This window comes from Parabacteroides sp. FAFU027 (assembly GCF_022808675.1).
Lineage (GTDB): Bacteria > Bacteroidota > Bacteroidia > Bacteroidales > UBA7332 > CAXXIC01.
The window spans coordinates 1-57,671 of the sequence record NZ_JAKZKV010000004.1 but is presented as its reverse complement, the minus strand read 5'-3'; the positions used below and the strand labels follow the sequence as shown (position 1 = coordinate 57,671).

Sequence of the window (57,671 nt, the reverse complement as noted above, 5' to 3'; positions counted from 1 at the left end):
CCACAGAGTAAAATCCGCTGCAGTTCTCTGTGATATTATTAACCATTCAGCGTTGAAAACATGCGTCCCAACCTTGGGAAAGTCTGCCCGGAAGTCAGGCAAGCCGTCCCAAGGTTGGGAATCTTTCCCCAAGCCTGTGGCAAGGTTTCCCAACTTTGGGATTCTTTGCCTACGACTCAGGCAGGCTTTCCCAACATTGGGAACGTTGTTTTTTAGCTCAGGGAGACTTTCCCAAGGTTGGGAACCTTTCCCGAGGGCTCGTTGGGACTTTCCCAACCTTGGGACGGGGATTGATTCCACCTTTTCCAAAGTTCGAAACGTTGGGAAAGGTAGTGCAAATCATAGTCCTTCGTGCTCAGTCCGGTTGATGATTTCGTTTTGCAAATCGAGTCCGAGGTCGTTGAAGTAATCGCTGTAGCCCGCCACGCGCACAATCAGGTTGCGGTATTTCTCCGGATGCTTCTGGGCATCGCGCAGGGTAGCGGCATTCACCACATTAAACTGAATATGGTGACCGTCCATCCGGAAATAGCTTCGCACCAGACTGGAGACTTTTCGGATAGCCGTTTCACCTTCAAAAAAGCCCGGGGTGAATTTCTGGTTGAGCAATGTACCGCCTGTGCGCAGATGGTCAATCTTGGCCGCGGATTTTACCACGGATGTCGGGCCGTTTTTGTCAGCACCCTGCACCGGTGAGATTCCTTCCGAAACCGGGACTCCGCTACGGCGCCCATCGGCACTGGCATGCATCACGCTACCGAAATAGACGTGACAGGTGGTCGGCAGCAAATTGATGCGGTATGCCGCCCCGCGCGGACTGGTATGCCCGTTTACCGCATCGTGGTAAATGTTGAAAACATCCACCAGTTGGTCATCGGCCGCATCGTCGTCGTTGCCGTATTTCGGTGTTTTATAAAGCAGTTTGTACAACCATTCGTCGGCACCGGAAAAGTCATTCTCCAGCATATCGACCATATCATTCAGGGAAATGGCATGTTCTTCGAAGACATGTTTCTTCAATGCAGTCAGCGCATCGGTAATAGTTCCCATGCCCACCCCCTGGATGTAGTTGGTGTTGTAGCGCGAACCACCGATGATGTAATCCATGCCTTTGGCCACACAGTCGTCGATAATCAGCGAAAGGAACGGCGTCGGGATATGAGTCATGAATATCTTCTCGATGGTGTTGTTGCCAATGATTTTGATTCGGAGGAAATGCTCCACCTGAGCTTTGAAAGCGGCCAGTAAGTCAGCATACGTTTTGAACGCTTCCGGCTTGCCTGTGTGGAGGCCGATTTGTTTGCCAGTGCGGGTATCTAAGCCGTCATGCAGTATCAATTCCAGAATCTTCGGCAGGTTAAAATATCCGCACAGGATGTAACTTTCCGTACCAAAAGCGCCGCTCTCCACGCATCCACTGGCGCCACCGTTGCGGGCATCTTCCACGCTTTTACCCTGTGCCGTAAGTTCCTTGACAATGGCATCGGTGTTAAATATTGAAGGCTGACCAAATCCGGTCTTGGTAATTTTCACCGCACGGTCGATAAAGCTGTCCGGATTCAGGCGGCTTAACTGCACCATAGAACTGGGTTGCAACAAACGCATCTCCTCAATCACATCAAGCAGGATAAATGACATTTCGTTGACTGCATCGGTACCGTCCGGTTTCAGACCGCCGAGGTTTATCAGGGCAAAATCGGTATAGGTGTTGCTTTCCAACGCTGTAATACCCACTTTGGGAGGAGCGGGATGGTTATTGAATTTCACCCAGAAGGACTCAAGCAGTTCAACCGCCTGGTAACGGGTTAATGTTCCTGCCTCCGTCTCTTTTTGGTAAAACGGATAGAGGTGCTGATCAAGTCGTCCGGGATTGAAGGAGTCCCACGGATTGAGTTCCGTCACCACTCCGAGATGCACAAACCAATAATGCTGCAACACTTCGTGGAACGTCTGCGGAGCATGAGCCGGTACACGGCGGCAAACGCATGCCATCTCAATCAGTTCCGCTTTTCGTGCTTCATCCTTTTCAGCTTTCGCCAGCTCTTCCAGCTTATCGGCATGACGATTGGCAAACATCATGATGGCATTGGCCACAATCTTCATCCCCTTCAGCTCTTCCATTTTGTCAAATGCCTGCGGGTCATTCACCCAATCGAGCGAAGCCATACTCTCTTCAATGTCGGCAATAATATCTATCATCCCCTTTTGGAAAATCTTATAGCCGGCCACCGTATGCCCCGGAGCGCGTTGCTCCATAAATTCGGTAAAGATACCGGATTCGTACGCATCGTGCCATTCGCCGGTCATCGCCTGCATGATGCGGTCGCGGTTCGATTTCCCTTTCCAGAAAGGAATAATGGTCTCTTCGAATGCTTTACGGGTTTCATCATCCACCCGAAACCAAACTTTTTCGCGGGTATTCAGAATATCCAGGTCCTGCAACGAATGAACCGTAATCTCCGGATAGGTGGGCGTTGCTTTAGGAGCAGGACCACGTTCGCCTACAATCAGCTCGAGGTCATTGATGCAGATGGTCTTATTGGCAAGGATGTATTCAAACGATTTGGCCCGTTGCACCGGGATAGAATCCCCGAATGCGATATGATTTTTGTAAAATTCAGTAATGAGAAGCCCTCTTTCTGCCGAAATAGAATTGATGGCATTGAGGCTTTGCTCGCGAAGTTTTTCTATTCTTGGTGTCATATTTTTTTATATTTTCAATTGCGTAGAGACGCGGCCTGCCACGTCTCTTAGATTTGCAACAAATCCGTATTATTTGTGTGCCAATTTACCCCCCGATTTTCACAGAAAACCCTGCCGATTCGAATCGTTCCCGCACGTCGGTCAATTCTCCTTTATTCAACGATTTCATCCCGTTGAATTCGTTCACCATTTTCATTCGGTCGTATTTATGTGAAGCCGTGTTGTGGTAAGGGAGAAGGTCAACTGCTTCCGGTTTAATAGCCAAAGCATTTAGAAAATCCAGCGTTTCATCGATATTCTTATCCGTAAAAGTAGCCCCTTCCACAAAAGGAATGCGGATTCTCACGTTGGCTCCAGATGCGAGTAGTCGTTGTAAATTGAATAAAATCAGTTGGTTAGAAACACCGGTGAATTGTTTGTGAGCCGTATCCTCCATCAGCTTCAAATCATAGAGGAACAAATCGGTGTATTGAGCGACCTTTTCCAATACCGTCCACGAAGCAAAACCAGAAGTATCGACTGCGGTATGGATTCCTTCGGCCTGACAAGCTTGTAGCATTTCAAGTAAAAACTCATGCTGCTGTAACGGTTCACCGCCCGAGAAAGTCACTCCACCACAGGACTCTTCCATAAAGATTCTCTCCTTGCGGATTTCAGCCATCAGTTCAGCTGCTGAGATTTCACGACCGATAGTCTCCTCTTCGGTAAAGGTTTTGTCCCCGATGCGAACCGTTTTGGGAAATGAGCAGATTTCTGCGCTCATGCTTTCAGGATTGTGACACCATCGGCATGACAACGGACAACCTTTCAAAAACACAGTGGTACGGATGCCGGGACCATCGTGTACGGCAAAGCGTTTGATATCGAAAATGATACCGTTCATATTCTATTGAAAAATGAAGATAATGAAGAATGAAAAAAATGAATCAGGGAAAGCACCTGTGACAGGTGCTTGGGAAGGTCGTCAACCAATAAAAACGACCAAAAGAGGAAAGAAAGGGCTAAATCATCCAGCACTCATACAAACCCTTTCCGGATTTGTGGAGCAGATTACCGAGGTATTTGGTTGAATAGCGCATAGTGTAAACTTGTATTGGATTGATTTACGGGCGCTAAGATAGATATTTTTCCTTAATAGAAAGAAACAAAATACCCCTCGCTTTCACGAAGGGCACTAACTTAAGTTTTTTTTGATAAGTCACCTACAGAGTGGCAATCACCCGTTGAAGTTTATCGGTTACCAATTGTGCGATTTCACCCAATGCCGGATTGGTAATTGCCATCATAGAAGCTATCGGATTGACAGCTGCAATCTCTATTTCTCCGGGCGCTTGTTCAATTACCAGCACATTACAAGGCAACATCGTCCCGATTTTATCCTCTGCTTGTAATGCTTTATATGCAAACGGTGGATTGCAAGCGCCCAAAATCGTATATTTCTTAAATTCTACATTCAGCTTCTCTTTCAGCTTATCGTGCATTTTAATTTCTGAAATCACTCCAAATCCTTCACTCTGCAGAGCTTCTGTTGTACGTCGGATGGCCTCGTCATACGATGTACTGACTGTTTTGCTGAAATAATAATCCATAGTTGTGTAAATTACTCCGTTGACATTAAAAGCTTTCAAACGACTATTTTGTTCGTTTTTTCGTCCTATCTTAACAGATAAAATACTACACGAATTATTTTGGGTAAATTCGCGTCACTAAAGTTCTAAAATTATGACCCCACGTATAGAAATCCTTCCCGAAAAAAAGCTGGTCGGTAAATCCATCCGAATGTCCATCGCAAATGACAAGACATTTGAGTTATGGTGTAGTTTTATGCCGCAAAGAAAAGAGATTGAGAACGTTACGACGAATGAGCTCTATTGCTTACAGGTTTATGATGCGTCGCTTGATTTTAACCAATTTACGCCAGAGACTGAATTTGTAAAATGGGCTGCGGTCGAAGTCTCTGATTTCAGTAATATTCCCGAAGATATGGAGGCGGTAACGCTTGAAGGCGGACTTTACGCTGTCTTTTTATATAAAGGCGATATTGCTTCATTCCCGCCATTTTTCAAATATATTTTCTTCGAATGGTTGCCAGCGTCGGAGTATGAGTTGGATAACAGCCGCCCGCATTTCGATTTGCTTGGAGAGAAATACAAGAACAACGACCCGGAATCGGAAGAGGAGATTTGGGTGCCGGTGAAAAAGAAATGAGGCTGCGTCCATTACAGACTACAGCCTCATTCGGATTTAAACTATGTAACTCAATATCTTTCTCTTCTCAATTCCCCACGGTAACGGCAAATCTCACCGTTTTGGGTAATTCCTTCGAGAATTACGTTATAATCATTGACTTTATCGGCGGTAAAGAAGCTGACTTTTACCATTCCGGTAGAGTCAGTTTTCACACCCGGATTCCAATATATTGTAGTGCGTAGATCGTCAGCTTTACTGTTTCTGACACTATCTACGTCGTATTTCGGCACATAAAACTCCATACGTTTCTGGAATCCCAACGGAGAGGAAACACCGATACTTGGAGAGGCTTCGGTTTTGCGTTCGTAGCCTTTTTTCAGGATAATGGAAATCACCCCGCTACCGCCATCCATTCCAAACATGGCTGTGGAAGCGCCTTTAAACACCGAGATGCTTTCGATATCCAGCGCTGTCAGGTAAGAAACCTGGTCTTTGTCAAACTGCTTTACGCCATCCAGATAATAAGTCGGTTCATTGGGACTGTTTCGTATTGATACATTTTCACCATTCACCTGCACACCGGGAACACTCACCAAAAGGTCAAAGATGGTCATCCCGGCTTGCTCTGCCAACCGCTCTCCCGAAAGGGTATAATCAGCCATACTGGTCGGCACATTGGGATATTGATCCACTGTCGATTTACGTTTACCCTCAACCGTTACTTCACCCAGATTGTAAACACGCATTCCGCCTTCCAGATAATATTTTTCCTTATTCACATCCAGGTATTCTGCCAATTGGGCTTTGATACGGGTCTGCATATCGGGGATAAATAGGTGCGCGGCAGGAAAACTTTCCTTATCGGGGATAATCTCGATGCCGGGTAATCCTTTTTTGCGGTTTGCCTTCAGGATAAAGCGTGTACTGTCAGGGAATTCTATTCCTTGTAGAAGATAGTTCCCGAGGCTGTCTGATTTGGTGAAATTCATCCCACGAATGGTTGGTGCAAAGACGAATATATCGGCATTTTTAGAAGGTTTTCCTATGAGATTAACTACTTTGCCACTCAGGGTTTGCCCTACTTCGATGTAGTATTCCGGCGTTTTAAATTTACCCTTCAGGATATCGGCTGTATTAAACCGTTTCCATCCCTGAGTCATCATCAGCAGATCAAGCGCTTCAGTAACCTGAGGTGTGTTGCCTGAAAAGTAGTAAGCCGGATCTTCGATATAACCTTTGATATCAGAAGATAAAAGTAACGAACTCAGGATATTGTCAGACAGGGTATCTAATGCGACAGTTTTATTGTCGGTTACGCTGATAGCGTAATTTCCGGCAGCAGAGTCGCCTTCTTTATTTAGCACCTTAAATGTAAGGTCGACCTTTTCCCGACGACCATACACCGGTTTATTGCTTGTCATAGAAACTTGTGGCATCAGATTATTTTTGCAAAAAGCAACCCGTTCACAAAGATGATTTTTCAAAGAATCGATGACTGAAAATGAAATAATCCCGTTCGGCAATTCTGCTGTATTAAACAAACCGGTAACAGATAGGCTATCCAGCTGACGCATTACCAGCACCTTTCCCCGGCAATGTACCAGCAGGTAAAGGGATTGTAGCGGCAGATTGGTCTGGTTAATAATCTGATAGACAATCTTACTGTGGTTTTGTCCCATCTGGATGGTTACTCCCTGAGAAACGGCACGTGGTAATTCAACTCGCTTTTCAAGTCCGCTTGCGGTTTTTACTTTGGCATAGTAAGTTTGTCCGGGTTCTGCCGAAAGCAACAATTTACCCATTCCTTTGTATGCCGAGGCAAATTCCACCTGTTCTTCATTCTTGCTGTTGTAAACCGTACCGCTCACCTCAACCGACAATCCATCCGAACCAATTGCCTTAAATGCTACGGATTGCGGAATATTTTCAATCAGGCTCCCGCCTTCCGGGAAAAACTGCACATCAAAATCCTGCGTAAATGGCGGGCAGAAAAAGGTTCGTTTGATTTTCAGAGAGGGATCATTGACCGAAATCTCCACACTCTTCTTTGCTGTAAGATTATCCAACGGGATAGCGACCGAGACCTTTCCCTCACCATTCGTCAACGACTGGAAACTCTTGCGGACATTGGGAGCGCTGGTCACTTTAGAGACAACGGTCTTTCCGGTAATCGGGTATTTGTTTTTGTTTTTAAATTGAATGGAAGCGATGACTTTTCCGTTTTGTGGCTGTGAATAGGAGATTGTGCAATTCACATCATCGTCAATGGTATTTCCGATGTAGATATTTTTTTTGGAGAAGAAATCCTCACCCGAACCACGCATTGCATTGGTATATGCCCTCAGCATATAATTGCCTTCGGGCATGGTAGCCGGCAGTTTGAAATAACCGGCAAAATCATTGGCTTTACGCACTTTGACCCGCTGGACTGCCGTATCGGATTTGCTCACCAGTTCCACATAAATATAGTTGCTCAGGGAAACCGGCTTGTGGTCAATTCCATCCACCAGAAATCCTTTGAACCAGATTTGCTCACCGGCGCTGTAATACGGTTTATCGGTTTGCAGGTAAATCTTTTCGGGATAGATTGCTTTGTTGTATCTGACAAAATCAGTCACTACCGAACGGACAAGAGGAGAGATTTTTTTCTGAGCCATCACAGAGGCTGTGAATACCAGCACAAACAGAAGAAAAGTTTTTGCTTTGTTCATTGTATTATCGTTGTGTGAGGTTAATCAATTTCAAGGCTTGCGGATGCAAAAGAACACATTCTGAAATTTGCATCACAATATATGAGCTTAAAATTGCCTATAAGTTTAATCAGTACCACCTTTTTACCAGATTATCTACCTAAATGAATCAAAATGATAACCTTCAGCAGGTTTCAGATGATTGTTGCTTATATTTGCAGAAACGATTTTCTTTAAGCATATCCCTAAAGCGACTGATAAATGTTACAATACAATCATTTCCAAATCGTCAGAATGACTCCGGATGAACTCCGGAACGATTGTTCTACCCTTGCCATCCGATATTCATTTTACGAAACCCCATTTGGCAAAATCGTAATTGCTGCTACTGAAAAAGGCATCTGCTATCTGGGGTTTGAATATAAAGAAGGGGATGTGGTGCAGGAGATGAAAAACCTTTATCCGGCAGCAACTTTTTCAGAAAAAAAGGACGATATGCAGGAGAAAGCATTGGCCTTTTTTGATGAAAAACAGACTCCTCCCGAACCAATTCCGCTACAGATCAAAGGCACCGCTTTCCAAATGCAGGTTTGGGAGGCATTACTCCACGTACCGATGGGTGAAGTCAGTAACTATGGGAATATCTCAATTCAAGTCGGGCATCCAAACGCATTTCGTGCGGTAGGAAGTGCGGTGGGTGACAATCCGGTTTCGTTGCTGATACCGTGTCATCGAATCATTACGGCATCCGGAGCTATCGGCCAATACCATTGGGGCTCTGAACGAAAAGCCGCCATTATAGAATGGGAAAAACAAACCATCAATAAGTAAGAAATGCCCGGAGCGTAAATGCTTCGGGCATTTTTCTGGTTCAAAATTTTGCGCGTCTCTGCGTTTAATTCTTCCCATTCACCTCCAGCTTAATCACATCATACATGATGCCGCCGCCATTCTTCACGTTGGGCAGGCGGAAGGAGATGATGTTTTCACCAGCTTTGAGCAGCGATGCCGGGAAGCGTACCTCCTGTTGCTGGTAATAGCCGCCGAGGATTGAAGAGCGATAGACAGTGTGGTCGTTGCCGAAGTTGTAAGCACCCGCTTTGGTCTCGTTTACCCAGATTTCCAGAGTAGGATTCTTAGCCGAACCGGCAATGCCTAATGTCAGTACGCCTTCACCTGAAGATGCTTTATCCAGGTTGAACTTCACGTTCCAGCTGCCCGGTTTGGTCTGCGCATAGTACCAATCTTCGGAATCCTTGCTTTTGCCCACGGTGTAAGTAATGTCAGCCGGCACTTCATTAAAGACGCCGTAATAGCGCTTATGGTCGCTCAGTTTGAAACCGCGGGTGGTGCGGTCAGCAAAGCCGATTTGCCAAAGTTTGGTGCCGTTTTGTTTTGGCGTCCATACGATTTTATTCAATGCAACGGTCTGGTTGGCTTTTACTTCTATTTCATTTTTGCAAAACTCATCGGTGACGTTATCGGTATAAGCATAGAGACTGTATTTGCCGGGGCGGATATTCGGGATCGTGAAGTTTCCGTCTTTATCGGCACGCACAGCGAAGATATATCCGTGCGATTGTGCCTGCCAGTCCACGCCGGGAGCAGCGAGGATGATGTGTGCGTTGGCTGCCGAAGCACCGGTGACCTGCAATTGTCCTGTCACCGTGCCACGCTGCAACGGGTAGTCGGGATGATCCATCCATTTGTAGGGCCACTTCGCCACCTCTTCATCGGCTTTGCGTTTGGCGTCGCTCCAGATGTCGGCGATGTTTTTACCCGAATTCACATAGAGGAAAAACGGTCCGCCCAGTTTCTGCCACTCGCCGCTGATGGGGCCGTCGTCCTTCTTCTTGTCGAGCAGGAAGTGGTCGCACTGGAACATCATAATCATAAACGGCGTGGTATGCACGGTGTTGAACTGCTTGGTGGGGCCACCGTTCAGGTACTCGTGGCTCGCCTGGATGACGAACAATCCCTTGCCCGATTTCTGTCCGGCATAGCCATGCACGTGGCGACCTTCGATGTAGTCGGCGTAATCGTATTTGGTGTAGTAGCTGCTGTCGGGAAGCTGATAGGTCCAGTCCTGTATTTTCTTTTTGAAGTCAGCAAAGGTGGGCATCGGCCCCTGGATGCTGTCGCGCACCAGGTGGTAGTCGTAGAGTGTGGAGTCGGCCCGCAATCCCCAACGGATTTGTCCGAAGCCGCCGTCGGGTGAGCCCGAGTGGTGATACTGTTCGAGGTAGCAATAGATGCCGTATTCGCCGGTAAGCAACACATAGTGCATCTCAAAGAAGTAGCCGTTGGCCGCCTCGTGGGTGAAGGATATTTCGGCCAGACCGGGTGTCTGGCGTACCAGCTTATAGGTGGAAGGTGACATCGAAAAGCCCGGCCCCATCAGGTAGCCGCGACCGTAACCGCCGAGGAGGTCTTGTCCCGCCTGCTTGATGGCGGTCAGCGTGGCGCCCTTCTTCTCGAAGGTAAATTCCAGCATTCCGTTGGAGAGCGTGACCTCTTTGCCCGCATCGGAAACTTTCACCGGATTGGTTATTTGTGCTGCACTTGCGCTGAGAGCCAGCACCAGCATCAGGATGATTGCCGTAGTCTTCTTCATGGTTGTTTTTTTTTTGACAAGCAAATGTTGTGATTTTTGACGACAATCGCGTACAGTATCTTGCTGTTTTATTTTTAGGGAAACGGGAATACAGGGATTTGTATGATTTTCGGGGGGAGGTATCAGGGGTAGCTTGTTGTCACCCAGAAATTTGTAAATACTTTTATTAGCTTTGCATTACCTCAATGATGATTTCGAATCTCAACCCAACAAGATGGAAACTTCAAACAAGTCTATAAAACCGCCAAGACATAATACACTGTCAATTATAGCTTTGATAATGGCTATTATTCAGGCGCCCTTATTTTATTACTATACGACGGGATTATTATCAATATTCCAGATAGGATTTTATTTGATTGTGGGTTTAGGCTTCACTATATATCTATTTTCACTCTTAATAAAGAAAGAAGGCACACCTCTGACTAAAGCCTTTAAATACAGGCTATGGGTAACCTTTTTCATTGGAGCTATATCCTTTTTCTATGGTCCTATGTTTATGGAAAAGGCTGATTGGACATTAAGACGTAGCTCAAGAGAAGAAATCATCATGAAAATTAAAAAGGGTGAAATTCGAGATTCGAAGTTAGACGGTTGGAATTTTCCTCCCATATCGAATGGTGGAAATGAGATTGAAATCTCAAAAAGGAAGAAGGGACTACTTACTGTTATGTTTTACATTGATAGAGGATTCATTGACCATTGTTCAGCGTTTGTTTATACAAATGACGCCAATGAATTAAAGGATATAAAATCATGGTATTCTTCTGTAGAACAACTCGACAAAAATTGGTATCGGGTATCCAAATAGACTACGATTCTGTTATGCTTCAGGCTCTATATTTTACAATCCTAGGTGATTCCAGTCTACAAAACTGCAATCGCTTTCTTTCCCGCCACGCAGTGGCCTCATATCTCAGCCCAACGGCAACGCCTTGGGTCAATATATCCACCGGCGAAACCAGCGTCCTGAAGGCCAATATATTATTTTGCCCTTGCAGGGCGCAGGTTGGTGGGGCATTGACCTCCCGGGGCGATGCCCCGGGCTGGGATAGATTGGGCTTTCAGCCCTGTATCTGAGACTGCTATGATTTTAGCTGCGCTGATTTTCAATTAAGCAAAAGTTCCCGCCGCACACAAACTCGCTAGGCACTGACTGCAGGTTTTATACTTGCGCGAAAAGGGGAATTCTGTGTTTAACTTATCAATTATCAGCTTTATCCACGACTGCTACAAGCTGTCTTAGTTTTAGACACGAGTACGCATTCGCTAAACGGGAAACAAGGGGTGTTCTGAAAATAATAGAGGTCGCTTCAATCAATGAAACAACCTCTATCTCAGACCCTAGGTATTTAATATTACAAACTTATATTAACATCAGATGCTACACTTGATGTAACTTGCATGCCAGCAGGAATAACTGCGCTTTTTCCTTTCATTAATAAGAATAATGGGCAAAGTAAAAGAGATAGAGCAATTGAAAGTACAAGTTTACTATCTCCTTCTTTGTTGATATTTCCACCTGCAAGGAAAACTTCCTGTCCATCAACTGATTTTACACTTCTGATTTGAATTTGCAATTGGCCAGGTTGACCAATCATTCCGCTTTTTTTGTAGCTTAGCACTTGACCTTTAGCTATACTTCCTGCTTTGATTACAACTTGATTGCCGACTTTGACATCTGACATAACACGGAAATCAATTACTTGTCCATCAGCTAAATTGTCAGCGTCAATTGTGTTTACCGTTTCAAGAGGAACAGATGTACCGGCACTTAGTTTTACATTTTCTGCTGATAAATTAAAAGTAACAGCCAGGAACATTACTGATAAAATAATGCAGAATGGTTTTGTAATTACTGATTTTAAAATTCTTTCCAACATAAGATAATGATTTAATGATTGATATTGTTTACGTTTTCTAGGGTGCTTATTATTTGTTGTTTCTTCCTTCTATACTCTCTTTTTACACTGCTACTACCTCCGATGATATTCCCGATATAAAAGCCGAAATTAAGAGATCCTGTTAATATTGCGATTCCATAATTCTTCGTTTTTATGCTGGTGTAAACAGCGTAAGCGAGAGCTGTATTTGTAATCAAAGAAGTAGTTGCAGTTTGATAATGCCCGGCATAGGCATATCCCATCCCTGGTATGATTGATAACAATGACGCTATCAAGGGACTTTTCTGCTTCAGTTTTGCTCCGGTCTGCGCTATATTTATATTTGTTTTATACCTCTCTGGATTGTATTTGTATTTATTCCCGGTTGAAAAATATTCAGCGGCTTGACTCCAGTCACCATACTGTGCATTTATAACCCCCTTGAGTAGGTATTTTTTCTCAATTAATGAAGAGTCTGTAATATCATTTATTTGGTTATTATAGTAATCACTCATTTTAAAATTGAATAGTTTATATTGTATAAGCGAGATCTGATATAATATATCCGGATTTGATTTTATATCATCAGGAAACCTGTTTTCATAAGTGAATAGAGCTAATTCTTCTTGATTTAGATTTCTCAAACATATCAACTTATTTAAATAAAGCTCTGCGCAGCCTTTGTATTTTTTCGCAAATAACAGTCGTTCAATTTCTAAAAGAGCTATATTGTACTGCTCAGTATTTATCATATATCTAATAAATAGTAAAGAGGAATCTCTATTTATTGAATTTCCAGAAAAAGCAAATATCTGACTATTGGATTGAAGGTTGTTTAAATTTGCTGGGAGATTTGTACCAGACGGAAAATCAACTAATCTAAATTCATCACCAAAGTAAATCTTATCATAATTTCTGACCTCATGACCACAGCGCAATAATCTCTCTGCGGTCAATGTTATCCCTTCAAAGAATCCGTTTTCTTTGAAGGCCATAAGGCCATAGTTTGAGCAACTTGGATACATTAAACATTTTGTCCCTCTAGTTCCGCTAATATATTTTTGGTATAATCCAATATAATCCGACACAGCAGATTCTTTCTTGTTAGAATCATTTGTTGAATATGAAACCTTAGGCAAACTTCCGCCATCTGTTCGGGTTGTTTGCTGACCAAATAAGTTTATACAGAAAATTGAAAGTAATACAAAGAAGAGGAATTTGTATATTGTCACGATACCACTGTGTTTTTATACATTCATATAAGTTTAGAAGCAAAATACGGATAATAAATTAATCCAATTTTAGACATTAGGCTGCAAATATAGACATATTCAATCAACAAACAACAATTATTACACTATATCATTACATTTCAGAAATAAAGAAAAACACTCGTCGTTCTATCCCCTTTCTATCAATAGATTCATATTCAATACATCACCCCTTTTAACACCAAGTCTCCCTAATCCCACTCAGGAGCTAGTTCAAGTCTGAGCGCAGCGGGGACTTGGACTCAAAACAGTTTCAGTTTTCAAACTGAATATCTTCAACCAACATTCTCAATGTTTACAGTCATAGGCTGCTTTGGTTTCCAGCACAAGTTCCCGCTGCGCTCAACCTGACAGGTTTTCACAAAACAAAATCCGTCAACACCCCTAATTTCAGCAATTTTGAGATAAAAAACATCGTAAGAAACCCTTCACCGTTGATTTTTATTCAAAAACTAAGAAATAATCCCCAATCTCCACAACAAATTATCGAATGTGTTTCATCAAACGCAACAAAAATTTAGCTTGGCACGCATTTAGATTAGAAGGAAATAATACAATGGATGCTATTGAACAGTAACCAAAATATATTCATTGAGTACAACAAAACGTATTTTTTCGAGCAGTGGAGCAGATATGTTGACAATCTGCGCTATTGTAACCGGCAATGCTATCAATTGTCGGAAGATCCTAACCGCCAACCGTCCGTTGTGGACGCTGGAGTATTTCAACACTCACAAAGCCGGTATCGAGCAGGCTTTTAACAGTGTGCTGGGGTCTAACAGTGTGACCGACCAACGTCAGGCCACAGAGGTTATCGCTGAGGTAATCTGATTCTTTATTTATTCTTTATAGAAAGTGTAGCATATGGATTCCACTTGTCATTACCGACCATTACTTTTTCGAGTGTATAATCCCGGGCCTCCTGATCGCTCAGTGCGCGGATGCCCACCCATTTAGCCCGATTGCTCATGTCGGCTCCCGGTCCGATGTTTTTGTATTCGTAGAGATGAAGATCGGCGCTGGTGGCTGCATAGTCCATGCGCCATGTGGTAGGCCAGCCGAGTGGATCGATTTCTTTGCACATGTTGCATTTGATCCAGGCCACTTTGGGAAAGAAATGCCAGGGGCGTCCCAACGCGATTTTATTGCCGTCGTCGCCTGTCCGCGGACTTCCCGATGCATAGGTGAGGCGGCATTTATTAAAAATAAATCCGTATGGCTGGTTTAGCGGGGTGGAAGGAGCAGTGATCCATCCGCCACCGAAACTGTGGATCTCACAAGCCTCGAAATAGACAATGCCCGAGCCGTAGATATAGTCGGTACGGCCTTCAATCAAGCAGTTGGCGAAATAGCTGCGTTTACCCAGCTTGCGGAAATAGATGGTATCCTGATAGCTTTTGAAGCTGCAATTGACAAAAATGTTTTTATCCGAATCGATCACCAAGGCCGGAGCCTGTCCCACCGGGCCGGCGGTATTGCTGAAGGTCAGGTTTTGCGCCTGAAATCCATCTCCCAGCAAGGCTATCGTGGCGGAGGTTTGCATGATCAGCTTGCTCCATTTGGCCGCATCTTCAGCCGGACATTTGTTATTCAGTCCGCCCTCTTTGCAGTCGTAGATGTGATAACTGATCATCGTTTCATCGCGACTTTCGCCGATCATCGTAATGTTTTTCTTGTCTTGGGGAACCACCAGCTTCTCGGTATTGTATATTCCTTTTTTTATGAAAATGACCGTGCGTTTTTCGCTGTTGGAGGGAACCGCATCGATTGCGTCCTGTATTTTGGTAAAATTACCGCTTCCGTCTAATGCTACAACTATGTCGGCTTTGAGAGTTTTATTTTTTGCAAAAACGGAAATGCCAAACAACAGAGCTGCAGTGATAAGTAGAAGGTTGTGTCTCATTATATATTTCGATTTGTTATGATGCAAAAATAAAATTGAATCTTTCGGAGCAGGTCAACTATTTGTTATTTATAGGGTAATTATTGATGAACCATTTCGACATGAGATATAATATATACAGTTTGCAACTGTATGACAACGAAGCAGAAGAACCGAAGCTCCAATAACTATCATAATACAAATAGCAATTGGCCATACATGTCTGAGATTTATCACCCCATGCCGGGTAGCGGCTATAAGCCGCTTGCCGGATTGCAAAAAACGAAAGAATATAATTGTGGGGGATATTTAAACGCGGCAAGCGGATGAAGCTGCTGAACGCTATCGTCACACCAACCTCAACGCCACAATCCCATAAAAGGGAAAGCGGTCTTTGCTTTGGGCCAATACCGATAGGTTTTTGTCAATGACCCATCCCGGTTTAGGGCCGGATGCAAAATGATTTTTCTGCAAATAACGATTGCAGATCAGGGTGCCGGGTTGGCTCTTTGCTTTGAGTTGGTCCAATATCCGGTTAAAATCAGTTTCATCTGACCAGTCTCCCAGGTTAGAGAGGTGTATTTTATTGAAATGGCCAAAGTCAGCTTCGGATAAAGCCTGTCCGAAGGAGGTCTGCCGGAGCTCCATCCGGTTCAGATTATCAATAAACCGTTGCCTGTTCTCCGGTTGGAGAAAGTGCGGATACGATTTTTCGGTCAGACATGCTCCACACATATAATATTGCAAAAAGTAATTCCCCGAAGCTTCACTGGATGTGCAGAAGTCCCGAAACTTAGCATAGAAACGCTCTCCGGTCGTTTCGTCGGCATGAATCAACGCCTGTTCCTGCAATCCCCGCTTCTTGTAAACAGCAGGATGAAAAGCGATTTTGAATAAAAGCTGAAGGCTCTTGCGGGTGGCAATGTATTGATCAAAAACAACAGCCTGCTCATCCAACGATTGACTATCTACCAATCGGCGGATGTTTTGCTTGCCTACGATCAGATTCACGGCAAAGCGTACTTTCTGCAAATATTGCTCGAAACGCCCGCCACTCACCACTCCCTGCTCAATCAGGAAAAGATGCTTGTCCCAAAATGAAACTTCTTCATCAGTCAGCAGTGGCCGGATTTTATCGAGGTAAATCTCTCTCCGGTCTCTTTTCGGCATTGAAGCATACCCCAAAAATTTCCCGTTTTCCGGAAAATCAAGATGATTCGCTGCCAGAATCTTCATCCGGCACAAGAGTATCTGTGTTTCGGAAATATCTACCGCAGTAATTGAGATATTCTCAACCAGACTCGTCAGTGTCAACGGAACTTCCCCTCCACTGGCAATGGAGAGAATCCGGTCACCGGATCGGATATCCAGAACGAGTAGCTCGGTGAGCGGGTCTTCCTGCGAAATGCCAAAGTCGAATATTAAGGGCATAGGGTTAGGAATGTTGCTGTGAGTAATGGGCTTGAAGAAAGAATATATGATGACTTCCCATTATTTATGAGAAGCACATTTATAGCACTTTAATCTTATTCAACCGCCCCTAAATCCCCCTAAAATGAGACTTTAGAGACTACCGGACATTTACGGAGTCATAAGACTCAAGTTTCATTTAACCAGTCTAAACTTTGTGGTTTCACTGCTGCGAAAGTCCCCTTCAGGGGATTTAGGGGCGGATAAAGCTAACGCATTCAAATTCGAAATAGATTTTCATTTTTGAATTTATCGTTCCTATTTCCTGAAAAACCCCTCTTTCTCCGCCAACTGCATCAGTTGCAGCACCGAATCCTTGCAGATGTGGCCTTTGAGGGGAATTTGCAGGTTATACAATCCGCAGAGGATACTTTCGCCCGTGCAGCAAAACACCTTTCCGGCAGCGCTGTGCGTACTCATGATAAATTCGGGGTCGTCGGGCAGTCGTACAGACGATGCCTCCTTACAGATACGGACATTTTGCATCTCCCCGACAGTATCCGACACCGCGTGAGGCACCGAAATGTCAATGATAAAAACCGGTTTATCGTTTCGGATATGGTGCGGAAAAACAATAGGGTCGTTGGTATTGGCACAACAGATAATGGCATCGGCATTCTTCAGGTCAAACATATCCGTCGAGCAGCGCACCCGAAGGTTTGGTGTTGACAGCAAGGCTTTCGAACGCTGGAGCCTTTTCTCATTACTGCCAAACAGGACGATTTCGTAGGCAGAATAGGCGGCATCATCCAGGCATTGAATCAATCCGCCCCCGATGTTTCCCGTTGCACCCACAATGGCAATCGTCTTCACATCAGCCGTTTGTGCCAGATGCCGGTTCAGGTAAAAGAGGCTGCAAGCCACTGTCAATGTGTTGCCGGTCAAAACTTTGCAACCTGCCCGCTCTGCGATATTGAGGCCGTTCCCGCTGATGATGGAGGTGTGAGCGCCAAGGCTTACACTGACCGCTCCTTCCTTTGCCTGCTTATCTATATTCTCCTGAATCTTTTCTATAAGAAAACGCTTCTTGCCCCAGCGGCTCGCAATCTCCATCTGGGATGTATCGAAAGGCAGGATGTCGAATGTAAAATGCACGCGCCCCTTCATCAGGTTTTTACTAATCAGCCGGACCGCTTTTCCTTCGAGCAGTACCTGGAGGCGGCTAAAGAGAATCCTCAATCCGGTATCGGAGGCTCTTTGCAAATCGGAGTCAATGAGCTGAAGTTCCCGGTGCGCAACGGTTAGGTTGGCAATAAACCCTACACGGACGGCTCCTTCAGCCGGTTCTTCCAGTTCATTCGGGAAAATTGCCTCAAAAACCGGATTTGCAACATCGGAATAAGTGTCTCCGTTCATCAGAAAACGACAAAGTTTGTATATCTGTTGTTCGCGGCAGAGGCGGCAGAGTTCCGTCAAAGCGCTGCACAGCAATGCGATATCCGGTTCGGAGATATAGAAAGAGGGTTCAATCCGGATGGAATTGGGTTTTGACAAAGAAGGAAGCACCCGGATATGATGCTTGTTGAGCAGCCATCCGGCGAAGAGATAGCCCGACAGTTCGCCCTCTGTCAAGATGCGCAGAAAGTTATTCCGTTTGCCCATTTGAGCATTAAAATGAATCCCAATCATCAATCCTTTGCCCCGTACCGATTCGATAACGTCCGGAAATTGGTATGCGATCTCCAGCAGCTTCGCTTGCAGGTATTCTCCTTTTTCGCGGGCAACCTCCGCCAGTTTATCCTTTTCAATCAGACTCAATGCTTTCAACGCCGTATATGCCGCCAGTTCCCCGTTGGCATTGGTGGAGTTATAATAAGCGGTAAACCCGGTTTTGAAACGCAGGTCATCAATCAGCACAGCCGAAATTTTTTCAAATCCACCGCCCAGACTTTTTCCTAACAGATAATAGGAAGCATTCGGGTACGAAGGGAAGCTACCTGTTCTTCCCATCCCGCACTGGATTTCATCGGATATCAGGGGGAATTCCTGTTCGGCAAGCCAATCCGCCAATTCAGGATTTATCTCGGATATGCCGCCTTCTCCACGGACCGGTTCGATAATGGACGCAATGATGGTGCTTATTTTTACCGTTTCCTGTTGCTCTATGCCGTTATGCGTCTTGAAAAATGAGAGGGTTATGACGTTATTTTCCAGAAATTGCTCTGCCTGACTTTTCCACTCCCCGTTACTATCGGACAGATGCAGCGGATGTGGCCGCAGCAGACCGGCAAACAAATTCCGCTGTTTCTTCTCGTTCAGAAAGCTTCTGGCTCCGGAGGTGTAACCGTGGAAACAGTCGTTGATCACCAGCAGACAGGTCGCGGCCTCCTCAATTCGTTTCATATTCTCGTCCCAAACCTCCGCCACATGCAAGCCGTCAATGGCTCCGTAGAGTTGGTATTGTTCATCCCGCAGCTTTTCCAGCTTCTGCCGCCATTCGTAGTAGGCGTGATGCAGGGCAATTTCGGTCGCCTCGCTGCCACTGTTACCAAACTGCACCTTGAAATAACGTCCGGTAGATTTGCTGAACATCCGGTTGAGTTCACGTGCCAATATGGAAGGATAGTAGTACTGGCTACCCTGGTTATTGAGAGCCGGTCGTCCCGTTTCCAGAAACTGAACAATGGCCTCCCTGATTTGGGCGTTGTTATGGCCAAACAGACTGGCGCCAAAGCCACCCACCAAATCAAGTACGGGCTGCATCTTTTCACCCTCCTGATAATAGAGATAATCGCCGTCACCTTTGACATAGACTTTATCCAGCTTCAGCGCTTCCAACAACTCAGCGACATGGGGATTCGTATATTTGAAAAAATCGCTCCGTTCACCCGTTTCCACCATTTTAATATGATGGCTGTAAACAAAAGGATTGCGCAACTCCTCAATCAGCTGCCCGTACCGTTTATATATCTGGTCTTTGGAAATAGTACCTTTTCTCGTGAGCGGCGCCTCTTCGTACACCAGCCCAAAACGCTCGATATGGCGGTGTGCGTATTCAAACGGGCCAATCTCCCGCCTCAGCGCATCATTCGCATTTTTAATCAGTGAAGTAAATTCATCCTCCCGGTTTGCTATTGACGATTGGGGTAAAAAAATCAAAGCCGCCAATCCGGGCATATTGACCAACGGAATCCACTCTATCCAGTTTACCCGTCTGTAAAGCGGGGAATAGTACTCTTTGAGTTGGGATAACGGTATTTTCACCCCGTAACCATCTTTAAAATAGTCCCCAGACTTCCGCCCATGAAAGCAGATGGCTCCGGATGCAGCATCGTAATGCACTAAATCACCTGTTTCAAAATAATACTTCGGCTCTTTTTCGCCCATTGTTCGGACAGATTGAAAGGAGCTGTGGATGGCCATTTCACAGAGCGTATCCTCATCCATTTTTTGCAAGCCGATTTCTACGCCCGGAAGCAATTCGCCCAAAGCTCCGTTGTCAATTTCCGGAGTCCGGTTCAGCGTAACCATCAGCGTCTCGGTGGTTCCGAATGCATTCATCAGGGAAATTCCAGTTGCCGTCCTGAATTTCTCAGCCGTTGCCGGATCAAATGCAGAACCGATGGAGATGGCCGCTTGCAGAGACTGGTTCACTCCGGCTTTAAGTTCAGGATATTGGCGAAACAGTTCCAGTAGGGTATTGTAAAATGCCGGACCGGCAATCAAATGACCAATGTTCATTTTGAGCAATAACAATCTCACCAACTCCGGTTTGTGTAAAATCCAATCGGTCACGATCATGCAAAACGGATTGCCCGACCAGATTGAATTCAGGAACGTCCGGATACCGATGGTGTGGGTAAAGAGCGGACTGAATCCCGGATTGCCAAACAGTTCCGGAGAAAACAATCCCTGCATTTGCCAGGCCTGACAACAGTTGGCCAACCTTTCGTGAGTATAAACCAGCAGCTTGCTTTTGCCCGATGTACCGGAAGTCGTAAAGATAACCGCTTCTGTTTCCGGGAAAATGTCGGACAACGCGATGGGAGTTATTGTAGTAGAGGTCTGCTTTACGATACGGATGATTTCGGACATCGAAAAATCCTCTTCCGAATCGAGAAAAAGGACATTGTGCACTTCACACTTTTCCTTCAGGACGGAAATCACCTCCTTCTCCCTTTCATGTCCTTTTTGCAACATCGTTTCACGAAACGGCATGATCACGCCCCGGAATCCGGTATTTTTCAACCAATGCTCAAATTCATCCGGCTCGGGAAACATGGGGACAAACACACGAATCCCCGAACATACCGCCGCTGCAAACAGCAACGCATTCGCCAGCTCATTTGAAGTGCAAAAGGAGACCAGCATCACGGTGTCGCCGTGCTTTAAGCCTAACGAGTGTAGTTTTTGGGAAATCCGGAGTACTATTTCCCGGAGTTCATTCAGCGAAATGGCCACAAACTCTTCCCCGATGTGACTGTAAATGACATTACACTTATCATCCCGATGCGGTAAGTCATTGAAAATAACATCCCGTATAGTCATCGGCACAAACAGGGCATCCCTGATTCCCGAGTAGAGGATCTGGTCGTACATGGCGGTTAACTTCGAATATTAAACGGACAACGAAATATCCCGGAGGCAAATATCAAAGAGATTTTCCCCGGATTATTAGATTAATAAGGAGAACTCTAATATATTTGCCTTCGGTAATTAAACAAACCTTAACAGGTATATGTTTATACCCCCGGGTGCTATTATTTTGACTGTCTCAAACGTGGATATATTTGACAATCAGGTCTGTTTTGACATAAAAAAAGATAAACCCGATAGTGTATATCAAAACTGAAATTACTTCAGTCAATTTCAGTAATTAGATTGGGATTGAAAGACTCTACTTTCGTAAATCCAAAATTGGAACATGAGGAACACACTTTTCAGGAGAATCATTCTGCGTAAGAATCCTGCCCGGTTGTGTCCGATTGAATACTGAATTTTCAAACGACCTGTAAAATCGTTACAACATAATATCTAATGAATAAAAAACACTTCCTGGCCGTTGACTTGGGTGCTACCAGTGGACGGACTATTCTCGGAACCGTTGCCGACGGTAAAATCGAAATGAAAGAACTGACTCGTTTCCCGAATCAGATTCTGCAAATCCACAATCACTTTTACTGGAACATTTACTCACTGTACGAAAACATCAAAGGTGGTCTTTTCGCCGCTAAAAAAGAGGGTGTAAAAATCTCTTCAATCGGTATCGACACCTGGGGCGTTGACTTTGCCCTGATTGGAAAAGACGGTTCATTGATGGGTGCTCCATACGCTTACCGCGACCCGCACACTTTCGGAAAACCGGAAGAGTTCTTCAATATCATTCCCCGTGAAAAGGTTTACGACCTCACCGGTATCCAGGTGATGAACTTCAACAGCTTGTACCAGCTATTCGCATTGGCACAGGCAGAAGCGTCACCACTGGAAGCTGCTACTGAAATCCTGTTCATTCCGGACGCATTGTCTTATTTGCTTACCGGAAATAAAGTGGTAGAATACACTATCGCTTCTACTTCTCAGATCCTCAACCCACGTACCAAACAATTCGAAGCCAACCTGATGAGAGCTGCCGGTGTTAAACCGTCTCTGTTGGGCGAAATCGTAATGCCGGGTCACGTAATCGGTCAATTGACAGACGATTTGGCGGAAGAAACGGAATTGGGTAAAGTACCTGTGGTAGCTGTTGCCGGTCACGATACCGCATCTGCTATCGCTGCTATCCCTGCTGAAAACGAAAAATTCGCATACTTAAGCTCAGGTACCTGGTCATTGATGGGTATTGAGGTGAAAGACCCGATTATCAATAAAGAGTCTTACGACATGAACTTCACCAACGAAGGGGGTATCGAAGGAACTACACGCTTCCTGAAAAATATCACCGGTATGTGGTTGCTGGAGCAATGTCTGAAAGAGTGGAAAAAAGAGGGTATCACTTACGCTTACGAGAAGTTAGTGGAAATGTCAGGAACCGTTACTCCGTTCCAGTTCTTCATTGACCCTGACCATCCATCTTTTGCAAATCCTGCAAGCATGGTCAAAGCGATTACCGAATTCTGTACCAGCCGCGGACAAAAAGCACCTTCAACTCACGCTGAATTCGTGCGTTGTATCTTCGAAAGCTTGGCGATGAAATACAACTTCGTTTTAGGCAAATTGAAAGATCTCGCTCCATTTGAAATAGAAAAACTGCATGTAATCGGTGGTGGTTCTAAAAACCCATTGCTCAACCAATGGACAGCTAACGCAATCGGGCTGCCGGTAATCGCAGGTCCATCAGAAGCTACCGCTATCGGTAACATCATGATTCAGGCAAAAGCGGAAGGTATTGTAGATTCGCTTCAGTCTATGCGTGCTATGATTCGTCAGTCCATCTCAATTGATGAATATACTCCGGAGAATAATACCGAGTGGGTAACTGCTTACGAGAAATTCTTAAGCATAACAAAATAAATAATCAAATAAATAAACCAAAGCCCTTAAGAAGGGCACAACTTAAAAAACAACATGAAAGAAGCACAAATCAAACAAGCGTATGAAGTAGCAAAAGCTCGCTACGCTGAACTTGGAATCGACTCCGATGCAGCTGTTGCAAAATTACAAGACCTTTCTATCTCTCTGCACTGCTGGCAGACAGATGACGTAACCGGTACAGAAAAAGCTGACGGTTCATTGACCGGTGGTATTCAGGCAACTGGTAACTATCCTGGAAAAGCTCGTAACTTGGCTGAAATCCGTGCGGATATTGACAAAGCTATGGCTTTGATTCCTGGTGAGCACCGCGTAAACGTTCACGCTTTGTATGCTGACTTCAGCGAAACAGGATTTGTTGACCGTGATAAAATCGAACCTAAACACTTCCAAAGCTGGATTGACTGGGCGAAAGAAAAAGGTTACAAACTCGATTTCAACGCAACTTGTTTCTCTCACGAAAAATCAGCAGACGGCTTTACTTTGTCACACCGTGACCCGGCTATCCGTCAGTTCTGGATTGACCACGTAAACGCTTGTCGTAAAATCGCTGAAGAAATGGGCCGTCAGTTGAACTCTGCTTGTATCCACAACATCTGGATTCCGGACGGTTCTAAAGATTTGACTGTTGACCGCGCATTGTACCGCAAAAACCTGAAAGAGTCTTTGGACAAAATCTTCGAAATGAAAACCAACGACGATTACATGCGTGACTGTATCGAATGTAAATTGTTCGGTATCGGTAGCGAAAGCTACGTAGTTGGTTCACACGAATTCTACATGGGTTACGGTGTTGCTAACAACAAAATGGTTACTTTGGACTCAGGTCACTTCCACCCAACCGAAGTTATCTCTGACAAAATCTCTTCATTGTTGTTGTTCGCTCCGGAAATCATGTTGCACGTGAGCCGTGGTGTACGTTGGGATAGTGACCACGTGGTATTGTTGACTGACGAACTTCAGGCTTTGGCTCAGGAAATCGTTCGTGCTGATGCATTCGACCGCGTACACGTAGGTTTGGACTACTTCGATGCTTCTATCAACCGTATCGGTGCTTACGTAGTAGGTACACGTGCTGCTCAGAAAGCATTCCTTATGGCATTGCTTGAGCCAATCGCTCAATTGCGTGCATTCGAAGCTAAAGGTCAAAACTTCGAGCGTCTTGCTCTTTTGGAAGAAGCTAAAGCATTGCCTTGGGCTGACGTTTACAACTATTTCTGCCTGAAAAACAATGCTATCGTAGGTGAAGCTTACATCGCTGACATCCAGAAATACGAAGCTGACGTAACCAGCAAACGATAATAATTCTCCGAAGTTATAAGGAGTCATAAGGAGTAATGGGAGACCATTACTCCTTGCTTGTAACTTAGCACTTATAACTTAGAGCCTAATACTGTAAAAAAAGACATGAACACAATAATCGGATTATTAATCATCGCATTGGGTAGCTTCGGACAATCAAGTTCGTATGTGCCCATCAATAAAATCAAAGACTGGTCGTGGGAAAGCTTCTGGCTCTCCCAAGGTGTATTTGCCTGGCTGGTATTCCCTTTCCTGGGAGCATTGCTGGCCGTACCTTCGGGCCATTCATTAGGAGAAATCCTTTCCAGTGGTGACGGCGCTGCATTCAAAGCCCTCGGCTACGGTGTGCTTTGGGGCATCGGAGGTTTGACTTTCGGTCTCAGCATGCGTTACCTTGGAGTGGCATTGGGACAGTCTATCTCATTGGGAACCTGTTCTGCTTTCGGAACAATCATTCCCGCGTTGATGGTCGGTACTGACCTTTTCACCGGAAAAGGATTGGCGCTTTTGATCGGCGTTTGTATCGCAATTGCAGGTATCGCTGTAATCGGTTATGCCGGAAGCCTTCGTGCTCAGAATATGACCGAAGAGCAAAAGAAAGCTGCCGTTAAAGACTTTGCCCTGGGCAAAGGTCTGCTTGTGGCTCTGCTTGCCGGTGTGATGAGTGCCTGCTTCAGCCTTGGACTTGAAGCTGCCGAACCGTTAAAAGCAACTGCGATCTCTTTCGGCGCACAAAGCCTTTTTGCCGGACTTCCCGCTATCCTGATGATCACCGGTGGTGGTTTTCTGACCAATGCCGTTTACTGTCTGGCCCAGAATGCCAAAAACAATACCTTCTCGGATTACACCAAAGCAACTGCCGGTCAGCTCACCAACAACCTCCTGTTCTGCGCACTTGCCGGAGTTCTCTGGTATTCTCAGTTCTTCGGACTGGCATTAGGCAAAAGTTATTTCACCGAAGGCAGTGTCATGATGGCTTTCTCCTGGAGTATCCTGATGTCGTTGAATGTAACGTTCAGCAACGTTTGGGGAATCCTGTTGAAAGAGTGGAAAGGCGCAGGCAACAAAACCGTTACTGTTTTGATATTAGGTATGTTGATTCTGATCTTCTCCCTGATTTTGCCTAATTTGATGTAAGATTAAGTCAGGTAAAATCGTTTACTTTGCATTATAAATTTCAAAACCGGGTAACCACGGGGTTACCTCAACACTAAAACAAATGAGCATATTAAACAATAATCCAGCTCTGGCGAAACAAGTCGCTGAAGTGGCAGAAGTAGCCGGATACCTTTGGCAAAAAGGTTGGGCGGAACGTAATGGTGGTAACATCACGGTCAATATTACAGATGTAGTCAATGACGAGATCAGAGCGCTGAAACCAATCAGCGACGTTATGCAGATTGGCACCACGCTTCCTCACCTGAAAGGTTGCTATTTCTTCTGTAAAGGAACCAACAAACGTATGCGCGACCTGGCTCGTTTCCCTATGGACAACGGTTCGGTAATTCGTATCCTTGACGATTGCGCCAGCTACGAGATCGTTGCAGAACAGCTGGTCCTTCCTACATCAGAGCTTCCGGCTCACTTGTCTATGCATAACTACTTAGTGGGTATCGGATCAAACTACAAAGCAGCTTTGCACACTCACCCGATTGACCTCGTGGCAATGACTCACAACCCTGCATTCCTTAAAAAAGATGTGCTTTCTAAACTTCTTTGGAGCATGATTCCTGAGACCAGAGCTTTCTGTCCGAAAGGGTTGGGTATCATCCCTTACAAATTGCCTAGCTCTGTAGAACTTGCTGAGGCTACTGTAAAAGAACTGGAGACTTACGATGTGGTAATGTGGGAGAAACACGGTGTTTGCTCTGTAAGCGAAAACATCCTCGAAGCATTCGACATGGTGGATACCCTTTCTAAATCAGCTCAGATCTACATGACAGCTAAAAACATGGGCTTCGAGCCAACAGGTATGGCTGATCACCTGATGCATGAACTAAAAGTGGCATTCAACTTACCGGGATAAGCATTGACGCATTAATTCCATACCGAAAGGCGCAACGGTTTGTTTCAGAACAGACATTGCGCCTTTCTTCTTCCATTCCCGCGAAATCAAACCAATTTTCGCGCCTTTTTTGTCAATTATTCTACTATAAATTTTCATTATAACCGATAGTTTTGCACCATCGGTTACAATTCTGATACCTGTATGAAAAAAGCACTGTTAGCCCTGTTCGTATTGGGCACCATCATTCCTACTGTATTTTCACAAAAAACAGACTCTGTTGCATTGAAAGCGGCAGTGAGCATTGCTGACCGTATCATTCGCAGTACACCTTACGAATTTATCAACACCAAAACCAAAGAGACTTACACCACGGTAAAAGGCCTCCCCCTTTCACCCGACGTGAAGGTGAAAAGCGAATACAACGACTGGCACTACACCAACGGGATTATGTATCTCGGTATGATGGAGCTGGGCCAGAAGCTGAACGAGCCAAAGTATCGCAACTACGTTCAGAAAAATATGGATTTCGTATTCAATGAGGGAAATCTGGATTACTTCAAACAACTGTACGACCAGGCTATTAAGCAGGACGACCCTTGGAATAAGGTTCGCCGACTGAGCTTCCACATGATTTTCCGCAACAAACGCTTAGACGATAACGGAACCATGGGGGCCAGTCTGATTGAACTGTACAAAACGAAAAAAGACGCAGCCTACTACAAATACATTCAAACCGCCAACGAGCATCTGCTCTACTTTGAGCCACGTCTGGCCGACGGGTTGATTGCCCGCATCTGGCCACACGAGAAGACCGTTTGGGCCGATGATATTTACATGGGCGTTTCCTTTCTTTGCCGCATGGGCAGCCTGACCGGTGATGTAAAATACTTCGACGATGCCGCCAATCAGGTGTTGAGCGTAAACAAATACCTCTGGTGCAAAGAGAAGCAGATTTATTATCACTGCTATCACACCGATGTCAAAGAAAACGGGGTTGCCCATTGGGGGCGTGCCAACGGTTGGATTGCGATGGCACATGCCGACCTGTTGACTTACATGCCGAAGAACCACCCGAAACGTCAGGCGGTCATCGACAACTTCAAACAGCAGATGGCGGGCGTTTGCCGTTACCAGGGCAAAAACGGGCTTTGGCACCAACTGCTCGACAAGGAGGATTCGTACGATGAAACTACCTGTACCGCGATGTTCGTTTACGCTTTGGCTAAAGGGGTGAAAAACGGCTGGCTGCACAAAGACTATATCCATGTGGCTAATTCTGGCTTCAGAGGCATGATGACGATGATTAATGATAAAGGAGACGTCTCCGGCATTTGTACCGGAACGGGGATTATGCCTTCTTTGTCGTTCTATTATAACAGACCGACTGAAAGCAACACGATGATGGGCGAAGGTCCGGTACTGCGTGCGTTGGTGGAGATGATTGACGCACCGAAATACACCGAAATCAACGCCAACGAACAGTACGCGAAGATCGTGGATCGCCGGATAAAAAAATAACACTTGCTGTTGGGACGTTTAAACCGAATCTGAGAGGAGCAGTCTTACTTCAACCTTCTGTTTGCTTATTACAAACAACAATAATACATTACCCTATGAAACACAAATTCAGTTTACTGGCATTGGCCCTGTTGCTGCTTCCCTGCATTCCGGCATGGGCGGCGGGCAGTCCGTGGGATGATATGAAGACGTTGGAAGCCTCCATCGAGCGGACCTCATTCCCCAAAGCCGACTTCAACATCGTAAGTTTCGGCGCAGTGGCCAATCGTCCCGACAAGCTTTGTACCAAAGCCATCAACACAGCCATTCTCACCTGTAGCAGCAAAGGCGGCGGTCGGGTGATTGTCCCTAAAGGTGTATTTTACACCGGTGGCATTACCCTGAAGAGCAACGTCAACCTCTATCTTGCAGAGGGCGCTATCCTTCGCTTTTCCACTAATCAAAAGGACTATCTGCCCACGGTGCTGACCCGTTGGGAAGGAATGGATTGCTACAACATCCAACCGCTCCTCTATGCCTATAACGAGAGTAATATTGCCGTAACCGGTAAAGGAACTATAGACGGACAAGGCAGCATGGAGCATTGGTGGCCGATGTGTGGCGCTGTGAAATTCGGATGGAAAGAGGGCATTATCTCTCAGCGTACCGGCCGTCCCAAACTGCAAAAAGCGGAACAGTCCATGACTCCTGTGGAGCAGCGCGTGATGACGCTCGAAGACGGTATGCGTCCGCAAATGTTCAGCCCGTATAAGTGTAACAAGGTATTGGTCGAAGGTGTAACCTTTATCCGCGCACCATTCTGGGTAATGCACCCGCTGATGTGTGAAAACGTTGTCGTATCGGGTGTTCGCGTGCAGAATCACGGACCTAACGGCGACGGCTGCGACCCCGAATCCTGCAACAAAGTGTTGATTGAAAAATGCTATTTCGAGACCGGTGACGACTGCATCGCCATCAAATCGGGCCGCAACAATGACGGTCGCAAATGGAACATGCCAAGCCAGAACATGATTGTCCGCGATTGTGAGATGAAAGACGGCCACGGCGGCGTGGTAATCGGCAGTGAAATCTCCGGCGGTTACAAAAATCTGTACGTGGATAATTGCAAAATGGACAGCCCCAACCTCGAACGCGTGATTCGTATCAAGACCAGCACCTGCCGTGGTGGTACCATCGAGAATGTGTTCGTGCGCAACGTGACCGTGGGTCAGTGCCGTGAATGCGTCCTCAAAATCGACCTGCTCTACGAAAACCGCGAACAGTGTCGCCGCGACTTCCCTCCTACCGTCCGTAACGTATTTATGGAAAATGTGACCTGCCAGAAGAGCGACTACGGCGTGAGCATCGACGGTCTGCCCGACCTGACCAACGTCTATAACATCAACGTAAAGGATTGTAAATTCAACGGCGTGAAGCACGGCAACAAAGTGACCGGTGCCAAAGACGTGAAATTTACGGACCTCTTTATCAATGGTCAAAGAAGCGACCAGTAATTCAAAACCATCAGATATAACAAGCCGGGAGAATCATTCTTCCGGCTTTTTTTTGTCGTTATCCCTCGAGCGTTCAGCGGATTCCCGCCGCTTGACGCGTTATTGCGGCTACCTACTGAGACGCAAACCCTTACTCCTACAAAGACGCAAAATCTTGCGTCTCTACTAGCACCCGAATTAAAATCCATCCAAACTGCAATTATTTTAACCTAAAATTTATCTGTCTCGATTTTACTTCTACTTTTGCATTTCGTTAATACATTTTCAATGGTTAATGAAAAATTAAAGAGATGGGCAAATCATACCGGAAAAACAATCACAATCACCAAAGTAACTGACACAATGTCATTCGCAGGTCGCACAGTGGCTTTCGCACATGACACAATGTCATTCGCAGGCAATACAGTGGCCTCCGACACCCGCACAATGACCAGCGTCACGCACACAGTGACCGTCGTCAGTCGCACAGTGACCAGCGACGGCTGTACAGTGCCAGCGTCAGCGACACAATGACTTTCGTCATTCATACATTGGCAACCGACAGTTGTACAGTGAACATCACTTTAATCATTATCCGTTTTCTCACTTTTACCTATTATAAATCTAAAATCAAAAAACGTATGGAAAGAAAAGACATTAACCAGTTTAACATGCTGAATGCCACTGGCACAGTGCTTGACAAGAACCGCGTCATCTACTCGGCTAACACCACAATGACTACCTTTGTCGATCAGTTTCTCGCTATGAACACCGGGATTGCCGGGCTGGATCATGCTTATGCAGAAGAAACAGCAGGCGGTAACACCACTAAGGAGCAGGCCGAAACCAACGTGATCACCTCCGCACTTATCGTTGCCGGTGGGCTATTGGCTCATGCTTCCACCATCAACGATGCAAAAATCAAAGAGATCGCCTCGGTAACGGAATATTCCCTGAGACGTCTTCGGGATAATGATCTCTCGACCTCTGCCCATCTGATTCTAAATGCAGCAAAGACAAAATTAGCCGACCTGACCGTTTGGGGCGTCACGGAAACAATTGTGGATAAACTTGAATTGGACGTCGATACCTTCGATAAAAGCATCCCGTCGGGTACTGCTTCTAAGTCTGAATCCAAACAGACCAGAACGGAACTCAAGGCCAAAATCAAAGAAGCCAAAGCCCTGCTCAAAGACCACCTTGACCCGATGATGCTCCCCTTCAAAGCCCTCAATCCCACCTTCTACGGCCAATACGAAAATGCACGTCAAGTTATCGACACCGCAGCTTCGCATCCGGGCGAAGACACGGGGAACACCGATAATAAATAGATTTCCACCTGTAGAGACGTGCCCTGGCGCGTCTCTGCTAACCATAATAACCACACAATCCCATTTATGAAAAAACTACTATTTGCAATCCTCACCACATTTGTTGCAATCGCGTTGCATGCTCAGGACACCACCTATTACGACAGCAACAATAAAGTAGTAAGAAACCTGGCCGAATGCACCCGGTATTTTGTGAAATCGAAAGATACCGCAAATTCAAAACTGTTTATCTATAACTGTTATTTCAAATCGGGGAAAATATATTCATCAGCAACTATGCGTGAATGGAATCTCCACACCTCCTTTACAAACGGATATGAAGGGGTGTACAAAGAGTGGTATGAAAGTGGGAAATTACATAAAATCGTGAACTTCAATAAGGGGAAACTTGATGGCGAGTTGATATCCTATTGGGATAACGGTAAACTAAAACGAAAAGAGTATTATGAGAATGGGAAAATGACCTCCGGCAAATACTATCGTCGTGATGGCATGTCTGCTACTTATTACCCTTATTTTAAGAAGCATGAATTTCCGGGAGGAAGAGATAGTCTTATTTCATTTGTGGCAAAAAATGCAAGCTACTTTCAGAATATTGATAGCGTCAAACCTAATTTGGACTACTACTTCTTTTTTGTAATCAATAAATCAGGGATCGCAACGACTCTCACAATGCCATATAACTACAACAAGCAAATCTTTGATGCCGCATTACGTCTCATTCAGGCAATGCCCAAATGGCAACCAATGTTGACAGACGGAATTTTTGAAAATAGTGCCATGCGTATTGCTTATGTTTACCATCCCAATAAAAGTTTCACCCTCAAGTTCTTTTATGATGAAAAAGAGGGAATAGAATCTTCTCAGCAATTTTACCCAAATGCAAAGCTGTATTTCCGGAAAGAATTCTTTTGTGCCAAAGACAGTACAGTTCCGGTTGGTGAGCATATCCGATGGTCAATAAATGGACAGATCTTGTCTGATATTCATTATAAAAAAGGAAAACTGGATGGAGAGTTGACTACTTACTGGTATGACGGAAAACTGAAGCGAAAAGATACCTATAAAGAAGACCAACTGGTAACCGGCCAGTGTTATGATCCGTGGGGAAATCCAACTGCTCATGGACCTTTTGCAAAGAAAGCCGAATATTTGGCAGGTCAAAGTGCAATTGACTCAATTATCAAAAAAAATCTATTCTATCCTATGGAGGCTAGAAAGGCTAATATTAAAGGAACGGTATATGTTAAGTTTACCATTAATTTGACTGGGTCTATATCCGATGTTACTGTGGTGAAAAAAGTGAATCCGCTATTGGATGAAGAAGCCATGCGAGTTGTCAAATACTTGGGTAAATGGAAAGCTGCAATATGGGATGGTGAACCGGTTGATTCAAATGTTATTTTACCAATTGAATTTAAGCTATAACAAAAAAAGCCGCTCCCCAATCAGGAAGCGGCTTTCATATATATTAATCTGTGTGGATTACCAAAGTTTAGCAGGATATTCGCCGGCTTCGATCAACGCGTTGATTTTAGCCACTACTTCAGGACGGTCAGCAGCGTAAGTTACGCCAAACCATTTAGAAGGAGTATCCAATACTTTCAGTTTGATGGTATTTGAGTTGATCAGATCATTTACCACCAAAGGAATGAAGAACTCAGCTTTGATGTTATCAGCATTTTGTTTCAGGAACTCTTTGAAGAAAGACTCAGAGTAATCGAAGTAGTCAGGAGTGAATCCCCACATATTCATTGAAACAGGAGTGTTGTCAGCGATAGCCACAAACTGGTCGTTTTCATCTTTGTATTTCACTTCGCCGTCGATGCGCTCGATGTGAGTGCGCTCAACAACGGTAGTCAGGTTGTCGTCAGCATCTACTGCACAAACACCGCGAGCTACAGCACCACTCTCAGAAAGAGTGTTACCTACGCGGTAACCGATCATGCAATATTCGTTTTTCTTGCCGTTCAATCCTTTCAAAGCGTCAGCCAGGATAGCGAAGCTCTCACGACCGTAGAAGTCATCGGCATTGATAACAGCGAAAGGCTCTTTGATAGCGTCTTTACCCATCAATACAGCGTGGTTGGTACCCCATGGTTTTGCACGCTCAGGATTCAGGGTAAATCCGGCAGGAAGATAATCCAACTCCTGGAATACCAATTCTACTGGAACAACGTCAGTGTATTTGTTAATGATTTTGTTGCGGAAGTCATCTTCGAAGCTGTGACGGATAACGAATACAATTTTACCGAATCCGGCGCGTACAGCATCGTAGATTGAATAGTCCATGATAGTCTCACCATTAGGGCCAAGACCATCCATTTGTTTAAGGCCACCGTAACGGCTTCCCATACCAGCTGCCAATACAAATAATGTAGGTTTCATGCGTGATAATAAATTAGTTAGTGGTAATATGTGTGTGAAAAACGTCGCAAAGGTACTCAAATTTCAATATGGGGCACACTGTTAGAGTGAATTAATTTTGCTACTTTTGCCCAAATTATTCGGACAAAATGGAATCAAACCAAGTCGTATTTTCAAAAAATGTCGTTGAGTTCGTAACGGTCGGTGTGGAATATTGCCGCCTGCTCGAACAGGCCACGGAATATAGCCGCACCGAGTTCGTCGATCGCTGCGTGAAACTTCTGCCTCTTCTTTACCTGAAAGCGACCCTGTTGCCCGACAGCGTTGCCGAAAATGAGGAACCGGCCGAAGAGTTTGTCACCGAAGAGGCTTACGGCATGATTGCCAATACGGTTGCATCCATCTTGGGTAGCAAAGACGACTATTTGGTTACCTTCCACCCCGAAATGAAATTCAGCGATACAGCCGTGATTGCCAACATTTCGGAGGATTTGGCCGACATCTACCAAGATATCAAAAACTTCACCATGGTATATAGCATCGGTTACGAACCGTCGATGAACGATGCCCTTCTCACCTGCAAGGATAACTTTGCCGCTTTCTGGGGACAGAAACTGGTAAACGGTCTCGCGGCGTTGCACAACCTCCGCTTTAACGAAGACGAACTTGAAGATGAGACCGACAGTGAAAAAGAGGGTCAGGGCGACTGGTTTGGCCACAACCAGTGGGAGTCTGACGATATTGATCAGGAATTGAAAAATTGGGAATAAGTTGACTCATTCAAATATCACAAAAGAGGAGATAAACACTCTGCCGGTGGTGCTATTCGAAGGGCGGATCTTTGTAGTCCAGTCCGAAGAAGAGGCCAACAAGGCAGTTGCCTATCTGTCAAAATTCGAAGAAATCGGTTTTGACACCGAGACCCGCCCCGCCTTTAAGAAAGGTGTGCGTCACCAGGTATGCCTGCTTCAACTCTCTACCGCAGACACCTGCTTCTTGTTCCGGCTCAACCACATCGGGCTGCCGGCATCCGTCATTTCATTGCTTACCGACGAAAAGGTCAAGAAGATTGGCTTGGCGATCAAGGATGACTTTGTAGCTTTGGGCCGAAGAACGCCGTTTATCCCCAAAGGGCAAGTCGAACTTCAGCATTTCGTAAAACAATACGGCATCCTCGACAACAGCCTACAAAAAATATTTGCCCTGCTTTTCCGCCAGAAAATATCGAAAAGCCAGCGCCTCACCAACTGGGAGGCCGATGTGCTGACCGAAGCTCAAAAGAAATATGCAGCTACCGATGCCTGGGCATCCCTTCGGATCTATCAAACACTGATACAAACCGAGCAAGAGATCGAAGAAAACCTGAACACCAAACCGAATTCATTAACCGAATAATATGTCATACAAAAAAATATTTCTCAAATCCGGCAAAGACCAATCGTTGAAACGTTTCCATCCCTGGGTTTTCTCCGGGGCAATCGCCCGTGCGGAGGGAAATCCGGAAGAAGGCGAAGTGGTGGAAGTTTACACCGCTGAAAAAACGTTCATCGCCATCGGTCACGCGCAGATTGGCAGCATTGCAGTACGCGTCCTTTCCTTCGAGCAGGAAGCGATCGATCACCAGTTTTGGGTAAAACGGCTTAAGGCTGCCTTCGAACTGCGTAAAACCCTGGGATTGGTTGCAGGAGAGCAAAATAACGCATATCGTTTGGTACATGGTGAAGGTGACAACCTCTCCGGATTAATCGTAGATGTGTATGCGGGAACTGCCGTCATGCAGGCACACTCTCCCGGCATGCACTTTGCCCGACATGAAGTAGCCAAAGCCATGAAAGAGGTGATGGGTAACGATTTGCAAAATATCTACTATAAATCGGAAACTACACTTCCTTATAAAGCCGAACTGGGTCAGGAGAACGGATTTCTGTTGGGCGGACATGCCGAGCCGGTTGCCGTTGAGAATAGCCTGAAGTTTCATGCCGACTGGCTCAAAGGCCAGAAAACCGGTTTCTTCGTGGATCAGCGCGACAACCGTTCGTTGCTGGAGAAATACTCAGCAGGTCGTTCCGTACTCAATATGTTCTGCTATACCGGTGGATTCTCATTTTATGCAATGCGTGGAAATGCCAAACTGGTGCATTCTGTGGACAGCTCCGGCAAAGCCATCGAACTTACCAATAAAAACGTTGAGCTTAATTTCCCGGGTGATCCACGCCACGAAGCTTTTGCGGTGGACGCTTTCAAGTTTTTGGACAATATGGGGGATAATTACGATCTCATCATTCTTGACCCACCTGCATTTGCAAAACATAAAGATGTACTGCGCAATGCGCTCCAGGGCTACCAAAAGCTGAATGCAAAAGCCTTCCGCAAGATTAAGCCCGGAGGCATTCTGTTCACATTCTCGTGTTCACAGGTCGTAAGCAAGGATAATTTCAGACTAGCGGTATTTAGCGCAGCAGCTCAATCTGGACGTAAGGTGCGAATTTTGCATCAGCTTACACAGCCGGCCGATCACCCGATCAACATTTATCATCCCGAAGGCGAATACCTGAAAGGACTGGTGTTGTACGTTGAATAGGTCATTTGCTTACATTTTGAAAGGACAATGCATTCAATCTATACATGAAAATAAACGAGCCCTTTCAAAATAACACTCGACTGTTAAATGAGTTAAAACATAGCGATTTTCTCAAACGAGAATTATGCTGAATAACATAAAACCTTTATCTTTGCATCATGTTTTTCATGGTATTAGATTTAAGGTTAATAAAAGGTTGAAGGTTGTCGTGAGACAACCTTTTTCGTTTTCAATAAAACTCATCTCAAAATACAGAAACACAGCTCTCCCGGATGCAGCACTATCCCTTTATTCTGCGTCTCTTTCTTTTATAATAAAGGATTCTGAATTTTCATCGCTAATATTTCTAAATTTTCAATGTAATACTTGGATGATGTAGATTCTAACCCAAAATTGTTTCTATTTTTGCAGCTCTTATTCCCGACTTTAACTCATGCAATGCACACGAAAATGAAAATAAATAAGCTCATTCGTTTAAGTCTCTTTTCCTTTCTCTTTGCCCTTATCGCTTGTAACAGCACCGATAGCAGTTCTACAGACCTGTCAACTGATGCTGAAATCACATCATTCAAGCTTGTCGAAAATGACTCGGTTGCAGCTAATCTGAGCCTGGTTCATTTTACGATTGATCAGAATCAAAACCTGATTTACAATGCGGACTCCCTCCCTGTTGGCACGAGCCTGAAGACTAAATTACTGGCAACCATTTCGTTTGCTTCAGCTTCAAAAGCGACTATCTATTACTCCGGAACAGATTCTGCAACATATTCTTCTACTGATTCAATCAAATTTGCCAATCCGTTCCATATAAAAGTCGTAGCGTATGATGGAAAGACATCTAAGACCTACGAGGTAAAACTGAATGTACACCAACAGGTGCCAGACTCATTGGATTGGCAAATGCTTAACTCATCCGCCTGGAATTTCTCATATAACTCAAGCAAAACAGTCGCTTTTCAAGATAAATTCCTTACCTACTTTGATGCAGGCACAGGATTTTCTCTGTGGAGTTCAGCTCAAGGGGATGGCATACAATGGAACAGCGAGAGTTTAAGCGGCTTTCCTGCTAATGCAGATGTCAACTCAATCACCGCATTTAACGGAGCATTGTATATAACCACTTCCAGTCAGCAACTTTACAAATCCACAGATGGTAAGTCCTGGGCACAGACAGCAATCCCCGAAACCGGATTTGTAGCCATATTGGGAGCGATCAACGGACCGACTGGCGACAGCCGCTTAATGGTTGAAAAAGCAGTGGGAGGCAAATATTACCTGGCTTACACTACCGATGGTAATTCGTTTACCAATTGTCGTGACATTACAGCTTCCGACGAACAGGAGAAGTTTCCGGTTAGTGACTTCTCTGTGATAATAAAACCAGGAACTAAATCAAATAAATTAACTGTAATTGGTGCTATTGAAGAAGATGGTATTTTAAAACCTTACGTTTATCAAATGTATTGGGATAGTTACGGTGAATTACAATATGCTGCTAACATCAATAACTATTACAGTTATGCGAAATATTACAAAGGATTCTCTGCCCGGAAAGGAGCTATAGCTTTCTATTATGATGGTAAAATGGTGGTAGCCGGAGGTCAGGGAAGCAGTGCATATAATAATGATATGTACACCTCTATTGATAACGGTATCTCCTGGCAAAAGCAGGATTCTATGATAAATCTTCCGAAAACATTTGTTGCACGCGCCAATGCATCAACTTATGTAGATGCTAATGATTTCGTGTGGATTTTTGGAGGGTATAACCAATCAGGACCGGTAAAAGAGATCTGGAGAGGTCGTATCAATCGCTTTGGCTTTCTTAATAAGTAGTAATCTTTATTAGCCGTAAATACTGAAGATAACGGTTTGGCGTTATTTATAGATAACGTTAATAGCCATTGAAGATGAAACTTACAATAAAAATAATCGTACTGACCTGTATCGTTCTCGGTTTGTCAGAATCTGCTAATGCACAGCAATATCTTTATGAGATAGGCCCAACAGCAGGAGCTTCTTTTTATAGTGGCGATGCCAATAACTATGCCTATTTTCAGAAACCGCAGTCAGTGTTTGGCATCAGTCTCCGTCGGAATTTCAACTTCCGTACGGCTTTGAAACTGGATTTGTTAAGTGCGAATGCCGCTTACGATCCGATTAAAGAAAATCTGCCGGACCCAAATGTAGCATCTAAAACGATTAACTATTTTGATGCAAATGCACATTTGGAATACAGTTTTTTCAGCTATAGCGATAGTTTTGAATATAAGGAGACGCGACGTTTTACACCTTACATTTTCACCGGAATTGGTACAAACTTCGTAAACGGGTCAGTAATACCCTATTTACCAATCGGTGTAGGTATTAAGTATAAGATTTTTCATCGGTGGAGTGTTGGTTTGGAATATTCGGCCAATATGATGTTCAAAGATAACTTTGAAGGAGATCCATCACTGGATAATCCATATAAGGCAAATAGCAGCATTTTTAAAAATAACGATTGGGTATCATACCTGAAATTTAATCTGACGTTTGATTTCTGGGAACGCGGATGCAGATGTAATAAGAATAAATAATGACATTAAAAACACAGATAGATCCTCAAAAGCTCCCTCGCCATATCGCCATTATCATGGATGGAAACGGACGCTGGGCTAAACTTCATGGCAAGCCCCGAAGTTATGGCCACCAATACGGTGTAGAAAGTGTACGTAAGGTTATTGAAGCTGCTGTTGATCTGAAAATTGAATACCTTACACTGTACACATTCTCGAGTGAAAACTGGAACAGACCAGATGAGGAAGTTCAGGCATTGATGGGATTGCTGGTTCATGCCATCGAGCACGAAAAAGCGAACCTGAATAAAAATAACATCCGGATGAAGGTTATCGGGGATACTGAAAGACTTTTCCCGGAAGTTCGCGAAAAATTATTCAACTGCATTGACGATCTGTCTCAGAATACCGGACTAACGCTGGTACTGGCTTTGAGCTATTCGTCCCGTTGGGAAATATTAAACGCAGCGCAAAAGATTGCGACTTTGGCAAAAGAGGAGAAACTTGATCCGTCAGAGATTGACGAATCCTTATTTAGTCAAATGCTAACCACCAAAGAAATTCCGGATCCTGACCTGATGATTCGCACAGGCGGGGAAATCCGCATCAGTAACTTCCTGCTGTGGCAGGCTGCTTATACCGAACTTTATTTCACTGATGAATTTTGGCCTGATTTTAATGCCGAAAGTCTCTATAAAGCCATTTGCTTTTACCAGACACGTGAACGACGTTTCGGAAAGACAAGTGAACAAGTAAAATAATCGAGCTAACCGAAGAATATTCAATGCAAATGCTAAAGAAACTTATTTTCACGATTGCCTTTATTGCCGGATGCGCAATAGTTAATGCGCAACAAACAGCCACACAAGACACCATTGTTAATCCGGTTATTCAATACAACAATTCTCCTCAAAAATATGAGATTGCAGGTATTACCGTTTCAGGTGTAAAGAATTATGAAGACTACGTGATTATTGGCTTTTCAGGGCTAACAGTTGGTCAGCAGATTACTGTTCCGGGAGATGACATCACCAATGCAGTGAAACGTTTCTGGAAACATGGTCTTTTCTCCGATGTACAAATCAAGGCAACTAAAATCTACAAAAACAAGATTTGGCTTGATATAGCGCTCAAGCAGCGCCCCCGCATCTCCGAGATTAATTATATCGGAATGAAAAAGTCTGATAAAGACGATATAGAGTCAAAACTGGGTTTGGTTAAAGGTAACCAGATTACCCCAAACATCATTGACCGGGCAAAAAAAGTGATTCAAAAACATTACGAAGAAAAAGGATTCCGTAATGTGGATGTCAAAATTGAGCAGAAAGAGGACCTGAGTAAAGAAAATCAGGTACAGGTTTATATTGAAGTGGACCGTAAAATGAAGACCAAAGTTCAGAATATCTTCATTAACGGAAATCAGGCATTGACGGCAAACAGACTTCAACGCGTAATGAAAAAAACCAACGAAAAAGGGAAACTGCTTAACTTTTTCCGTCAAAAGAAATTCGTAGAAACAGACTTTGCAGCAGATAAAGAATTGATAATTAAGAAATACAACGAACTGGGATATCGAGACGCTGTTATTCTTAAAGACAGTATAGCTAAAGTCAATGAGCAATTGGTCAATGTTTACCTGACTCTTGACGAAGGTAAAAAATACTATATCCGCAGTATTAAATGGGTTGGAAATACCATTTACCCGTCATCTTACCTGGATCAGGTATTGAGGATGAAGAAGGGAGACGTATATAATCAGAAAATGCTTGACGACCGAACTCAGGCAGATGACGATGCTGTTGCTAATGAATACATGAATAACGGTTATCTGTTCTTTAATCTTGAACCGGTTGAAGCTAATGTTTCTAACGACTCCATTGACCTAGAAATGCGTATCACAGAAGGCAAACCCGCAACAATTAATAAAGTAGAAATCAAAGGTAACGACCGCTTGTATGAACATGTGATTCGCCGTGAGCTTCGTACTAAGCCAGGCCAGCTATTCAACAAATCAGATATCCAGCGTTCGGCTCGTGAAATTGCTCAAACCGGACACTTCAACCCTGAAAACATGGATATCCGCCCAACTCCGAATCAGGAAAACGGAACCGTGGATATTCTTTACGGTTTGGAATCAAAAGCAAATGATCAGGTTGAATTTTCTGCAGGATGGGGACAAACCGGTATTATCGGTAAATTAAGCCTGAAGTTCACGAACTTCTCTATGAGAAACTTCTTGCATCCGAGTACCTATAAGGGAATTATACCACAAGGAGATGGACAGACCCTAACTATCAGTGGACAGACCAATGCGAAGTATTATCAATCTTACAGTATCTCTTTCATGGAGCCCTGGTTTGGAGGAAAACGTCCCAACTCTTTATCTGTATCGGCATATTACAGTAAACAGACCGGAATGAGCAGCACCTATAATAACAGCTATTATAACAACTATTACAGCAATTATTATGGAAGCTCTTATGGCGGATACGGTAATAGCTATTATGACTATTCATCAATGATCGACCCCGAAAAATATATGCAAATGCTGGGGCTTTCTGTTGGGTTCGGCAAACGTTTGACCTGGCCTGATGACTATTTCTCATTCCAGTCAGAGCTATCTTTGCAACGTTATATGATGAAAAACTGGAATTATTTCCTTGTAACTAATGGTAACAGCAACAATTTCAGCCTGAATCTGACTTTAAGCAGAAGTTCGATTGATAATCCGACATTTACCCGTTACGGATCAACATTCACGTTATCAGCTCAAATTACTCCACCCTACTCATTGTTTGACGGAAAAGATTATTCTCAAATCACGAACAATGCGGAGAAATACAAATGGGTAGAATATCATAAATGGAAATTCAAATCACGTACATTTATGCCTATTACCAATAAATTCATCTTAGCTACCCGTGCGGATTATGGATTTGTTGGTTACTATAATAAAGATAAGAAATCGCCATTTGAAACCTTCTATATGGGAGGTGATGGTATGACCGGATATACTGGTATGTATGCAACCGAAACCGTTGCTTTGCGAGGATATCAAAATGGCTCCTTATCAAACGCAGGTTATGGATATGCCTATTCACGACTTGGTCTTGAGATGCGTTATCCATTCATTTTACAACCATCTTCGACCATTTATGGATTGACATTCCTCGAAGCCGGCAACTCCTGGGTTGATATTAAAGATTTCAATCCGTTTACCTTAAAACGTTCTGCTGGTGTTGGTGTACGTATCATGCTTCCGATGATTGGACTTTTAGGAATTGACTGGGCATACGGATTTGATAAAGTAGCGTCGTCAACCGGAGCATTGACCCGACAATATAGTGGTAGCAACTTCCACTTCATTATCGGTCAGGAATTCTAAAGTCAGATGTATTTTACATTCTCAAAATAGTCAAATAAGTTATTAACCTTTAATACAAAAGCATTATGAGAAAGATGATTATCGCAGCTGTTTTGTTTGTTGCTGCAACATGTTCGGGTATGGCTCAAAAGTTTGCACTTATTGATACAGAGTATATTTTGAAAAATATCCCATCATACGAAATGGCTTCAGAGCAACTGAATAAAGTATCCGCTAAGTGGCAGGCTGAGGTAGATGCCTCATCGAAACAAGCCAAAGAGATGTATAAGAAATACCAATCTGAAATGGTATTTCTGTCAGATGAGATGAAAACTAAGCGAGAAGAAGAAATCGTGAAGAAAGAAAAGGAAGTAGTCGAATTACAACGCAAATATTTTGGACAGGATGGTGAGCTTTTCAAAAAACGGGAAAGCCTTATCAAACCCATCCAGGACGATATTTACAATGCTGTCAAAGCCATTTCTGAAGAAAAAGGTTATATGTTGGTTTTGGATAAATCCTCTGCTAATAACTTCATATTTGCCAATCCCAAAATAGATATTAGTAATGAAGTGTTGGCTAAGCTCGGTTATTCAAAATAAATTTCTACATTTGCGCATCTAAATCAAACATTTATAAACCATTATTTTTATGCTTAGAAAAATCGCATTATCACTACTATTAATTTGTTCAGTAGGTTTATTTGCTCAGGATCTTAAATTCGGGCATGTTAGTATTCAGGATTTAGCATCTTCAATGCCTGAAATGATTGACGGAAGAAAGAAGCTTGACGATACATCAAAACAATACGAAAAAGAGCTTGCCCAAATGTATTCCGATTTGAACAAAAAGTACACTGAGTTTACAAGCGCAAAAGACTCTTTGCCAGAAAGCATCAAAAACCGTAGAATTGAGGAATTGCAAGGACTGGAACAACGTTTCAACAACTTCAAACAACAAAGCAGTGAAGAGATTCAGAAACAACAGTCTGAACTCGAAAGATCAGTTATGGAAATGATCGTAAAAGCAGTGAAAGCTGTAGGAGACGAAAACGGATATGTATATATCATGGATAAAAACTCAGCTCTTTACATATCTTCAACTAAAAGCATTGACGTTACAGAATTGGTAAAGGCAAAACTTAAAGCTATGCCAAAACCAGCTGCTACAACTGCTAAACCTGGAGTTACAACTCCAAAACCGGCTGCTCCAGCTGCAAAACCAAGAAGATAATCAGGTTTTAAAATACGAAAAAAGAAAAGGATGATTTATATCATCCTTTTCTTTTTTCAACCTACTTGATATAGAGCATTTACCTAAATCTGGTTCTAACATTATCTCTAAATCGTAAAATTATGACTAAGCTGCCCTCTCAACCCGGCCCAATTGGCGTATTTGATTCAGGATATGGCGGGTTGACCATACTCCAACATTTCCGGGAAATATTGCCCCAGTACGATTATATATATCTGGGAGATAATGCAAGGACCCCTTATGGGCCACGTTCATTTGAGGTCGTATATGAGTTTACCCTGCAGGCGGTAAATAAGTTATTTGAAATGGGGTGTCATTTGGTCATTCTGGCCTGTAACACAGCATCAGCTAAAGCTCTCCGAAACATTCAACAAAAGAATCTGCCACATATAGACCCTAATCGTCGTGTTTTGGGGATCATTCGCCCTACTGTCGAAATTGTCAATGAAATTACAAAAACCAAGCACGTAGGTGTCTTAGGAACCGCCGGAACCATTCAGTCCCAGACGTATAATATTGAAATTGCAAAGCTTTATCCTGACATTGTAACCGTTGGTGAAGCTTGTCCGATGTGGGTTCCATTGGTAGAGAATTCGGAATATAACCAACCGGGAGCTGACTATTTTGTAAAAAAGTATGTGGATAATATTCTCTGCAAGGACCCACAGATTGATACTCTTATTTTAGGTTGTACCCATTATCCTCTTTTAGCGCCTAAAATCAAACAGTTTTTACCGGAAGGAGTCAGATTGTTATCTCAGGGACAATATGTTGTCAAAAGCCTTCAGGATTATCTGCAACGCCATCCTGAGATGGATGAAAAATGCACCAAACAGGGCCGTTGTAGTTTCTACACGACAGAGTCTGAAGCTAAATTTGCGATTGCTGCATCCGTCTTCCTGAAGGAGAAAGTAGATGTTCATCGAATTACTTTGGAATAACACTACAATTTCCCCCAATAAAAAAGCCTTGTAATCTGATGATCAATCAGATGACTACAAGGCTTTTCTTATTTGTACCCTCGCCGGGAATCGAACCCGAATCTAAAGTTTAGGAAACTTTCGTTCTATCCATTGAACTACAAGGGCAAAATCGACAGCAAAATTAATATAATTCGGATATTAAGCAAACTCAGAATTTGTTCAGAAGAGCATTTTAAGTACTTCAAATGACTTTATTTCCGGAAAACCAGTCAGATGGAGTCGGTAATACTCAAAAAGAATAGAGATAATCTGTTGTCGTTCTTCTCGAGAAAGCGGATATTCATGTAGATTATCAAAGGTTAATTGAAGAATATCGTGCAAGACTTTTGATTCTTTAGCTTTCAAATAATGATTGTGGAATGGAGTTTTATCAGTATAAATCCCATTAATCAAATCAAAATAGGTATTATCAGCATAGTGGTCAATATTCGGGTAAAATCCTAAATACGCAGACAGTTTAAACAGAAATACCAGATGAAAATTCGCGACACTCTTTTCTGATAAATCAAGAATCTGAATCGCATGTTCAATAAAATGAAATAGATTCAGGCTCTGCTCATGCTCATGCACCGCCTTATAAATAAATTCGGCTAAAAATTGAGCCAGGGATAGTTTAATGGGATGATATGGGATCTGGTTAAGGGGTGTATCTATTTGTGCTTCTTTAATCCGATGGATATCTTTTTTTATTTGAAAATCGATTTCCAGATTCAATATCGATAGCGGCTGAAACATGTTAGATTTAATAACTGTTTTTTTGCTTCTGCTCACAGGCAGAAAACAAGACAGTTTCCCTCTTTTTTCAGTCAACAGATATACAATAGACAAGTTGTCCTTATAAGGTAGTGAATACAAAACAATGCTTCTGGTTTTCTCTATCATAATCTTTACACACAAAAGTCAGCAAAAGTAACATTTTCCTGCCCTTCATTTCAAAAACAAGTTCCCTTTATTATACAAATAGGAATACAACGGATTAAAATAGACCATTTATCTCATTCAATAATTATTGCAATACGTATGAAAATTCAAGTCCAGTCTAATTACCGCTGAACCTTAATGATATTTCTTCAGAAATTATCATTTTAATCACCATCACATAATAAGCAATAATACACCCTGAATATAAATGAATTACATAAAACCAGAGCTGATATTCGAGTTAGGTGGCTCAAAAAAACAAGCAGAAAGATGATTTTTTCATCAGAACATTTTGTCAATTCAAATATCTGTTCTATCTTTGCACTCGCAAACGGGAAACATGGTTGCTGAATAAAAAGAAAGCACCTACCTAAGAAGGCCCATTCGTCTATCGGTTAGGACGCAAGATTTTCATTCTTGAAAGAGGAGTTCGATTCTCCTATGGGCTACAATAAAAATAAAAACTAACGAATTTAAGGAGATTAGTCGAGATGGCAAATCATAAATCATCAGAAAAAAGAATCAGACAAACCCGCGTAAGAAGATTGCGTAACAGATATTACGCAAAAACAGCGAGAAATGCAGTGAAAAAATTGCGCTCAACTACAAATAAAGAAGAAGCAATTGCATTGTATCGTAGCGTAAGTGGTTTGTTGGATAAATTGGCTAAGAAAAATACTATCCACAAAAACAAAGCTAACAACTTAAAATCTAAGTTGGCTGTTTACGTGAACAAATTAGCTTAATCGGCGCATAGTATAGCTGAGCCTCAAAATAGTATTGAGCAATACAATTATAGAGGGCCCATTCGTCTATCGGTTAGGACGCAAGATTTTCATTCTTGAAAGAGGAGTTCGATTCTCCTATGGGCTACCAAAAGACTCCGGATGAAATCCGGAGTCTTTTGTCATATATACAAAGACAAAATCTATAAATTTCCTCAAAGTCTATTCTCTTTGATCCATATATAGATCTGTATAGCCCACCACATTCACACTTGCATTCATGTCTTTTTCTGGTTTAACTCTCGGTTTAACCTTGGAGTCAAATCAGAGTTAAGCCAGCGCAAAAAAACTACACAATAAGACACAAAAAAAAGGCAGTCGCATTTTACTGTAACTGCCTTGTAATCAGCGGAGAGGAAGAGATTCGAACTCTCGAAACCCTTTAGGGGTTTACACGCTTTCCAGGCGTGCCTCTTCAACCACTCGAGCACCTCTCCTAATTGATGTTTTCCTTTCGGTGAAACGTGACGCAAAAGTAATCTTTTTTTTCGAGCTGGAAAGGGCTGGATGTGATTTTTCCCAAAAAAGGTACTACATTTCCGGAAATGCTGTGGGAAAAAGCTGTTTTGCATTTTGGGTGGTAGTGTTTGCCACCTCTTTTACATCGCAATCATAAATTTCAGCCAGTTTACCTGCGATAATCCTTAAGTAGGAGGGATGATTTCGTTTTCCACGATGAGGGGCCGGAGTCAGATAGGGAGCATCGGTTTCCAATACTAGGCGGTTCAATGGTACGTTTTTAAGTATATCTTTCAAATTCGAATTCTTAAACGTCACAATTCCATTTATCCCCAGAAAGAAGTTTTCCAGATTAAGTATTTCCTTAGCCTCCTCTTCTGTCCCACAGAAACTGTGAAACACACCTGTCAAACCGTTAGTTCCAACTTCTTGTAATGCGGCCATTGTCTCACGATGTGAATTTCTGACATGAATCACAACCGGGAGTTGCATCTCTTTAGCCCATTCTATCTGAGTTTGAAATACTATTTTTTGTTTGTCGGCAAACTCACTGCTCCAATAGAGGTCAATTCCGATTTCGCCAATACCACAATATTTACGATTATCCAGTTCTTCTTTGATCCGATTTAATTGGGTCTGGTAGTTATTATCAACACTGGTCGGATGAAGACCCATCAGAGGAATGCAATAGCCCGGATATTTTGATTCCAGATCAAGCATCGGCTGAATGGACTCCAGATCAACGTTAGGCATGAAAATACGGGAAATGCTATGTTCACGGGCATTGGCTATGACCTGCTCTATATCATCGAGATAATCTTCCTGGTAAATATGGGAATGCGTATCAATTAAATTCATTAGATCCTGATTAAGATTCGCGATACATTAATTTATCCGCCAAAGAAAGCAGTTCAGCTTTACGTTCGGAAGTCACATTTAACCCGTTTAATGCAGCAATTGATTGCTGGTAATATTCGTTGATTTTTTCTTCGCAAAGCGCCTTTATTCCTACTTCATTGTAAAGAGCTGTAATGGCTGCCACTTTTTCTTCACGGTCAAAATCCGTCTTATTTAACCAAGCTTCAAACTGTCCTTTTTGTTGTGGATTGGCCAATTCGAGAGACTTTATCAGCATAAAAGTCTTTTTGTTGCAGGTGATGTCTCCGCCAATGGCTTTGCCGAATTTCGCAGGGTCTCCATATACATCAAGTAAATCGTCTTTGAGCTGGAAGGCCAGACCGATTTTCTCTCCAAACTCATACAACAAGTCCGCATCTTTATCCGACGCACCTCCGATAATGGCTCCAGTCTTAAGGGCGCAAGCCAGTAAAACAGCCGTTTTCAGGCGAATCATCTCCAGATATTCGTCAACCGTAACATCATCACGGTTTTCAAAATCCATATCGTATTGCTGGCCCTCGCAAATCTCAAGCGCTGTCTGAGAAAATAGATTGATGACTTCCGCCAAATGAGCCGATGGGCATTGAGCCACCCATTGGTAGGCTATGATTTGCATGGCATCACCGGATAAGATTGCCGTATTGGGAGACCAGACTTTATGAACCGTTGGCTTTCCACGACGAATATCTGCCTTATCCATCACGTCATCGTGAAGCAATGTGAAGTTATGGAAGATTTCTATGCCAATGGCAGGCTGCATGGCTTGCTGTGGAGTATCACTATACAGATTGCATGCCATAAGGGCCAAAATCGGACGCACCCGTTTGCCTCCTAATGAAAGGGCATACTGTGCCGGCTGATAAAGTCCGGCCGGTTGTTTATCAAAGTTGATGTTATCTATTTCGCTATTAACAAGCATAAGTAGTTGGTCGAAATTATAAAGCATTGTCTGTAAGATTGATTTGAATTCAGGTGCAAAAATAAGAGAAGCTAACTGAATAGCCTCTCTTATTGGGTTAAACTATCTCGAAATCACTCGATTTTAGTTTTGAAGTTTGAAATTGACCGGCAAAGTATATCTCACCTTTACGGGCTTTCCTCTTTGTTTGCCGGGCTTCCACGGCGGCATATTGTTAATGACGCGTAACGCTTCGGCATCGAGTGACGCATCAACACCTCTGATTACTTTTGCATTTGTGACCCGGCCATCACTATTAACGACAAACTCACAAATAACCCTGCCCTGAACTCCATTTTCCAAAGCTGAGACAGGATACCGGATGTTGTTGTTCAGATACTTTTGTAATTCCTCGGTACCTCCCGGAAATTCGGGCATTTGCTCGACTACAATAAATGCCTCTTGCGCTTCTTCCGTAATCTGACTTGACGAAGCTTCTGCCTCTTCGGTGCTTTTGGGGATCGGAGCGTTAATATCTTCAGAGCCTTTATAAGTAACAACACCTACTGCGGCTTTTGAGCTAATTACTTCCTGTTGGGTGGCAAACTCTTCCTTTTCGTTAACCTCTTCATCAGGTTTAATGACAGGAGGAACAAATTTGATAGAAGAACGCATCTGTACGGCAGCCGGAGGTGGGGATGTTATGGCTCTGGGTACATCAGCACTCTTTTTAGGTTTATCCAGTTTAATCATAGATAACTCCCGGATAGATTCATCCGAAATCTTTTTCTTAGGAGTTATATATTTCAGGAAAACAGGAGTACAAATGCCTAACAAGAATAATGTTACAGCAATTGCAAAAGCTTTCAGAAGACGTTTTGCACTGCTTTTGCGGAGGTCAGGTGCGCCGTAAGCCTGATTCTTTCCTTCAAAGACCATGTCCACCCACTCTTCACTGTTGATATTTATTTTGGGTGCCATAATTATTTCTCCTTAGTTTAAGATTAAACAATCCGGAAATCAGAAATTCGTAAAAATAGTACAGACTTTAAATCTCTTGAAAACAGTATTTTGAATCGAAAGACTCGTAAGGTCGAGCAATGAAGCTTCGATATACATTATAACAATTAAGAGGCGTGTTTATTTCTTTAAGAGGCTGCATTTTTGCAAACGGAGCAAAGATTCTTCGCTCCTGATTTGAACGTGTTTGCGTGACACAAACCACATTTTGGAATTATCTTTGTGTCCGGATAAATTTGAATGATTATGAATCTGAAATATGCAGTTATAGGAACCGGTGCTATCGGTGGATTTTACGGTGGAATGCTGGCCAAATCTGGCAAAGAGGTGCACTTCCTGTTCAATACCGATTATGCGCATGTAAAACAGCACGGCCTGAAAGTGGATTCCGTGACCGGAGACTTTCATTTGTCAAACGTATTGGCTTATAACAATACTACAGACATGACACCTTGTGACGTTATCCTCGTCGGGCTGAAGACCACGAATAACCACCTGTTGAAAACTTTGCTACCCCCACTGATTAAGCCTGATACGCTCGTGATTCTGATTCAGAACGGGCTTGGGGTAGAAGAGGATTTAGCTAAAGATTTTCCCAATTTGAACATTGCCGGGGGGCTTGGATTTATCTGTTCCAATAAAATCGGGCCGGGGCATATCGCTCATCTTGATTTCGGCAAACTGACCGTTGGGGCTTATCAAAACAATAATCCCGAAGTACTCCGACAGGTGTGTGATGATCTTGATCAGGCTGGTGTGCCAGCTGACATTGCTCCTGATCTGAATGTTGCTCGTTGGAAAAAGCTTGTTTGGAACATACCATTTAATGGCATGACTGTAGTGCTCAATACCACAACCGATAAGCTGGTGCAAAATGCCGATAGTCAGGCCTTGATTTATGACCTGATGCTCGAAGTGATACAGGGCGCTAACCACTGCGGTGCAGAAGTCAGCGAAGGCTTTGCCAAAAAGATGATTGAAATGACCCTTTCCATGACTCCTTATGCACCGAGTATGAAGCTCGATTATGACCACCACCGGGAATTGGAAACCGGATATATCTATTCCCGTCCGATTCAGGCGGCATTAGCAGCCGGATATGATATGCGCAAAGTAAAAATGCTGGAACAACAACTGAAGTTTATCCAACAAACCTATTTGTAAATTTTATTGGCCTCTCCATCGGAGAGGTTTTTTTATTTCCGAAAAGTACCACCGCTTTTCTGATAAGTGTTACCAATACAACCTGTATAATTCCCAACTTTGCAATATCAAATTAAACGATAAACAATTCAAATACATAGGAATTATGAAAAAGACTTTGGTAATCTCAGCTCACCCGAATATCGGACAATCGACAGCAAACGCATATATTCTCGACCAACTGAATGAATCAACTTCGACAACCGTTCGCCATCTGGATTCCATTTATCCCGATTATCAGATTGACGTAGCTGCTGAACAGCAACTGCTGCAAGAATCGGATGTGGTAGTATTCCAGTTCCCGCTATTCTGGTACAGCGTGCCTCCAATGCTGAAAAAGTGGTTCGATGATGTTTTCACTTATGGATTTGCATACGGGGAAAACGGCGACAAACTTAAAGGAAAAAAGGTCTTGCTTTCCGTCACCACCGGTGGGCCGGAAGAGGCTTATTCATCAACGGGATATAATCAAATTAGCGTAAAAGAGGTACTGGTTCCGCTTATCCAGACCTTTAAGCTGACTCAGATGGAGTTTGTTGATCTCAATGTATCTTACGCTATGGTTGCCATGCAGCACGGTGAAGAGGCAGTATTAACCAAAGCGAAAGATCATGTACAAAAATTGGCCGACCAACTGGCTGCCTTATAACATCAAGAGATAGCGTGAGTGTAATTGTGTGTGTTATTAGTGAAAAATGAAGGGAACTACTCTCTTCATTTTTTGTTTTATACCCAAACTGTAGATTGGGATGGCACATAATCTTATTATTTTCGGTGGAATGAGTGTGTTGATAATCGCGGCTTCGTGGCACACACTTTTTCATTTACGGAGTCATGGTTTTTATCGTTTCTTTGCCTGGGAGTGTATGGCGTGGCTTTTGGCCGTGAATTACCGGTATTGGTTTGTAGAGCCCTACAGCTTTGGGCAAATTGTTTCGTGGATATTGCTTTTCGTCTCCATCTATCCCGTTACAGCCGGATTGCTATTATTCAGAAAAATGGGGAAAGCCGGCCATGCGCGTCACGATGAACCGCTCTACGATTTTGAAAAAACGACCGAACTGATTCAGACCGGCATATATAAATATATCCGCCATCCGATGTATTGCTCGCTTATCATACTCAACTGGGGAATCTACTTCAAACATGCCAGCCTGCTTCTACTCCCTTTTGCTTTGTGCGCAACACTGTTTTTGTATCTGACGGCAATAATGGATGAAAAGGAATGCATCACCTATTTTGGAGAATCTTACCGCGAATATATGAAACGGACGAAACGGTTTATTCCGTTTATCTGGTGAGCCCCTTGCGAATACTTCTTTGATTAATGGAAGAAAATGCGATTTTGATGAAAGCCATTGCGCTAGTGACGAATGTCATTGCGGTATCGTTGTTGGCCATTGCGCGACCGTAGATCTCTATTGCGCTATCATTGTTGACCACTGCGCTACTTGAGATCGTCATTGCGCGGGTGATGAAAGCCATTGCGTGACCTGCGATCATCATTGCGTGACTGAAGATGGTCATTGCGCGATCTGCGGAGATCAATGCTGGAGTGACAAATGCCATTGTGTCAGGTGCGAATACCACTGCGAGACCGATCAATGCCATTGTGTCAGTGTCTATGATCATTGTGCAATCGAAGGTGGTCACTGTGCGACTGACGAAAGCCATTGTTTGACCAATGGAAGTGACTATGCGACAATGCTCGCTCTTTGGTAGTCTCCTCCGAGTGGAGTATCTTTGTATTCAATAAAAATAGCATTTGCATAAATATGAAAATAGGAAATATCGACCTGGGCGAACGCCCCGTTTTTTTGGCACCGATGGAAGATGTGACTGACCCGTCATTCCGCCTGATGTGCAAAAAGTTTGGCGCCGATATGGTTTATACGGAGTTTGTGTCAGCCGATGCACTCATCCGCAGTGTCAATAAGACCCGGCTAAAACTCGAAATCTGTGATGAAGAACGTCCCGTAGCCATCCAGATTTACGGCCGTGATGTGGAAACGATGGTGGAAGCCGCCAAAATCTGTGAAGAGGCGAAACCGGATATCCTCGACATCAACTTTGGCTGCCCGGTGAAACGTGTGGCCGGTAAAGGTGCCGGTTCGGGTATGTTGCGCAATGTACCACTTATGCTCGAAATCACCCGCGAGGTAGCTAAAGCCGTAAATATTCCCGTAACGGTAAAAACCCGTTTGGGCTGGGATAACGATTCTAAAATCATCGTCGAGCTGGCCGAACAGTTGCAGGATTGTGGCATTGCAGCTCTTACTATCCACGGCCGTACCCGCAGCCAGATGTACACCGGCGAGGCTGACTGGACGCTAATCGGAGAGGTAAAAAACAATCCCCACATGCACATTCCCATCATCGGGAACGGTGACATTGTGACTCCCGAAGCTGCCAAGAGCATGTTTGACCTGCACGAGGTGGATGCGGTGATGATTGGCCGCGGCTCAATCGGTCGTCCCTGGATTTTCAAAGAGGTAAAACATTACCTACAAACGGGGGAACACATGCCTCCAATCTCTTTTGCCGAAAAGATGGAGATTATGCGTCAACAAGTAAACCAAAGCGTGGAGCGCCTGGACGAACGCCGCGGAATATTGCACATCCGCCGCCACCTGGCTGCCACTCCGATATTCAAAGGAATACCGAACTTTAAAGAAACCCGCATCGCAATGCTGCGCGCCGAACATGTTTCCGATTTATTCCATATCTTTGACGAAATCGTTGAGAAATACGGCTGCGAATACTAAATCCAGAACGCTCATCGTTAAATTAACACTAACTAAAACGACATTACAATGAAACGTTTCAATCTATTCCTTGCGGCATTTCTGTTGTTAGCCATTGGCGCAAATGCCCAGATAGGCAAAAAAGTAATCGGTGATAATCACTACATCCAGAAGATTAAAAAGGTGAGCGACTTCAAAAAACTGATTGTTAATCACGTAAAAGCCAATGTGATTTATTCAACCAACCGTGACTCTGCCGGATATGTCCGTATCTACGGAGAAGAAAATGTGGTGAATTTGCTCGATATTACTTCCGACGAAAAGAAGGAGTCTTTGGCCATTAAATACATCAATATGGCGAATGTCGAGAACGGATTACTGCTGATTTATGTCTTTAGCCCTGAAATCAGTCTGGTGGATATTACCGGAGGCGTAATCGTGGAAAGTAAGGACAAGATTACCTCGCAGGAATTGAAACTTGCGGTTTCGGGAAGCGGCCAGATTAAAATGACCAACCTGGATTGCAACAAGCTTACCGTAAGTCTGCTAACCGGTTCTGGTGATGTTTTGGTCAAAGGCAAAACGGTTGAAGCCAAATATAGCGTAGTTGGTGGTGGAGAAATCCGTGCTGATGAGCTGTTTGCTTCCAATGCAGGTTGCAGCCTTAAAGGAAACGGAAACATCGGCTGTAACGTTGATAAATTACTCAAGGCTTCTATTTGGGGTGTCGGCAACATCTACTATAAAGGAAATGCCGAAGTCAAATCCTCTATTATCGGCTCAGGAAATGTAAAGAAGCTGGATAAATAAGACCTTCTTTGATAAAAAAGTAAAGCGGTCAAAATCAACATTACGTTGGCTTTGACCGCTTTCTTTATCTACAAGATAGCATTATGCAAATTTCATCATCCGGCTCAGGTATTTACCGATAATATCGAATTCCAGATTTACTACAGAACCTTCCTTGATTTGGTGGAAGTTCGTATGTTCGTAAGTAAATGGAATAATGGCTACCTGAAAGCTGTTGTCAGCCGGATTACAAACGGTCAGACTCACGCCATTCACCGTCACCGAACCTTTATCTACCGTCATATAGCCTTTTTTAGCCATCTCTTTGTCAAAAGCATACTCGAAAGTAAAATACCAGCTACCATTAGCCTCTTCTACTTTTTTGCAAACAGCGGTCTGGTCCACATGCCCTTGCACGATATGACCATCCAGACGGCCGTTCATCATCATACTGCGCTCCAGGTTTACCTTGTCGCCCACCTTCAGCAATCCGAGGTTGGTACGTTCAAGGGTTTCCTTGATAGCGGTAACGGTGTAAGTGTCTTCGGTCAGACTTACCACAGTCAGGCAAACACCGTTGTGTGCGACACTTTGGTCGATTTTCAGCTCGTTCACGAATGAACATTGCATGGTAAGGTGCAGATTGTCCTGGTCATTCTGCAAGGCAACTACGGTTGCCGCTTCTTCTACGATTCCTGAAAACATGTATCTAAAGTTTTAAGTTATACGTTTTACTTATACGTCTGGGATTCATCTATCCCTCAATCAATCATCCCCTCATTCCTATTAGAAACCCTTCAGCGCCTCATACAGCCGCTGAATCGGAAGTCCCACTACATTAAAATAAGAACCTTTCAATTCTTGTACACCCACGTAACCAATCCATTCCTGAATTCCGTAAGCACCGGCTTTATCTAACGGGCGGTATTTCTCCACATAATAGCGGATTTCCTCCTCGTCGAGCTCTGCAAAGCGGACGCTGGAAGTAACGTGAAAAGCGTTCTGCTTGTTCTTAGAGGTCAAACAGACACCGGTGATAACCTCATGCGTTTTACCTGAAAGTGCTTTGAGCATTCTCACGGCATCTTCCTCGTCGATTGGTTTGCCAAAGACTTCACCATCAAGCCATACAATGGTATCAGCTGTAATCAGTAAGGTATTTTTCTCCAGATGTGATTCGTATGCCGCTGCTTTCTGACGGGCAATAAAGGTCGGTATTTCACTATGAACCAACTCTGCCGGATAGGATTCATCCACATCAGGAAGCGCTACCACTTCATAACCGATATCCAGTCCGCTTAACAACTCCCTACGTCGCGGTGAATTTGAGGCTAACAGAATATTGTATTTTGATAGATTGTCGAATATTTTCATTGAATGGGAGTAAACGAGAAAACAGGGTTTTCCAATTGTAAATAATAAATGTTTAAATGGTCAATAGAATTACCACCCAAATGCTTCGTCACTCATCCACTTACCTTGCGCTTTTAGCACCTGCTCGATGACATCGCGGCCACAACCGTTGCCGCCTTTAATCTGAGATATGTATTTCGAAACCGCTTTAATTTCCGGCGCAGCATCTGACGGACAACATGGCAATCCTACTAGTCTCATCACCGGGTAATCAGGAATGTCGTCTCCCATGTAAAGAATTTCCTCCATTTGCAAATCTGTCTTGGCAATGAAATCATTGAAGTCATCAATCTTATGCGAAGAGGCCATATAGATATGTTTTACCCCCAGATTCTCAAAACGCATCTTTACCGAATTGGTCTTTCCACCGGTAATTATTCCGATTATCAGACCGCGTTTCACCGCCAGTTGCATGGCAAATCCATCTTTGATATTGACCATACGCATCGGCTCTCCATTCGGGTGAAGCGGCACCGTATCTGAAGAAAGAACGCCGTCTACATCAAACAACAGGGCTTTTATCTTTTTCAGGTCGTAATTGATACTACTCATAAATCTTTATTCCGTTTTTTTGCCGTTTCGTGAATACTCTCACTCAACAGACTATATATCGTTTTTAGCCTCTCATCCTCTAACATTTCAAGATGACGGCCAATGACTTGCTTATCGAAACGAACTGCCGGTCCGGTTTGTGCGTCCCTGGGATGCAACGTATTGATTTTAACTGCCGTTTCATTAATCAGAGGAATCAATTGGTCAAAATGCAACCCTTTTTCCTCCAACAAAGTTGCAGCAATGGCATACATGTGATTAGTAAAATTGCAGGCAAAAACAGCAGCAACATGCAATGCCTTCCGTTGTTCGGAAGAGGCTTCTATCACTTGCGAAGAAAGGCGTGCAGCCAGTTTTTTCAAATGTTCGAGATGCTGAGGCTGATTAGCTTCTATATAAATGGGAATGGTTGAAAAATCAACCTCCTTTTGTTTACTAAAGGTCTGGAGCGGATAAAATACGCCAAAATTCTCAGTATGCAGACTGAAAATCTCCATTGGAACACTTCCCGCAGTATGCACCCAAAGCGCCTCGTTTTTATGCATTTGACGCAGTAGTTCAGGGAGGGCATCGTCTTTTACAGAGAAAACATAAAGGTCTGCATCATTGACAATATCACTAATCTTACAGGTAAACGTTGCACCCACTTTTTCAGCTAATGCTTGAGCAGACTGCTCTGTGCGACTATAAACCTGAGCAATCGTACATCCTTTTTCATGAAGAGCGATCCCCAAACGTGTGGCCAGATTCCCGGCCCCAATTAATACAATTCTCATTTACGTAAGACTCCTATGATTAAGATTGAACCAAATACAATCAGACTAAGCGGCATTAGGTATGCTTCCCAATTTCCCATATAGTGCAGAATAAGCCCCATACGGAGAAGAATACCCAATACAAGAAGTATAATCCCGAGCGTCTTATCTGTTTTAACTATAAGAAATGACAGTGCGGCTATCAAGATAATACTACGCCAGTCAATCAATTCCTGCCAGAATGCAGATTGAACCGGTGCAATCCGCATTCGGGTAAGCAGATGAATGATACCTAATGCAAATATCGTAATACCGGCAGCCAGTTTATTTTCGTCCTTCTTAATTGCCATATACCTTAATAATTGAATTCGACTCTCAATTGCCGTATTTCAGGAGACTTAATTTATTCGTCAACTCGCCATTTACCGATATGGATTTTCTCCCACATCAACTTCTCTTCATCAAACGGTTTGCGGAATTCAGCTTTGTGGCCAATGGCAATGATAGAAAGTACCCCTAATTGCTGCGGCAATTCAAGCAGTTCTTTTACATATTCTTCTGAGTCAATTCCGTATTCAGTTTCACGGCACCGTACCTGCACCCAGCAACTGCCTAATCCAAGGTCTTCAGCCTGAAGTTGAATCAGAATAGATGCGATGGAAGCATCCTCTATCCACACATCACTTTTTAAGGGGTCTGCTGCCACAACAATAGCAAGAGCTGCATTTTCAATCAAAGCAGCACCATGCTTCTTACAACCGGCAAGCTTTTTAAGCATCTCTTTATCTTCCACTACAATAAATTCCCACGGATTGCGGCTTTTAGATGCAGGAGACAATAACGCCGCTTTCAACAATAGCTCCACTTGCTCCGGCTTAAGAAGTTCTTCGGTATATTTTCTCGTACTTCTGCGTCTTTTCAACAGTTCATTCAATTCACTCATAATTGTCTTATTTTATGGGTACAAAGATAACTGAAAAAAAAGGCATAGCCTAATGACGAGATATTGTGCAACATAATGGATAGCCATAAATGACAAAACCCTCACCAGTTTCCTGATGAGGGTTTCTTAAAAGGCGGCTACCTACTCTCCCACTTGCGCAGTACCATCGGCGTGATCGGGCTTAACTTCTCTGTTCGGAATGGGAAGAGGTGGAACCCCGATGCTATAACCACCTAAATTTCTTTATTTATCATTATAACATATCGTCAAGTAAAGCAGTTCTTGAAGAACCATCCAGCCATCTGGGACCAAGAAAGTTTCGGGTAATTAGTATTGCTCGGCTTTGATGTTACCACCTTTACACCTGCAACCTATCAACG

51 protein-coding genes, 4 tRNA genes and 1 rRNA gene are annotated in these 57,671 nt (G+C 43.6%); 31 read left to right on the top strand and 25 right to left on the bottom strand.

The window, feature by feature from the left end:
- Positions 1-339: 339 nt before the first annotated feature.
- Both hypD and MLE17_RS07705 read right to left on the bottom strand, forming a co-directional pair.
- Positions 340-2,703: a trans-4-hydroxy-L-proline dehydratase gene (hypD, locus tag MLE17_RS07710; protein ID WP_243348179.1), complete on the bottom strand. Its 2,364-nt coding sequence runs from the start codon at positions 2,701-2,703 to the stop codon at positions 340-342.
- 85 nt (positions 2,704-2,788) lie between these two features.
- Positions 2,789-3,586 carry a glycyl-radical enzyme activating protein gene (locus tag MLE17_RS07705; protein WP_243348178.1) on the bottom strand — a complete coding sequence of 266 codons (798 nt, stop codon included), beginning with the start codon at positions 3,584-3,586 and terminating at the stop codon, positions 2,789-2,791.
- 22 nt (positions 3,587-3,608) lie between these two features.
- On the opposite strand from MLE17_RS07705, the gene MLE17_RS07700 reads away from it, so the two are divergent.
- On the top strand, positions 3,609-3,773 hold the full coding sequence (locus MLE17_RS07700) for a hypothetical protein (RefSeq protein WP_243348177.1): 165 nt from the start codon (positions 3,609-3,611) through the stop codon (positions 3,771-3,773).
- Positions 3,774-3,905: 132 nt separating this feature from the next.
- Here MLE17_RS07700 and MLE17_RS07695 read toward each other — a convergent pair whose 3' ends face one another.
- Complete coding sequence (locus MLE17_RS07695; RefSeq protein ID WP_243348176.1) at positions 3,906-4,331, bottom strand: DUF302 domain-containing protein; 426 nt, start codon at positions 4,329-4,331, stop codon at positions 3,906-3,908.
- Positions 4,332-4,425: 94 nt separating this feature from the next.
- On the opposite strand from MLE17_RS07695, the gene MLE17_RS07690 reads away from it, so the two are divergent.
- Positions 4,426-4,911, top strand: coding sequence for a GyrI-like domain-containing protein (locus MLE17_RS07690; RefSeq protein ID WP_243348175.1), 486 nt, complete (start codon positions 4,426-4,428; stop codon positions 4,909-4,911).
- 50 nt (positions 4,912-4,961) lie between these two features.
- On the opposite strand, the gene MLE17_RS07685 is transcribed toward MLE17_RS07690, so the two are convergent.
- Complete coding sequence (locus MLE17_RS07685) at positions 4,962-7,604, bottom strand: TonB-dependent receptor plug domain-containing protein (RefSeq protein WP_243348174.1); 2,643 nt, start codon at positions 7,602-7,604, stop codon at positions 4,962-4,964.
- Between the two features lie 240 nt (positions 7,605-7,844).
- Between MLE17_RS07685 and MLE17_RS07680 the strand changes: the two genes are divergently transcribed.
- On the top strand, positions 7,845-8,414 hold the full coding sequence (locus MLE17_RS07680; RefSeq protein ID WP_243348173.1) for a methylated-DNA--[protein]-cysteine S-methyltransferase: 570 nt from the start codon (positions 7,845-7,847) through the stop codon (positions 8,412-8,414).
- A 64-nt stretch (positions 8,415-8,478) separates the two neighbouring features.
- Here MLE17_RS07680 and MLE17_RS07675 read toward each other — a convergent pair whose 3' ends face one another.
- Entirely contained in the window at positions 8,479-9,963 is a 1,485-nt protein-coding gene (locus tag MLE17_RS07675; RefSeq protein WP_243348172.1) for a polysaccharide lyase family protein, read from the bottom strand.
- 448 nt (positions 9,964-10,411) lie between these two features.
- Between MLE17_RS07675 and MLE17_RS07670 the strand changes: the two genes are divergently transcribed.
- On the top strand, positions 10,412-11,008 hold the full coding sequence (locus MLE17_RS07670) for a hypothetical protein (protein WP_243348171.1): 597 nt from the start codon (positions 10,412-10,414) through the stop codon (positions 11,006-11,008).
- A gap of 547 nt (positions 11,009-11,555) precedes the next feature.
- Here MLE17_RS07670 and MLE17_RS07665 read toward each other — a convergent pair.
- Both MLE17_RS07665 and yidD read right to left on the bottom strand, forming a co-directional pair.
- On the bottom strand, positions 11,556-12,080 hold the full coding sequence (locus MLE17_RS07665; RefSeq protein ID WP_243348170.1) for a hypothetical protein: 525 nt from the start codon (positions 12,078-12,080) through the stop codon (positions 11,556-11,558).
- Positions 12,081-12,091: 11 nt separating this feature from the next.
- On the bottom strand, positions 12,092-13,168 hold the full coding sequence (yidD, locus tag MLE17_RS07660) for a membrane protein insertion efficiency factor YidD (protein WP_317236629.1): 1,077 nt from the start codon (positions 13,166-13,168) through the stop codon (positions 12,092-12,094).
- Positions 13,169-13,942: 774 nt separating this feature from the next.
- Between yidD and MLE17_RS07655 the strand changes: the two genes are divergently transcribed.
- Complete coding sequence (locus MLE17_RS07655) at positions 13,943-14,182, top strand: hypothetical protein (RefSeq protein WP_243348169.1); 240 nt, start codon at positions 13,943-13,945, stop codon at positions 14,180-14,182.
- A 4-nt stretch (positions 14,183-14,186) separates the two neighbouring features.
- Here MLE17_RS07655 and MLE17_RS07650 read toward each other — a convergent pair whose 3' ends face one another.
- From MLE17_RS07650 to MLE17_RS07640, 3 genes are all read right to left on the bottom strand, one after another.
- Entirely contained in the window at positions 14,187-15,254 is a 1,068-nt protein-coding gene (locus tag MLE17_RS07650; RefSeq protein WP_243348168.1) for a pectinesterase family protein, read from the bottom strand.
- A gap of 327 nt (positions 15,255-15,581) precedes the next feature.
- Positions 15,582-16,664: a DUF3419 family protein gene (locus tag MLE17_RS07645; RefSeq protein WP_243348167.1), complete on the bottom strand. Its 1,083-nt coding sequence runs from the start codon at positions 16,662-16,664 to the stop codon at positions 15,582-15,584.
- Positions 16,665-16,961: 297 nt separating this feature from the next.
- Positions 16,962-21,242 (bottom strand): aminotransferase class III-fold pyridoxal phosphate-dependent enzyme, encoded by a 4,281-nt coding sequence (locus MLE17_RS07640; protein ID WP_243348166.1) that lies wholly within the window; start codon positions 21,240-21,242, stop codon positions 16,962-16,964.
- 438 nt (positions 21,243-21,680) lie between these two features.
- On the opposite strand from MLE17_RS07640, the gene MLE17_RS07635 reads away from it, so the two are divergent.
- The 8 genes from MLE17_RS07635 (at position 21,681) to MLE17_RS07600 (ending at position 32,230) form a co-directional block, all read left to right on the top strand.
- On the top strand, positions 21,681-23,153 hold the full coding sequence (locus MLE17_RS07635; RefSeq protein WP_243348165.1) for a rhamnulokinase: 1,473 nt from the start codon (positions 21,681-21,683) through the stop codon (positions 23,151-23,153).
- 54 nt (positions 23,154-23,207) lie between these two features.
- Positions 23,208-24,473, top strand: a complete 1,266-nt coding sequence (locus MLE17_RS07630) for an L-rhamnose isomerase (RefSeq protein ID WP_243348164.1) — start codon at positions 23,208-23,210, stop codon at positions 24,471-24,473.
- Between the two features lie 105 nt (positions 24,474-24,578).
- On the top strand, positions 24,579-25,610 hold the full coding sequence (gene rhaT / locus MLE17_RS07625) for an L-rhamnose/proton symporter RhaT (protein ID WP_243348163.1): 1,032 nt from the start codon (positions 24,579-24,581) through the stop codon (positions 25,608-25,610).
- Between the two features lie 82 nt (positions 25,611-25,692).
- Entirely contained in the window at positions 25,693-26,499 is an 807-nt protein-coding gene (gene rhaD / locus MLE17_RS07620; RefSeq protein ID WP_243348162.1) for a rhamnulose-1-phosphate aldolase, read from the top strand.
- Positions 26,500-26,682: 183 nt separating this feature from the next.
- Entirely contained in the window at positions 26,683-27,999 is a 1,317-nt protein-coding gene (locus MLE17_RS07615) for a glycoside hydrolase family 105 protein (RefSeq protein WP_243348161.1), read from the top strand.
- A 95-nt stretch (positions 28,000-28,094) separates the two neighbouring features.
- Positions 28,095-29,492, top strand: a complete 1,398-nt coding sequence (locus MLE17_RS07610) for a glycoside hydrolase family 28 protein (protein ID WP_243348160.1) — start codon at positions 28,095-28,097, stop codon at positions 29,490-29,492.
- Positions 29,493-30,001: 509 nt separating this feature from the next.
- Positions 30,002-30,802 carry a hypothetical protein gene (locus tag MLE17_RS07605; RefSeq protein ID WP_243348159.1) on the top strand — a complete coding sequence of 267 codons (801 nt, stop codon included), beginning with the start codon at positions 30,002-30,004 and terminating at the stop codon, positions 30,800-30,802.
- Between the two features lie 66 nt (positions 30,803-30,868).
- On the top strand, positions 30,869-32,230 hold the full coding sequence (locus tag MLE17_RS07600; RefSeq protein ID WP_243348158.1) for an energy transducer TonB: 1,362 nt from the start codon (positions 30,869-30,871) through the stop codon (positions 32,228-32,230).
- A 57-nt stretch (positions 32,231-32,287) separates the two neighbouring features.
- Here MLE17_RS07600 and MLE17_RS07595 read toward each other — a convergent pair whose 3' ends face one another.
- Complete coding sequence (locus MLE17_RS07595) at positions 32,288-33,190, bottom strand: NDP-sugar synthase (RefSeq protein WP_243348157.1); 903 nt, start codon at positions 33,188-33,190, stop codon at positions 32,288-32,290.
- Between the two features lie 128 nt (positions 33,191-33,318).
- On the opposite strand from MLE17_RS07595, the gene MLE17_RS07590 reads away from it, so the two are divergent.
- From MLE17_RS07590 to murI, 10 genes are all read left to right on the top strand, one after another.
- Entirely contained in the window at positions 33,319-33,939 is a 621-nt protein-coding gene (locus MLE17_RS07590; protein WP_243348156.1) for a DUF5063 domain-containing protein, read from the top strand.
- A gap of 1 nt (position 33,940) precedes the next feature.
- A complete protein-coding gene (locus MLE17_RS07585; protein ID WP_262920301.1) occupies positions 33,941-34,564 on the top strand; it encodes a 3'-5' exonuclease in 624 nt (207 codons plus the stop codon).
- 1 nt (position 34,565) lies between these two features.
- Positions 34,566-35,750: a class I SAM-dependent rRNA methyltransferase gene (locus MLE17_RS07580; RefSeq protein WP_243348155.1), complete on the top strand. Its 1,185-nt coding sequence runs from the start codon at positions 34,566-34,568 to the stop codon at positions 35,748-35,750.
- Between the two features lie 450 nt (positions 35,751-36,200).
- Positions 36,201-37,586 (top strand): DUF6242 domain-containing protein, encoded by a 1,386-nt coding sequence (locus MLE17_RS07575; RefSeq protein WP_243348154.1) that lies wholly within the window; start codon positions 36,201-36,203, stop codon positions 37,584-37,586.
- 74 nt (positions 37,587-37,660) lie between these two features.
- Positions 37,661-38,329, top strand: a complete 669-nt coding sequence (locus MLE17_RS07570) for a DUF6089 family protein (RefSeq protein WP_243348153.1) — start codon at positions 37,661-37,663, stop codon at positions 38,327-38,329.
- Positions 38,329-39,069: an isoprenyl transferase gene (locus MLE17_RS07565; RefSeq protein WP_243348152.1), complete on the top strand. Its 741-nt coding sequence runs from the start codon at positions 38,329-38,331 to the stop codon at positions 39,067-39,069. The genes MLE17_RS07570 and MLE17_RS07565 overlap by 1 nt, the downstream gene beginning before the upstream one ends.
- Before the next feature lie 29 nt (positions 39,070-39,098).
- Positions 39,099-41,693: an outer membrane protein assembly factor BamA gene (gene bamA / locus MLE17_RS07560; protein ID WP_410795606.1), complete on the top strand. Its 2,595-nt coding sequence runs from the start codon at positions 39,099-39,101 to the stop codon at positions 41,691-41,693.
- A 65-nt stretch (positions 41,694-41,758) separates the two neighbouring features.
- Positions 41,759-42,274: an OmpH family outer membrane protein gene (locus tag MLE17_RS07555; protein WP_243348150.1), complete on the top strand. Its 516-nt coding sequence runs from the start codon at positions 41,759-41,761 to the stop codon at positions 42,272-42,274.
- Positions 42,275-42,323: 49 nt separating this feature from the next.
- Positions 42,324-42,905, top strand: coding sequence for an OmpH family outer membrane protein (locus tag MLE17_RS07550; RefSeq protein ID WP_243348149.1), 582 nt, complete (start codon positions 42,324-42,326; stop codon positions 42,903-42,905).
- 119 nt (positions 42,906-43,024) lie between these two features.
- Positions 43,025-43,867, top strand: a complete 843-nt coding sequence (murI, locus tag MLE17_RS07545; RefSeq protein WP_410795613.1) for a glutamate racemase — start codon at positions 43,025-43,027, stop codon at positions 43,865-43,867.
- A 75-nt stretch (positions 43,868-43,942) separates the two neighbouring features.
- Here murI and MLE17_RS07540 read toward each other — a convergent pair.
- A tRNA-Arg gene (locus MLE17_RS07540) sits at positions 43,943-44,014 on the bottom strand.
- Between the two features lie 54 nt (positions 44,015-44,068).
- Positions 44,069-44,791: a DNA repair protein RecO gene (recO, locus tag MLE17_RS07535; RefSeq protein ID WP_243348147.1), complete on the bottom strand. Its 723-nt coding sequence runs from the start codon at positions 44,789-44,791 to the stop codon at positions 44,069-44,071.
- 416 nt (positions 44,792-45,207) lie between these two features.
- Between recO and MLE17_RS07530 the strand changes: the two genes are divergently transcribed.
- From MLE17_RS07530 to MLE17_RS07520, 3 genes are all read left to right on the top strand, one after another.
- Positions 45,208-45,279: transfer RNA gene (locus tag MLE17_RS07530), tRNA-Glu, on the top strand.
- A gap of 42 nt (positions 45,280-45,321) precedes the next feature.
- Entirely contained in the window at positions 45,322-45,576 is a 255-nt protein-coding gene (rpsT, locus tag MLE17_RS07525) for a 30S ribosomal protein S20 (RefSeq protein WP_243348146.1), read from the top strand.
- A 55-nt stretch (positions 45,577-45,631) separates the two neighbouring features.
- Positions 45,632-45,706: transfer RNA gene (locus MLE17_RS07520), tRNA-Glu, on the top strand.
- Positions 45,707-45,964: 258 nt separating this feature from the next.
- On the opposite strand, the gene MLE17_RS07515 is transcribed toward MLE17_RS07520, so the two are convergent.
- The 4 genes from MLE17_RS07515 to MLE17_RS07500 form a co-directional block, all read right to left on the bottom strand.
- A tRNA-Ser gene (locus MLE17_RS07515) sits at positions 45,965-46,052 on the bottom strand.
- Positions 46,053-46,146: 94 nt separating this feature from the next.
- A complete protein-coding gene (locus MLE17_RS07510) occupies positions 46,147-46,932 on the bottom strand; it encodes a TatD family hydrolase (RefSeq protein WP_243348145.1) in 786 nt (261 codons plus the stop codon).
- Positions 46,933-46,942: 10 nt separating this feature from the next.
- Positions 46,943-47,920, bottom strand: coding sequence for a polyprenyl synthetase family protein (locus tag MLE17_RS07505; protein WP_410795605.1), 978 nt, complete (start codon positions 47,918-47,920; stop codon positions 46,943-46,945).
- A gap of 96 nt (positions 47,921-48,016) precedes the next feature.
- Complete coding sequence (locus tag MLE17_RS07500) at positions 48,017-48,853, bottom strand: energy transducer TonB (protein ID WP_243348144.1); 837 nt, start codon at positions 48,851-48,853, stop codon at positions 48,017-48,019.
- A gap of 285 nt (positions 48,854-49,138) precedes the next feature.
- Here MLE17_RS07500 and MLE17_RS07495 point away from each other — a divergent pair, with 285 nt between their 5' ends.
- The 3 genes from MLE17_RS07495 (at position 49,139) to MLE17_RS07485 (ending at position 51,396) form a co-directional block, all read left to right on the top strand.
- Positions 49,139-50,056: a putative 2-dehydropantoate 2-reductase gene (locus tag MLE17_RS07495; RefSeq protein ID WP_243348143.1), complete on the top strand. Its 918-nt coding sequence runs from the start codon at positions 49,139-49,141 to the stop codon at positions 50,054-50,056.
- Positions 50,057-50,201: 145 nt separating this feature from the next.
- Positions 50,202-50,744 (top strand): NAD(P)H-dependent oxidoreductase, encoded by a 543-nt coding sequence (locus MLE17_RS07490; RefSeq protein WP_243348142.1) that lies wholly within the window; start codon positions 50,202-50,204, stop codon positions 50,742-50,744.
- 100 nt (positions 50,745-50,844) lie between these two features.
- A complete protein-coding gene (locus tag MLE17_RS07485; protein WP_243348141.1) occupies positions 50,845-51,396 on the top strand; it encodes a methyltransferase family protein in 552 nt (183 codons plus the stop codon).
- Here MLE17_RS07485 and MLE17_RS07480 read toward each other — a convergent pair.
- Positions 51,386-51,706: a hypothetical protein gene (locus MLE17_RS07480; protein ID WP_243348140.1), complete on the bottom strand. Its 321-nt coding sequence runs from the start codon at positions 51,704-51,706 to the stop codon at positions 51,386-51,388. The two genes, MLE17_RS07485 and MLE17_RS07480, sit on opposite strands and share 11 nt — an antisense overlap.
- A gap of 164 nt (positions 51,707-51,870) precedes the next feature.
- Between MLE17_RS07480 and dusB the strand changes: the two genes are divergently transcribed.
- On the top strand, positions 51,871-52,860 hold the full coding sequence (gene dusB / locus MLE17_RS07475) for a tRNA dihydrouridine synthase DusB (protein WP_243348139.1): 990 nt from the start codon (positions 51,871-51,873) through the stop codon (positions 52,858-52,860).
- Between the two features lie 48 nt (positions 52,861-52,908).
- Positions 52,909-53,649 (top strand): GIN domain-containing protein, encoded by a 741-nt coding sequence (locus MLE17_RS07470; protein WP_243348138.1) that lies wholly within the window; start codon positions 52,909-52,911, stop codon positions 53,647-53,649.
- Between the two features lie 81 nt (positions 53,650-53,730).
- Here MLE17_RS07470 and MLE17_RS07465 read toward each other — a convergent pair whose 3' ends face one another.
- The 7 genes from MLE17_RS07465 to rrf form a co-directional block, all read right to left on the bottom strand.
- Positions 53,731-54,333, bottom strand: a complete 603-nt coding sequence (locus MLE17_RS07465; RefSeq protein WP_243348137.1) for a riboflavin synthase — start codon at positions 54,331-54,333, stop codon at positions 53,731-53,733.
- A gap of 81 nt (positions 54,334-54,414) precedes the next feature.
- The gene (locus MLE17_RS07460) at positions 54,415-54,996 is read right to left on the bottom strand and encodes a Maf-like protein (protein WP_243348409.1); all 582 of its coding nucleotides are present in this window, start codon (positions 54,994-54,996) and stop codon (positions 54,415-54,417) included.
- A gap of 75 nt (positions 54,997-55,071) precedes the next feature.
- Positions 55,072-55,593, bottom strand: a complete 522-nt coding sequence (locus MLE17_RS07455) for a KdsC family phosphatase (protein ID WP_243348136.1) — start codon at positions 55,591-55,593, stop codon at positions 55,072-55,074.
- A complete protein-coding gene (locus tag MLE17_RS07450; protein ID WP_243348135.1) occupies positions 55,590-56,369 on the bottom strand; it encodes a Rossmann-like and DUF2520 domain-containing protein in 780 nt (259 codons plus the stop codon). The genes MLE17_RS07455 and MLE17_RS07450 overlap by 4 nt, the downstream gene beginning before the upstream one ends.
- Entirely contained in the window at positions 56,366-56,698 is a 333-nt protein-coding gene (locus MLE17_RS07445) for a hypothetical protein (protein WP_243348134.1), read from the bottom strand. The genes MLE17_RS07450 and MLE17_RS07445 overlap by 4 nt, the downstream gene beginning before the upstream one ends.
- 53 nt (positions 56,699-56,751) lie before the next feature.
- On the bottom strand, positions 56,752-57,291 hold the full coding sequence (locus MLE17_RS07440) for a nitroreductase family protein (RefSeq protein ID WP_243348133.1): 540 nt from the start codon (positions 57,289-57,291) through the stop codon (positions 56,752-56,754).
- A 128-nt stretch (positions 57,292-57,419) separates the two neighbouring features.
- Positions 57,420-57,528, bottom strand: a 5S ribosomal RNA gene (gene rrf, locus MLE17_RS07435).
- Between the last annotated feature and the right edge of the window lie 143 nt (positions 57,529-57,671).

Excerpts from the sequence above, each read along its gene's own strand:
- MLE17_RS07700 (WP_243348177.1), top strand. The coding sequence starts at position 3,609 with ATGAAGAATGAAAAAAATGAATCAGGGAAAGCACCTGTGACAGGTGCT.
- MLE17_RS07555 (WP_243348150.1), top strand. The coding sequence starts at position 41,759 with ATGAGAAAGATGATTATCGCAGCTGTTTTGTTTGTTGCTGCAACATGT.
- MLE17_RS07590 (WP_243348156.1), top strand. The coding sequence starts at position 33,319 with ATGGAATCAAACCAAGTCGTATTTTCAAAAAATGTCGTTGAGTTCGTA.
- MLE17_RS07615 (WP_243348161.1), top strand. The coding sequence starts at position 26,683 with ATGAAAAAAGCACTGTTAGCCCTGTTCGTATTGGGCACCATCATTCCT.
- MLE17_RS07605 (WP_243348159.1), top strand. The coding sequence starts at position 30,002 with ATGACTTTCGTCATTCATACATTGGCAACCGACAGTTGTACAGTGAAC.
- MLE17_RS07690 (WP_243348175.1), top strand. The coding sequence starts at position 4,426 with ATGACCCCACGTATAGAAATCCTTCCCGAAAAAAAGCTGGTCGGTAAA.
- MLE17_RS07600 (WP_243348158.1), top strand. The coding sequence starts at position 30,869 with ATGAAAAAACTACTATTTGCAATCCTCACCACATTTGTTGCAATCGCG.
- hypD (WP_243348179.1), bottom strand. The coding sequence starts at position 2,703 with ATGACACCAAGAATAGAAAAACTTCGCGAGCAAAGCCTCAATGCCATC.
- MLE17_RS07450 (WP_243348135.1), bottom strand. The coding sequence starts at position 56,369 with ATGAGAATTGTATTAATTGGGGCCGGGAATCTGGCCACACGTTTGGGG.
- MLE17_RS07495 (WP_243348143.1), top strand. The coding sequence starts at position 49,139 with ATGAATCTGAAATATGCAGTTATAGGAACCGGTGCTATCGGTGGATTT.
- MLE17_RS07575 (WP_243348154.1), top strand. The coding sequence starts at position 36,201 with ATGAAAATAAATAAGCTCATTCGTTTAAGTCTCTTTTCCTTTCTCTTT.
- MLE17_RS07595 (WP_243348157.1), bottom strand. The coding sequence starts at position 33,190 with ATGAAACCTACATTATTTGTATTGGCAGCTGGTATGGGAAGCCGTTAC.
- MLE17_RS07500 (WP_243348144.1), bottom strand. The coding sequence starts at position 48,853 with ATGGCACCCAAAATAAATATCAACAGTGAAGAGTGGGTGGACATGGTC.
- MLE17_RS07670 (WP_243348171.1), top strand. The coding sequence starts at position 10,412 with ATGGAAACTTCAAACAAGTCTATAAAACCGCCAAGACATAATACACTG.
- MLE17_RS07650 (WP_243348168.1), bottom strand. The coding sequence starts at position 15,254 with ATGAGACACAACCTTCTACTTATCACTGCAGCTCTGTTGTTTGGCATT.
- rpsT (WP_243348146.1), top strand. The coding sequence starts at position 45,322 with ATGGCAAATCATAAATCATCAGAAAAAAGAATCAGACAAACCCGCGTA.
- MLE17_RS07610 (WP_243348160.1), top strand. The coding sequence starts at position 28,095 with ATGAAACACAAATTCAGTTTACTGGCATTGGCCCTGTTGCTGCTTCCC.
- MLE17_RS07565 (WP_243348152.1), top strand. The coding sequence starts at position 38,329 with ATGACATTAAAAACACAGATAGATCCTCAAAAGCTCCCTCGCCATATC.
- dusB (WP_243348139.1), top strand. The coding sequence starts at position 51,871 with ATGAAAATAGGAAATATCGACCTGGGCGAACGCCCCGTTTTTTTGGCA.
- MLE17_RS07550 (WP_243348149.1), top strand. The coding sequence starts at position 42,324 with ATGCTTAGAAAAATCGCATTATCACTACTATTAATTTGTTCAGTAGGT.
- MLE17_RS07675 (WP_243348172.1), bottom strand. The coding sequence starts at position 9,963 with ATGTCACCTTCCACCTATAAGCTGGTACGCCAGACACCCGGTCTGGCC.
- MLE17_RS07665 (WP_243348170.1), bottom strand. The coding sequence starts at position 12,080 with ATGTTGGAAAGAATTTTAAAATCAGTAATTACAAAACCATTCTGCATT.
- MLE17_RS07630 (WP_243348164.1), top strand. The coding sequence starts at position 23,208 with ATGAAAGAAGCACAAATCAAACAAGCGTATGAAGTAGCAAAAGCTCGC.
- MLE17_RS07680 (WP_243348173.1), top strand. The coding sequence starts at position 7,845 with ATGTTACAATACAATCATTTCCAAATCGTCAGAATGACTCCGGATGAA.
- MLE17_RS07470 (WP_243348138.1), top strand. The coding sequence starts at position 52,909 with ATGAAACGTTTCAATCTATTCCTTGCGGCATTTCTGTTGTTAGCCATT.
- MLE17_RS07485 (WP_243348141.1), top strand. The coding sequence starts at position 50,845 with ATGGCACATAATCTTATTATTTTCGGTGGAATGAGTGTGTTGATAATC.
- MLE17_RS07705 (WP_243348178.1), bottom strand. The coding sequence starts at position 3,586 with ATGAACGGTATCATTTTCGATATCAAACGCTTTGCCGTACACGATGGT.
- MLE17_RS07640 (WP_243348166.1), bottom strand. The coding sequence starts at position 21,242 with ATGTACGACCAGATCCTCTACTCGGGAATCAGGGATGCCCTGTTTGTG.
- MLE17_RS07505 (WP_410795605.1), bottom strand. The coding sequence starts at position 47,920 with ATGCTTTATAATTTCGACCAACTACTTATGCTTGTTAATAGCGAAATA.
- MLE17_RS07465 (WP_243348137.1), bottom strand. The coding sequence starts at position 54,333 with ATGTTTTCAGGAATCGTAGAAGAAGCGGCAACCGTAGTTGCCTTGCAG.
- MLE17_RS07685 (WP_243348174.1), bottom strand. The coding sequence starts at position 7,604 with ATGAACAAAGCAAAAACTTTTCTTCTGTTTGTGCTGGTATTCACAGCC.
- MLE17_RS07635 (WP_243348165.1), top strand. The coding sequence starts at position 21,681 with ATGAATAAAAAACACTTCCTGGCCGTTGACTTGGGTGCTACCAGTGGA.
- MLE17_RS07440 (WP_243348133.1), bottom strand. The coding sequence starts at position 57,291 with ATGAGTGAATTGAATGAACTGTTGAAAAGACGCAGAAGTACGAGAAAA.
- MLE17_RS07445 (WP_243348134.1), bottom strand. The coding sequence starts at position 56,698 with ATGGCAATTAAGAAGGACGAAAATAAACTGGCTGCCGGTATTACGATA.
- bamA (WP_410795606.1), top strand. The coding sequence starts at position 39,099 with ATGCTAAAGAAACTTATTTTCACGATTGCCTTTATTGCCGGATGCGCA.
- recO (WP_243348147.1), bottom strand. The coding sequence starts at position 44,791 with ATGATAGAGAAAACCAGAAGCATTGTTTTGTATTCACTACCTTATAAG.
- MLE17_RS07570 (WP_243348153.1), top strand. The coding sequence starts at position 37,661 with ATGAAACTTACAATAAAAATAATCGTACTGACCTGTATCGTTCTCGGT.
- MLE17_RS07480 (WP_243348140.1), bottom strand. The coding sequence starts at position 51,706 with ATGGCATTGATCGGTCTCGCAGTGGTATTCGCACCTGACACAATGGCA.
- MLE17_RS07455 (WP_243348136.1), bottom strand. The coding sequence starts at position 55,593 with ATGAGTAGTATCAATTACGACCTGAAAAAGATAAAAGCCCTGTTGTTT.
- MLE17_RS07580 (WP_243348155.1), top strand. The coding sequence starts at position 34,566 with ATGTCATACAAAAAAATATTTCTCAAATCCGGCAAAGACCAATCGTTG.
- MLE17_RS07645 (WP_243348167.1), bottom strand. The coding sequence starts at position 16,664 with ATGCCCTTAATATTCGACTTTGGCATTTCGCAGGAAGACCCGCTCACC.
- MLE17_RS07510 (WP_243348145.1), bottom strand. The coding sequence starts at position 46,932 with ATGAATTTAATTGATACGCATTCCCATATTTACCAGGAAGATTATCTC.
- rhaD (WP_243348162.1), top strand. The coding sequence starts at position 25,693 with ATGAGCATATTAAACAATAATCCAGCTCTGGCGAAACAAGTCGCTGAA.
- MLE17_RS07490 (WP_243348142.1), top strand. The coding sequence starts at position 50,202 with ATGAAAAAGACTTTGGTAATCTCAGCTCACCCGAATATCGGACAATCG.
- rhaT (WP_243348163.1), top strand. The coding sequence starts at position 24,579 with ATGAACACAATAATCGGATTATTAATCATCGCATTGGGTAGCTTCGGA.